The 57,671-nt window shown below is 37.6% G+C and carries 48 protein-coding genes (1 of these 48 running past the window's edge); 35 read left to right on the plus strand and 13 right to left on the minus strand.

The genetic code is table 11. The features are described 5' to 3' along the window. On the plus strand, positions 1-265 hold a 265-nt coding region (locus C502_RS18340; protein WP_018677050.1), incomplete at its 5' end, for a transposase. Between the two features lie 78 nt (positions 266-343). Here C502_RS18340 and C502_RS0113145 read toward each other — a convergent pair. Together C502_RS0113145 and C502_RS0113150 are read right to left on the minus strand one after the other, a co-directional pair. Beyond that, on the minus strand, positions 344-796 hold the full coding sequence (locus C502_RS0113145; protein ID WP_018679284.1) for a hypothetical protein: 453 nt from the start codon (positions 794-796) through the stop codon (positions 344-346). Positions 797-988: 192 nt separating this feature from the next. Continuing rightward, entirely contained in the window at positions 989-2,500 is a 1,512-nt protein-coding gene (locus tag C502_RS0113150; protein WP_018679285.1) for a phospholipase D family protein, read from the minus strand. A gap of 173 nt (positions 2,501-2,673) precedes the next feature. Here C502_RS0113150 and C502_RS0113155 point away from each other — a divergent pair, with 173 nt between their 5' ends. The 10 genes from C502_RS0113155 (at position 2,674) to C502_RS0113200 (ending at position 15,056) form a co-directional block, all read left to right on the plus strand. Further along, on the plus strand, positions 2,674-3,783 hold the full coding sequence (locus tag C502_RS0113155) for an S-(hydroxymethyl)glutathione dehydrogenase/class III alcohol dehydrogenase (protein WP_018679286.1): 1,110 nt from the start codon (positions 2,674-2,676) through the stop codon (positions 3,781-3,783). A 59-nt stretch (positions 3,784-3,842) separates the two neighbouring features. Beyond that, positions 3,843-4,199 (plus strand): winged helix-turn-helix domain-containing protein, encoded by a 357-nt coding sequence (locus tag C502_RS0113160; protein ID WP_018679287.1) that lies wholly within the window; start codon positions 3,843-3,845, stop codon positions 4,197-4,199. 238 nt (positions 4,200-4,437) lie between these two features. After that, positions 4,438-6,264 carry an allophanate hydrolase gene (atzF, locus tag C502_RS0113165; protein ID WP_018679288.1) on the plus strand — a complete coding sequence of 609 codons (1,827 nt, stop codon included), beginning with the start codon at positions 4,438-4,440 and terminating at the stop codon, positions 6,262-6,264. A gap of 15 nt (positions 6,265-6,279) precedes the next feature. After that, positions 6,280-9,885: an urea carboxylase gene (gene uca, locus C502_RS0113170; protein WP_018679289.1), complete on the plus strand. Its 3,606-nt coding sequence runs from the start codon at positions 6,280-6,282 to the stop codon at positions 9,883-9,885. A gap of 11 nt (positions 9,886-9,896) precedes the next feature. Further along, complete coding sequence (locus C502_RS0113175; protein WP_018679290.1) at positions 9,897-10,592, plus strand: GntR family transcriptional regulator; 696 nt, start codon at positions 9,897-9,899, stop codon at positions 10,590-10,592. 21 nt (positions 10,593-10,613) lie between these two features. Further along, a complete protein-coding gene (locus C502_RS0113180) occupies positions 10,614-10,844 on the plus strand; it encodes a hypothetical protein (protein WP_018679291.1) in 231 nt (76 codons plus the stop codon). Between the two features lie 162 nt (positions 10,845-11,006). Further along, positions 11,007-11,861 (plus strand): AraC family transcriptional regulator, encoded by an 855-nt coding sequence (locus C502_RS0113185; RefSeq protein WP_023274637.1) that lies wholly within the window; start codon positions 11,007-11,009, stop codon positions 11,859-11,861. Positions 11,862-11,889: 28 nt separating this feature from the next. Continuing rightward, positions 11,890-12,894: an NAD(P)H-quinone oxidoreductase gene (locus tag C502_RS0113190; protein WP_018679293.1), complete on the plus strand. Its 1,005-nt coding sequence runs from the start codon at positions 11,890-11,892 to the stop codon at positions 12,892-12,894. A 106-nt stretch (positions 12,895-13,000) separates the two neighbouring features. After that, complete coding sequence (gene hchA / locus C502_RS0113195) at positions 13,001-13,879, plus strand: glyoxalase III HchA (RefSeq protein WP_018679294.1); 879 nt, start codon at positions 13,001-13,003, stop codon at positions 13,877-13,879. A gap of 142 nt (positions 13,880-14,021) precedes the next feature. Beyond that, positions 14,022-15,056, plus strand: a complete 1,035-nt coding sequence (locus C502_RS0113200) for a 2-dehydropantoate 2-reductase (protein WP_018679295.1) — start codon at positions 14,022-14,024, stop codon at positions 15,054-15,056. A 55-nt stretch (positions 15,057-15,111) separates the two neighbouring features. Here the strand turns inward: C502_RS0113200 and C502_RS0113205 are convergent, their stop codons facing one another. Together C502_RS0113205 and exaC are read right to left on the minus strand one after the other, a co-directional pair. Beyond that, positions 15,112-15,966 (minus strand): bile acid:sodium symporter family protein, encoded by an 855-nt coding sequence (locus C502_RS0113205; RefSeq protein ID WP_018679296.1) that lies wholly within the window; start codon positions 15,964-15,966, stop codon positions 15,112-15,114. A 398-nt stretch (positions 15,967-16,364) separates the two neighbouring features. After that, the gene (gene exaC / locus C502_RS0113210) at positions 16,365-17,876 is read right to left on the minus strand and encodes an acetaldehyde dehydrogenase ExaC (protein ID WP_018679297.1); all 1,512 of its coding nucleotides are present in this window, start codon (positions 17,874-17,876) and stop codon (positions 16,365-16,367) included. Positions 17,877-18,018: 142 nt separating this feature from the next. Here exaC and C502_RS0113215 point away from each other — a divergent pair, with 142 nt between their 5' ends. Then, the gene (locus C502_RS0113215; RefSeq protein ID WP_018679298.1) at positions 18,019-19,200 is read left to right on the plus strand and encodes a transcriptional regulator; all 1,182 of its coding nucleotides are present in this window, start codon (positions 18,019-18,021) and stop codon (positions 19,198-19,200) included. Between the two features lie 270 nt (positions 19,201-19,470). On the opposite strand, the gene C502_RS0113220 is transcribed toward C502_RS0113215, so the two are convergent. Both C502_RS0113220 and mdh read right to left on the minus strand, forming a co-directional pair. Beyond that, entirely contained in the window at positions 19,471-20,847 is a 1,377-nt protein-coding gene (locus tag C502_RS0113220) for a metal-dependent hydrolase family protein (RefSeq protein ID WP_018679299.1), read from the minus strand. A 508-nt stretch (positions 20,848-21,355) separates the two neighbouring features. Then, on the minus strand, positions 21,356-22,528 hold the full coding sequence (gene mdh / locus C502_RS0113225) for an iron-dependent methanol dehydrogenase (RefSeq protein WP_018679300.1): 1,173 nt from the start codon (positions 22,526-22,528) through the stop codon (positions 21,356-21,358). Positions 22,529-23,229: 701 nt separating this feature from the next. Between mdh and C502_RS0113230 the strand changes: the two genes are divergently transcribed. From C502_RS0113230 to C502_RS0113270, 9 genes are all read left to right on the plus strand, one after another. Beyond that, a complete protein-coding gene (locus tag C502_RS0113230) occupies positions 23,230-24,291 on the plus strand; it encodes an HlyD family secretion protein (protein WP_018679301.1) in 1,062 nt (353 codons plus the stop codon). Positions 24,292-24,316: 25 nt separating this feature from the next. Next, the gene (locus C502_RS0113235; RefSeq protein WP_018679302.1) at positions 24,317-25,864 is read left to right on the plus strand and encodes a DHA2 family efflux MFS transporter permease subunit; all 1,548 of its coding nucleotides are present in this window, start codon (positions 24,317-24,319) and stop codon (positions 25,862-25,864) included. Positions 25,865-26,050: 186 nt separating this feature from the next. After that, the gene (locus C502_RS0113240) at positions 26,051-26,839 is read left to right on the plus strand and encodes a hypothetical protein (RefSeq protein ID WP_171067638.1); all 789 of its coding nucleotides are present in this window, start codon (positions 26,051-26,053) and stop codon (positions 26,837-26,839) included. After that, positions 26,836-28,422: a GH3 family domain-containing protein gene (locus tag C502_RS0113245; protein ID WP_018679304.1), complete on the plus strand. Its 1,587-nt coding sequence runs from the start codon at positions 26,836-26,838 to the stop codon at positions 28,420-28,422. Before C502_RS0113240 ends, C502_RS0113245 begins: the two co-directional genes overlap by 4 nt. 50 nt (positions 28,423-28,472) lie before the next feature. Then, positions 28,473-29,738 carry a TolC family protein gene (locus C502_RS0113250; protein ID WP_409360637.1) on the plus strand — a complete coding sequence of 422 codons (1,266 nt, stop codon included), beginning with the start codon at positions 28,473-28,475 and terminating at the stop codon, positions 29,736-29,738. 11 nt (positions 29,739-29,749) lie between these two features. Further along, complete coding sequence (locus C502_RS0113255; RefSeq protein WP_018679306.1) at positions 29,750-30,916, plus strand: hypothetical protein; 1,167 nt, start codon at positions 29,750-29,752, stop codon at positions 30,914-30,916. 219 nt (positions 30,917-31,135) lie between these two features. Beyond that, on the plus strand, positions 31,136-33,340 hold the full coding sequence (locus C502_RS0113260) for an OsmC domain/YcaO domain-containing protein (protein ID WP_018679307.1): 2,205 nt from the start codon (positions 31,136-31,138) through the stop codon (positions 33,338-33,340). A gap of 284 nt (positions 33,341-33,624) precedes the next feature. Next, the gene (locus C502_RS0113265; RefSeq protein WP_018679308.1) at positions 33,625-34,863 is read left to right on the plus strand and encodes an NADH:flavin oxidoreductase/NADH oxidase family protein; all 1,239 of its coding nucleotides are present in this window, start codon (positions 33,625-33,627) and stop codon (positions 34,861-34,863) included. Between the two features lie 12 nt (positions 34,864-34,875). Continuing rightward, positions 34,876-35,943, plus strand: a complete 1,068-nt coding sequence (locus C502_RS0113270; RefSeq protein WP_018679309.1) for a saccharopine dehydrogenase family protein — start codon at positions 34,876-34,878, stop codon at positions 35,941-35,943. 280 nt (positions 35,944-36,223) lie between these two features. On the opposite strand, the gene C502_RS0113275 is transcribed toward C502_RS0113270, so the two are convergent. Together C502_RS0113275 and C502_RS0113280 are read right to left on the minus strand one after the other, a co-directional pair. Continuing rightward, the gene (locus tag C502_RS0113275; protein ID WP_018679310.1) at positions 36,224-37,264 is read right to left on the minus strand and encodes an acetoacetate decarboxylase family protein; all 1,041 of its coding nucleotides are present in this window, start codon (positions 37,262-37,264) and stop codon (positions 36,224-36,226) included. Between the two features lie 188 nt (positions 37,265-37,452). Further along, positions 37,453-38,259, minus strand: a complete 807-nt coding sequence (locus C502_RS0113280; protein WP_018679311.1) for a type 1 glutamine amidotransferase domain-containing protein — start codon at positions 38,257-38,259, stop codon at positions 37,453-37,455. 267 nt (positions 38,260-38,526) lie between these two features. Between C502_RS0113280 and C502_RS0113285 the strand changes: the two genes are divergently transcribed. Next, a complete protein-coding gene (locus C502_RS0113285) occupies positions 38,527-39,525 on the plus strand; it encodes an AraC family transcriptional regulator (RefSeq protein ID WP_018679312.1) in 999 nt (332 codons plus the stop codon). Positions 39,526-39,532: 7 nt separating this feature from the next. On the opposite strand, the gene C502_RS0113290 is transcribed toward C502_RS0113285, so the two are convergent. The 3 genes from C502_RS0113290 to C502_RS0113300 all read right to left on the minus strand — a co-directional run bounded on the left by C502_RS0113290 (position 39,533) and on the right by C502_RS0113300 (position 41,835). Beyond that, a complete protein-coding gene (locus C502_RS0113290) occupies positions 39,533-40,366 on the minus strand; it encodes an SDR family NAD(P)-dependent oxidoreductase (RefSeq protein ID WP_018679313.1) in 834 nt (277 codons plus the stop codon). A gap of 13 nt (positions 40,367-40,379) precedes the next feature. Beyond that, entirely contained in the window at positions 40,380-41,288 is a 909-nt protein-coding gene (locus tag C502_RS0113295; RefSeq protein ID WP_018679314.1) for an alpha/beta hydrolase, read from the minus strand. Positions 41,289-41,421: 133 nt separating this feature from the next. After that, positions 41,422-41,835, minus strand: a complete 414-nt coding sequence (locus C502_RS0113300; RefSeq protein WP_018679315.1) for a MerR family transcriptional regulator — start codon at positions 41,833-41,835, stop codon at positions 41,422-41,424. A gap of 91 nt (positions 41,836-41,926) precedes the next feature. Here C502_RS0113300 and C502_RS0113305 point away from each other — a divergent pair, with 91 nt between their 5' ends. Beyond that, on the plus strand, positions 41,927-42,625 hold the full coding sequence (locus C502_RS0113305) for a type 1 glutamine amidotransferase domain-containing protein (protein WP_018679316.1): 699 nt from the start codon (positions 41,927-41,929) through the stop codon (positions 42,623-42,625). A gap of 60 nt (positions 42,626-42,685) precedes the next feature. Here the strand turns inward: C502_RS0113305 and C502_RS0113310 are convergent, their stop codons facing one another. Next, positions 42,686-43,747 carry an AraC family transcriptional regulator gene (locus tag C502_RS0113310; protein ID WP_026315803.1) on the minus strand — a complete coding sequence of 354 codons (1,062 nt, stop codon included), beginning with the start codon at positions 43,745-43,747 and terminating at the stop codon, positions 42,686-42,688. Between the two features lie 111 nt (positions 43,748-43,858). Here C502_RS0113310 and C502_RS0113315 point away from each other — a divergent pair, with 111 nt between their 5' ends. The 11 genes from C502_RS0113315 to C502_RS0113365 all read left to right on the plus strand — a co-directional run bounded on the left by C502_RS0113315 (position 43,859) and on the right by C502_RS0113365 (position 55,866). Continuing rightward, positions 43,859-44,662, plus strand: coding sequence for an SDR family NAD(P)-dependent oxidoreductase (locus C502_RS0113315; RefSeq protein WP_018679318.1), 804 nt, complete (start codon positions 43,859-43,861; stop codon positions 44,660-44,662). Beyond that, entirely contained in the window at positions 44,659-45,405 is a 747-nt protein-coding gene (locus tag C502_RS0113320; RefSeq protein WP_026315804.1) for an acetoacetate decarboxylase family protein, read from the plus strand. The genes C502_RS0113315 and C502_RS0113320 overlap by 4 nt, the downstream gene beginning before the upstream one ends. A gap of 15 nt (positions 45,406-45,420) precedes the next feature. Beyond that, positions 45,421-46,284, plus strand: coding sequence for a metal-dependent hydrolase (locus C502_RS0113325; protein ID WP_018679320.1), 864 nt, complete (start codon positions 45,421-45,423; stop codon positions 46,282-46,284). Positions 46,285-46,344: 60 nt separating this feature from the next. Further along, a complete protein-coding gene (locus tag C502_RS0113330; RefSeq protein WP_018679321.1) occupies positions 46,345-47,574 on the plus strand; it encodes an NADH:flavin oxidoreductase/NADH oxidase family protein in 1,230 nt (409 codons plus the stop codon). A gap of 299 nt (positions 47,575-47,873) precedes the next feature. Beyond that, positions 47,874-50,051 carry a TonB-dependent siderophore receptor gene (locus C502_RS0113335; protein ID WP_018679322.1) on the plus strand — a complete coding sequence of 726 codons (2,178 nt, stop codon included), beginning with the start codon at positions 47,874-47,876 and terminating at the stop codon, positions 50,049-50,051. A gap of 195 nt (positions 50,052-50,246) precedes the next feature. After that, a complete protein-coding gene (locus tag C502_RS0113340; RefSeq protein ID WP_018679323.1) occupies positions 50,247-50,699 on the plus strand; it encodes a hypothetical protein in 453 nt (150 codons plus the stop codon). A 279-nt stretch (positions 50,700-50,978) separates the two neighbouring features. Next, a complete protein-coding gene (locus C502_RS0113345; protein WP_018679324.1) occupies positions 50,979-51,971 on the plus strand; it encodes a DUF1852 domain-containing protein in 993 nt (330 codons plus the stop codon). Positions 51,972-52,007: 36 nt separating this feature from the next. Beyond that, entirely contained in the window at positions 52,008-53,036 is a 1,029-nt protein-coding gene (locus C502_RS0113350; RefSeq protein WP_018679325.1) for a methionine synthase, read from the plus strand. A gap of 200 nt (positions 53,037-53,236) precedes the next feature. Next, complete coding sequence (locus tag C502_RS0113355; RefSeq protein ID WP_018679326.1) at positions 53,237-53,728, plus strand: flavin reductase; 492 nt, start codon at positions 53,237-53,239, stop codon at positions 53,726-53,728. A gap of 45 nt (positions 53,729-53,773) precedes the next feature. Continuing rightward, the gene (locus C502_RS0113360; protein WP_018679327.1) at positions 53,774-54,574 is read left to right on the plus strand and encodes a sulfite exporter TauE/SafE family protein; all 801 of its coding nucleotides are present in this window, start codon (positions 53,774-53,776) and stop codon (positions 54,572-54,574) included. A 131-nt stretch (positions 54,575-54,705) separates the two neighbouring features. Further along, positions 54,706-55,866, plus strand: a complete 1,161-nt coding sequence (locus C502_RS0113365) for a DUF4268 domain-containing protein (protein ID WP_018679328.1) — start codon at positions 54,706-54,708, stop codon at positions 55,864-55,866. A gap of 4 nt (positions 55,867-55,870) precedes the next feature. On the opposite strand, the gene C502_RS0113370 is transcribed toward C502_RS0113365, so the two are convergent. Further along, on the minus strand, positions 55,871-56,569 hold the full coding sequence (locus C502_RS0113370) for a hypothetical protein (RefSeq protein WP_018679329.1): 699 nt from the start codon (positions 56,567-56,569) through the stop codon (positions 55,871-55,873). A 202-nt stretch (positions 56,570-56,771) separates the two neighbouring features. Here C502_RS0113370 and C502_RS0113375 point away from each other — a divergent pair, with 202 nt between their 5' ends. After that, positions 56,772-57,671, plus strand: partial view of a type II toxin-antitoxin system HipA family toxin gene (locus tag C502_RS0113375; RefSeq protein ID WP_018679330.1) — the 5' portion only. It continues 432 nt past the right edge of the window; 900 of the gene's 1,332 nt are visible here — the first part of the coding sequence; its start codon is at positions 56,772-56,774; its stop codon lies beyond the right edge, outside the window.

Consider the following 57,671-nt stretch of genomic DNA (forward strand, 5'->3'; position numbering starts at 1 on the left):
GTTAAAGAATCAAGGTATTGATTTAATTACGTATCATCGAAAGAACATGCGGACTGTTCAACTCTGTGCACAAGATGAATATCACTTAAAACAACGTAATAAGATAGAAACGTTATTTAGCTTATTGAAAGGACAATACAATTTAGTGACGAGTAAGGCACGTAGTATTCATGGATTTCTAAGTGGGATTTATGCATCGTTATGTGCATATCAATTAACCCAACGAAATAAGCCAAAAATTCAAATTATGGAATCAGTGGCTTAAACAGGATTCGGGTTATTTAATATAACTTTTGTATTACTCTAATCCAAGCTACTGAACTATAATAATTTTTATTCATGACTATAAAATATTATTATAGTCATAAAAATATTCTTCATATTCCTCAATTGTCCAAATATGACCATCTAATTTATCAATATACACCATTCCTCCAACTCTTTCTTGAATATCATTTATTATTCTATATGCCCAATATAAAGGCACTGATTGTTTTTCTGAAAAACAAACTTCAAAATTATTATCATTTGCATGCTTTTGAGCAATTTTTGTTCCTTTGGCTTTATTAATATTTTTATTATCTCTATATTCGATTGGAACATTAAAAATATGTATACCTTTTGTTCTAAAGTAGCCTACGAAATGTATAAGCTTAATTCTTTTAATATTTAAATTTAAATACCCTTCATAAATTGAATGCTCATCGTATTTGAAGCTATTGTCAAATAAGCTTAAATACTTAAGCTTTGGATCATTTGTTAATAAAGGAATGAACAAGTCACATGTTTTTTGCATTATAGGAGCCTTAACTATTATTAAAATGGTTCAATAGTGTAGTTGTTTTGAATCATAATATATTTTTAATAAATTCAAAAGACTGAATGAAAAATTTCCAATTTAATAAGTTTTGATATTTAACATGAGTATTGAAATCGTCAGTATTCATAATTATTAAATGAAAGTGAATTAAGTTGCTTAAATATGCTCCTACATCATCCATTCAATTGGAAAATAGGAAACAAACTTGGTACTAAATCTTTGAAAATTAGTGCTTTCAGGATCACGGTAATGTTTTACGATTTCGCCATTTTGTTTATGTTCATACCAAACGATATTGCCATTTGAGTCAAGTTTAAGTTGATAAGCAACTTGAAGTAAGTGTTGATCAAGTAATGCCGTAATTTGATTTTGTAGCTGATCGGATTCAACCACTAAACCGACTTCGGTGTTTAAATAAGCTGATCTTGGGTCAAAATTAAATGAACCAATAAAAACCTTACCATCTACATCAAAAAATTTAGCATGTAAACTCGAACGATTTTTACCTTTTACAGGAATCACACTACCAGTTGCGATTTCGTACCATGTTCGCTTTGTTCGTTCAATATTGGGTTTAAATTCGTAAAGTTGAACTCCATTTTGCAAGAGTGGTTTACGATATTTACTATAAAATGAATGAACAACGGCGACATCATTTGCAACTAAGCTGTTAGTTAATACACGAACTTTAATCCCATTATTCGAAAGTTGGCTTAAATATTCTGTTCCACGTTGTGTCGGAACAAAATAAGCAGAAACCAGTTCCATATGCTGTTCAGGTTTACCTAAGATTTTGAGCATTTGAAACGAAATCAGTTCTTGATCTTTTGCCTGATCTAAGATTTTATTGGGATGATCGGCAACGAAATGTGCCTTTGCCCATTGAATAGGATAATGCTGAAGACGTTCTTTTAAAAAGTCTTGTGCAGATTCAAGTTTATTTTCTGTCCAAGTATTGGTCTGATCAAGTTGTTCAAATTTTTCTCTAAGTTGCTCAAGCTGCTGAGGTTGTCCAGTACCAATCAATTGTGTGGTTGAATAACTTAAATCATTATCCCAAAACGCTTTAAAGCTTTGTTCTGCATGATCAACTGCGCTGCCATAGAATAAAATATCCATATCACTAAATTGAAAATAGTTACTGGCTTCAAAATACTCACTACTGATATTGCGACCACCTGTAATGGCAATTGCATCGTCTGCGATCACCAATTTATTGTGCATACGATGATTAATTTTATTTAATCGGAATAGATAATCAATCACTCTAAGATGTCTAAATTTATAGGGATTGAAAATCCTAATTTCAAAATTTGGATGCTGTGAGAGTGCCCTCAACGTTTTATCTAGTTTTATGCCATTTTGATCATCAATGATTAATCGAATTTTTACGCCTCTGTCGGCAGCATTCAGTAACTCATGCAACATGAGATTGCCAATCGCATCGTCTTTCCAAATATAATATTGTAAATCAATTTGATATTTTGCATTGCGAATCAAGTGAATACGAGATGCAATACTGAGGAATGCATCATCTAATGCTAAAAAAGCAGTCAAACCTTGTTTAATATTAAGATCAGCTTGGGGATCATTCATCCACTTTGTTTTTATTGGCAAAGGCTCACTCCGATCATGGTTTTGATTAGGTGGCAAAGCACAAGCGCTTAGCCCTAGTACCATAACAATCGTTATACTTTTAAGGTGGTATAAATTCTTTATCATTTTTATCGTGAAATGTTGTTTACTTGTGTAAAGATAGCACTACATGTACTTGAAGATGTTGAATATCAGCATAAAATCAGTTAACTGTTACACAAACATAAAACATTACATCGACTATAAAGGATAAAGGTATGAAATCTCGTGCAGCCGTTGCTTTTGCCGCAGGTCAGCCATTGCAAATCGTAGAACTTGATGTTGAAGCACCTAAAGCAGGTGAGGTACTGATTAAAATTACCCATACAGGTGTGTGCCATACCGATGCATTTACTTTATCTGGTGATGATCCTGAAGGTGTTTTTCCAGCAGTTTTAGGTCATGAAGGGGCTGGTATCGTTGTTCAAATAGGTGAAGGCGTTACGAGTGTTGCAGTGGGTGATCATGTCATTCCACTCTATACCGCAGAGTGTAAAGAATGTTTATTTTGTAAATCGGGTAAAACCAATTTGTGTGTTGCAGTTCGTGCGACTCAAGGTAAAGGCGTAATGCCAGATGGTACAACGCGCTTCTCTTATAATGGTCAACCTGTTTATCACTATATGGGTTGTTCAACCTTTAGTGAATATACCGTTGTTGCTGAAGTATCTTTAGCAAAAATCAACCCTGAAGCAAATCCTGAACAAGTCTGTTTGCTAGGTTGTGGTGTAACGACTGGTATTGGTGCAGTACATAACACGGCGAAAGTTCAAGCGGGTGATAGTGTCGCGGTATTTGGTTTGGGGGGGATTGGTCTTGCCGTTGTGCAAGGCGCACGCCAAGCCAAAGCTGGACGTATTATTGTCGTTGATACCAACCCTGAAAAATTTGAATTGGCAAAACAATTTGGTGCAACTGATTGCTTAAACCCAAAAGATTATGAACAGCCAATTCAGCAAGTGATTGTCGAAATGACAGGTTGGGGCGTTGATCATTCCTTTGAATGTATTGGAAATACCAATGTCATGCGCTCAGCATTGGAATGCGCACATCGTGGTTGGGGACAATCAGTAATCATTGGTGTGGCAGGTGCAGGGCAAGAAATTTCAACTCGCCCATTCCAGTTGGTGACAGGTCGTAAATGGATGGGAACAGCTTTTGGTGGAGTAAAAGGGCGTTCGCAATTACCTAAAATGGTTGAAGATGCGATGAAAGGCGAAATTCAACTTGAACCATTCGTCACGCATACCATGCCTTTAGATGATATTAATCATGCATTTGATTTAATGCACGAAGGTAAATCGATCCGTACAGTGATTCATTTTTAATTGTGAATGTTTGGATTTGATGATGTGTAGCGCATCATCAAATCTTTGAGTATAAGTTGATGTTAAAACCACGTTTAAAATTACATGTCCGAATCTTAGCCGAAGAGCAAATTGCCTTTGGTCCAGGTAAAGCTGAGTTACTTGAAGCAATTCAACGTACAGGCTCAATTTCTCAAGCCGCGAAATCAATGGAGATGAGTTATCGTCGTGCTTGGCAACTGGTGGATACTATGAATCAATGTTTTCACTCTCATCTTGTTGAGACTCAAACAGGTGGAACGCATGGTGGTGGTGCTGTAGTGACAGAGTTTGGACAAATGATATTAAAAAAATTTAGGGCGATGGAACAGCATGCGCTTCAAACGTTAGAGTCTGAATTTCAAGATATATCTAATCATTTAAAAATTAATAAATAATCCATAAATATCATTTGTTTAATATGTAAATTTCAGCACTTTTAAAGTGAAGAAAATGATATTTGCTGAATTATGGAGCAAGTGCATTAAAATAATGCCTTTTAAGCACCAAGATTAAAGTTAGAAAAAATAGTGTATCTATAAAATAAAATAAGTATCTGATTTATAAATATAAAATAAATTGGCATGTTTTCTGCATTTTAAAAATCAAACTTGTATACAAGATGGGATTCATAAAATGCATAAGACAAAAACTTTAGGCTGGACGATCTCAGAATGGCAAACTGCCTATTTGGAAGATGAGATTCAGCTCAATACTTTAAAAGAATTAGTTGCATCAATTGATCCTCAAGACAATGCATGGATTTCAATTGCGACGGTAGAACAGATTGAACAGCAAATTCAATTTCTCAATGAATTAAGCAAAGAAGCTGAAAGTTTAGAAAAACAATTTCCACTCTACGGCGTTCCGTTTGCAGTAAAAGATAATATTGATGTTGCAGGATTTGTAACTACCGCAGCTTGTAAGGCTTTAACTACAGTTGCCGTACAAGATGCTGAAACAGTGTGTTTGTTAAAGCAAGCGGGTGCAATCATAATTGGCAAAACCAATCTTGATCAGTTTGCAACGGGTTTAGTGGGAACACGTTCACCTTTTGGTGCTGTACCAAACAGTTTTAAACCTGAATATATCAGTGGTGGATCAAGTTCTGGCTCAGCAAGTGTAGTTGCTCGTGGATTTGTCCCATTTGCATTAGGTACAGACACCGCAGGTTCAGGGCGTGTACCAGCAGCATTTAACAATATTGTTGGGCTAAAACCAACCAAAGGGCGTTTTTCAAATCGTGGTTTATTGCCTGCATGTAAAAGTCTAGATTGTATTTCGATCTTTGCTTTAACCGTTGTAGACGCAGACTTGGTTGCAAATGTTTTAGAAGCATATGATCCATTGGACAGTTATTCACGTAAGCATCCTAAAAATGTCCCAGTGTATTTCTCTAGCAAATTAAAATTTGCCATTCCAGAAAAACTAAATTTCTTTGGTGATGAACAGGCTGAAAAAGCATTTCAGCAAACTGTCCAATTAATTAAATCATTAAATGCTGAAATAACTAAAATTGATTTTACAGATTTCGAGCAATTGGCAGCGCAACTTTATCAAGGTTCATGGGTGGCAGAACGAACCGCAGCTGTTGAAAATTTACTCAACAGCAATACTGACGATTTTGATCCAACGGTATTAGACATTATTAAAAACGGCGAAAAGTATTCAGCGGTGGATGCTTACAATGCAGAATATTTAAAACAAGATTTAGCGCGAAAAATCCAACAACGATTGGCTGAATTTGATGCCTTAATTGTTCCAACTGCACCTACAATTTATACCATTGAGCAGCTTGAACAAAATCCGATTGAATATAACGCTCGTTTGGGAACATATACCAATTTTACCAATTTAGCCGATCTCAGTGCGCTTGCTTTGCCAGCAGGGTTTAGAGCTGACCATTTACCATTTGGAATCACTCTAATTGCCCCAGCTTGGCATGATGCGGCATTGGTTCATTTCGGTAAAGCTTGGCAAAACTATCTTGCACTGAAATTAGGGGCATTGGATAAAGCTCTGCCTTTAAGTTCTGCTACACCTATTTCGCAACATCATATTCGTGTTGCAGTCGTTGGGGCGCATTTGACAGGTATGCCATTAAATTTCCAACTCACCACACGTGATGCTGTGCATATCGAAACCACAACAACCTCTCAAAATTATGCGCTGTATGCCTTGAATGGCACTATTCCCCCGAAACCCGGCTTAGCACGTCAGCAAGATGGTCAAAGCATTATTGTAGAACTTTGGGATGTCCCAACTGCTCGATTTGGTGAGTTTGTGGCTGAAATTCCGACACCTTTAGGAATGGGTAATGTCGAGTTAGAAGATGGGCGCTGGGTGAAGGGTTTTATCTGTGAGCCTTATGGCATAGATGATGCAGAGAATATTAGTCATTTTGGTGGGTGGAGAGCCTATATCCAGCATCGTAATAGCCAAGCAGCAAACACAGCGAATTAATTGGGGGAAATCATCATGTTTAAAACTGTACTTATTGCAAACCGTGGTGAAATTGCTGTTCGAGCGATTCGCACACTTAAAAAATTAGGCGTAACCAGTGTTGCTGTGTATTCGGATAGTGATCGTTATGCGCAACATGTTGAAGATGCTGATATTGCAATTGCATTAGACGGTTTAAAGCCTGCCGATACTTATTTGAGTATCGAAAAATTAATTCTGGCAGCTAAACAAACTGGTGCTGAGGCAATCTTTCCGGGGTATGGCTTTCTTTCTGAAAGTGCTGATTTTGCTCGTGCTTGCGAAGAAAATAATATTGCCTTTATGGGGCCAACAGCAGAGCAAATTCTGGAATTTGGTTTAAAGCATCGTGCTCGTGAATTGGCTGCCGCTGCCAATGTGCCAATGACTCCGGGAACTGGATTGCTGGATAGTCTAGAAGAAGCCCTTACGGAGGCAGATCGTATTGGTTATCCAATTATGCTGAAAAGTACTGCTGGCGGTGGTGGTATTGGTTTGACTCGTTGTGATACGCCGCAAGGCTTGACCGATGCTTACGAAAGTGTAAAACGTTTGGGCGAACAATTCTTTAAGGATGCAGGCGTATTTATTGAATGCTTTATTGATAAAGCACGTCATGTTGAAGTACAAATTTTTGGTGATGGAAAAGGGCAAGTCGTTGCCTTTGGTGAGCGTGATTGTTCTTTGCAACGTCGTAACCAAAAAGTAGTAGAGGAAACGCCTGCCGCAAATTTACCTGAAGCGACACGTAAAAAACTGCATCAGGCAGCTGTAGAACTGGGGAAATCCGTTAATTATCGTAGTGCAGGAACGGTTGAGTTTATTTACGATGCCAATCGAGATGAGTTTTATTTTCTTGAAGTGAATACGCGTTTACAGGTTGAACATCCAGTCACTGAAATGGTGACAGGTCTAGACTTGATTGAATGCATGCTCAAAGTGGCTGCTGGTGATGAACTTGATTGGGTATATCTCAGCAATATTCAGCCTAAAGGTGCAGCGATTGAGGTTCGTGTTTATGCCGAAGACCCTGTGAAAAATTTTCAACCCAGTCCTGGTGTGCTGACAGAGGTTGCATTTCCAGAGGATACACGTGTTGATACTTGGGTAAAAACGGGCACAGAGATTTCTCAATACTTCGACCCGATGATTGCCAAAATTATTGTACATGCTGATGATCGTGCCAGTGCTATTGAAAAATTAAAGCATGTATTGGCTGAAACACGCTTGAACGGTATCAGCACAAACTTAGATTACGCACGTGCCATTGTTTCAGATCAGCGCTTTGAATCTATGCAAATTTGGACAAGAATGTTGGATGATTTCAACTACACGCCAAACGTGATTGAAGTGGTTCAAGCAGGGACGTTGAGTTCAATTCAAGATTATCCGGGTCGTACGGGCTATTGGGATATTGGTGTACCGCCATCAGGTCCGATGGATGATTATGCATTTCAGCTTGCTAATCGTATTGTTGGAAATGATACTAAAGCCGCAGGTTTTGAGTTTACCTTAGTTGGGCCGACTTTAAAGTTTCATACAGATACAACCATTGCTTTGGCTGGTGCAAGCTGTACTACATTGTTAGATGATCAGGAAATTGATTTTTGGCAACCTGTTGAAGTTAAGGCAGGACAAATTCTAAAAATCGGTCAAGTTGAATCAGGTTGCCGTACATATTTAGCGGTACGAAATGGTTTGGATGTTCCAGTATATTTGGGCAGTCGCTCTACCTTTGCGCTTGGTAATTTTGGTGGTCATGCAGGTCGTACCTTACGTGTCGGCGACATGATTAAAATGGTTGATCCAGCATTTGCAAGTGCAGAACTGCCACTTGCTCATGATGAACCTCAAGCATTGTCGGCTAACTTGATTCCTGAATACACTAATGAATGGGAAATCGCGGTGTTATATGGTCCGCATGGCGCACCAGATTTCTTTAAACCTGAATATGTAGAAGAGTTTTTTGCATCAGAGTGGACAGTTCATTTTAACTCAAATCGTTTAGGCGTGCGTTTGTCAGGCCCAACACCAAGTTGGGCTAGAGAAAATGGCGGTGAAGCAGGTTTACACCCATCCAATGTCCATGACTGTGAATATGCGATCGGTGCAATTAACTTCACAGGCGATTTCCCTGTGATTCTGGCAAAAGATGGTCCAAGTTTAGGCGGTTTCGTTTGTCCTGTGACGATTGCCAAAGCAGAACTTTGGAAAGTGGGACAACTTAAAGCTGATGATAAAATTCGTTTCTATCCTATTAGTGTTGAACATGCCAATGAGCTTGAACGTCAGCAAATTGAAAATATCCAAAACTTTGCCGAAGCAAGTAAAGTTGTAGAGACGATTGAGCCAATTCAAGAGGTTGTCAGTACGATTTTGGCACAACGTGAACCAACTGAATTGTCACCAAAAACAGTATATCGCCAAGCAGGTGATAGTTATATCCTCTTAGAGTATGGCGAAAATGTTCTAGATTTAGCTTTACGTTTACGTGTGCATCAATTGATTCAAATGATTCGTGATGCAAAAATTGCAGGCGTATTGGAACTGTCACCGGGTGTTCGTTCACTACAGATTAAATACGATGGCTTAGTAATTCCACAGTCACAATTGATTGCTCAATTAATTCAACTCGAAGAAGAGATGGGCGATTTGAGCCAATTGAAAATCCCATCTCGTATCGTACATTTGCCGATGGCATTTGAAGACAGTGCGACTTTAGGAGCTGTAGAACGCTATCAAGAAAGTGTTTGCTCTAAAGCACCTTGGTTGCCAAATAACGTTGACTTTATCCAACGCATTAATGGTTTGGCAGATCGAAATGAAGTTAAAGATATTATTTTTGATGCGAACTATTTAATTCTTGGCTTGGGTGATGTGTATTTAACGGCACCTTGTGCTGTGCCGATCGATCCACGCCATCGTTTACTCAGTTCTAAATATAATCCAGCACGTACCTTTACAGCAGAGGGAACAGTTGGTATTGGTGGTATGTACATGTGTATCTACGGCATGGATTCACCGGGCGGCTATCAATTGATAGGACGTACTTTACCAATTTGGAACAAGTTTAAGAAAAACAAACAATTTGGCGATAAACAATGGTTCTTACAATTCTTTGATCAGATCAAATATTTTGAAGTGACAGAAGAAGAACTGAATCAATGGCGTGCTGACTTTGAAAATGGTCGTGCTGAGATCAAGATTGAAGAAACAGAATTCGATTATGCGGATTATATAAAATTTTTAGATGATGAAGCTGAGAGTATTGCCGAGTTTAAAGCTAAGCAACAACAAGCATTTACGACTGAAGTTGATCGTTGGAAAGAGGAGTTCGCGGCTCAACCTGAAGAACAGATTCAAGAAAATAACCATGCTGATTACAGTCATTTACCATCGTTAAATGCATCAATGACAGGTAATATCTGGAAAATCTTTGTTGAATATGGTCAAGAGGTTAAAAAAGGTGAAACCGTTGCTATTATTGAAGCAATGAAAATGGAACTTCCTGTTTATGCAGAAGAAGATGGCATTGTAAAAGCCATTATTTGTCGAGCAGGGCAAACTGTACATAGTGGTGAACCACTGGTTTATATGGAATAAGGCAAGGTTACATGAAAGAAATCAAAATAAAAACAACGAAAAGCTCAGACAATTTGTCTGAGCTGGTTTACCAACGCATTAAGAATGATATCTTTGATTTCAAACTGATGCCGGGTGAACGTTTTACAGAATCCGAAGTTGCAAAAGCCTATGATGTCAGTCGTACCCCAATCCGACAAGCGCTGTATCGTTTGCAACAAGAGGGTTATGTTGATGTGAGTTTTCGTAGCGGTTGGCAAATCCGACCGCTCAATTTTCGTTATTATGAAGAACTTTATGATGTGCGGATCGTATTAGAAAAAGATTCCATTCGTAAACTTTGCCAGATTGATCATCAAAACTCGGTTGAATTATCTGTTTTAAAAGATTTATGGCTGGTTGAACCTCATCAATACCTAAAAGACATTAAACAACTGTCACAACAAGATGAAGATTTCCATTGCGCTTTAGTTCGTGCCTCTGGAAATAATGAAATGGCAAGAATTCATCGTGATTTGAGTGAGCGAATTCGTATTATCCGTCGTTTAGATTTCTCTAAAGATTACCGTGTTGAAGCGACTTATCAGGAGCATCAAAAAATACTAGGTTATATTTTTAATCGTAAAGTAGATGAAGCCATTCAAGCGATTGAAGCACATATTATGCAAAGTCGTGATGAAGTGAAAAAAATTACTTTACAGATGTTGGATTCGAGTCAGTTTTATTGATTAATAAATTTAGGATTATGAATGGTTAAAAATCAATTAATTTACAGTATTCAAAATTTTATTGGAAAAAAGGATATTTCTGTAAAAAATGCTAATAATATAGAATTCTTACTCGAAAGTTTAAATTCGGAGCATGAGATAGTAGGTAATACTATTTTAATGTTGGCTTCTTATGCTCCTAATGGTGGAAAATATATGTATGATGAGGATCAAGTCGCTTATGAGTTAAAGAAAATATTGAAAATTCTGTAATAGATATTAGGTGTATTAGGTTTTATTTCTCATGTTTAGAAAAGAAAGTTAATATTCTATTAAAATGCTCTATTTTTCATGCCTAATCCTGCATAAAATTAGCATCTTTTTTGATTTTTCTATTTAATAATACAGATCACATTTCAAATCATCAGATGAAACATGATGAATGATCAAATACTTAGCTCACTTTTTCTAAAACTTGTCGTTAAAGAGGGCTTCTTTGCTACGGCGATAGATGGCATCACTTTGATGCGTGTAGATCACAACACACCACCATTAGCCGTATTACAAGAACCGATCTTAGTTTTTGTTTTACAAGGCAGTAAACGTGGTTACATCGGAACTGAAACCTATGCATTTCAGCAAGGTGAATGCCTAATCGTCTCCGTGTCCATGCCATTTGATTGTGATACGGTTGCCAGTCCTGAATTGCCTATGATTGCGATGAGCATGAAACTAGAGGCGGATACGGTAAATGAGTTGTTGGCAAAAACATATTTTGAAAATGAGCAATTTAAACCACTCACCACTGGCATGAGTGTAATTCAATATGATCAAACGATTTCGAATGTATTGATACGACTATTAAAAACATTAGGTTCAGAACAAGATAGCTTAATTTTAGGCGAACAAATCAAACGCGAGTTGTTGTATCGAGTGATTCAACATTCAGGTGCAGATGCTTTAAAAGGATTAGTCGCTCAAGGCAATTTGCGACCGATTTATAAAATTTGTGAATATATTCAACATCATTTTACAGAAAAATTAACAGTGGAAATACTTGCTGAACAAGCCAATATGAGTATTTCGGCATTTCATAAAGCATTCAAACAAGTCACATTACATTCACCTTTGCAGTACCTCAAAGTTACGCGGTTGCATAAGGCAAAACAAATGTTGCAAAACGAAAACCAAAGCGTTGCTCAAGCAGCTTATGCTGTTGGTTATCAAAGCTCATCTCAATTTAGTCGAGAGTTTAAAAAGCAGTTTGGTTTTTCTCCTAATCAAACTTAAGTAAATATAGAGAAGGAATGAGTAACTCATGAATCAAAATAGCAGAGAACAAATGAAATATATCGAAATTACTCAAGCTGGCGGTCCTGAAGTTCTAAAAGTTGTGCACGGTGAGAAACCTGAGATTAAAGAAGATGAAGTATTGATTGAAGTCTATGCCACTGGGATCAATCGTCCTGATATTTTGCAACGACAAGGACTGTATCCCATGCCGAAAGGCGTAACGCAGATTCCAGGATTGGAGGTTGCTGGGATCATTTCACAAATTGGTTCAAAAGTAGAAAAATTTAAAGTCGGTGATAAAGTCTGCGCACTGACCAATGGTGGAGGATATGCAGAATACTGTGCTGTCCCAGCAAATCAAACTCTAGCTATTCCAAAAAATCTGAGCTTTGTTGAAGCAGCAGCTATTCCAGAAACTTATTTCACCGTATGGGCAAATCTATTTCAGATCGGACAATTGAAAAAGAACGAAACTGTTCTGATTCACGGAGGAGCGAGTGGAATTGGCTCTACAGCGTTGAGTTTATGTCATGCTATGGGGATTCATACTTTTTCCACGGTGGGAAGTGATGAGAAAGCTGAAAAATTAAGCTCTATTTCGACAGTTATTAATTATAAGAAGCAAGATTTTGAACAAGAAATTTTGTCACTTACAGATCAGCAAGGGGTTGATGTGATCTTGGATATTATTGGCGCTGCTTACTTTAATCAAAATCTAAGATTGCTAAAAAGAGATGGGCGACTGGTAATTATCGGGTTTATGGGCGGTCGAAAAGTAGATGGTTTTGATATTCAAGAACTCATGCTAAAACGCGCTGTGGTGACTGGTTCAACGATGCGTGCCCGAACCAATGATGAAAAAGCAAAAATTACCCAAGAACTGGAACAGTTTGTTTGGCCATTAATCGAAACAGATCAATGTAAACCAATTATTTATAAAACTTTTGCATTTGAAGAGGTTGCAGCAGCACACCAATGTCTTGAAAGCAGCGAACATATTGGAAAAGTGGTACTCGAAATTAAATCGTAATTTTGCCTGATTGTATTCATTCCATGCCTATTTATACATCAAGCTTGAGAATGATCACTTAGAAAAGCAATATGTAAATCAAACATATCCTACGAGGAATTTGAAGATGACAACAAATATAGATGATCGCAACCCAACCCCAGATTTAGCTGAAGATAACGCTTTTTTTCCATCACCTTATTCTTTAAGTCAGTATACAGCTCCTAAAACGGACTATGATGGAACCACATACCCAAATCCCTATCAAGGCGATAAAAAGATCCTCATGATTGCAACGGATGAACGCTATATCTTGATGCAAAATGAGAAATTCTTTTCTACAGGAAATCATCCCGTAGAAATGTTGTTACCGATGTTCCATTTGGACAATGCTGGTTTTGCCTTTGATGTTGCAACACTTTCAGGTAATCCAGTTAAACTTGAAATGTGGGCAATGCCAAAAGAAGAGCAAGTGGTTTTGGATACTTATCATAAGTACGAAAAACAACTGAAATCTCCACTTAAATTGGCTGAGATTTTAGATCAAGCTTTAAGCGCTGACTCACCTTATGCTGGTATTTTCATTCCTGGTGGTCATGGTGTTTTGGCTAAAATCCCTGAAAGTAAAGAAGTTAAGGCTTTATTAAAATGGGCAGTAGATCATGACAAATATGTGATTACCTTATGTCATGGCCCAGCTTCTTTATTGGCAGCTGCTGTAGGTGAAAGTCCAAATGATTATATTTTTAAAGGCTATCAAGTTTGTGTTTTCCCAGATTCATTAGATAAAGGTGCGAATATTGATATTGGATATATGCCAGGACAATTGCCGTGGCTCGTCGGTGAAAATTTAGAAAAACTTGGTGTAGAAATATTAAATAAAGGAATTACTGGGCAAGTACACCAAGATCGAAAACTGTTAACGGGCGATAGTCCATTGGCTTCTAATAATTTAGGTAAACTTGCCGCTGAAACTTTATTGGCTGATCCATACCTTAACGCATAATCTGTTTTATAAGTTTAAAGCCCAATTCAATATTGGGCTTTTTCTTTAGCAAAATTTAAAATTTGTAAGCTAGCTGACAAGTTTTAAATTTTGATTATGTTAAGAAAGTAGGAATGGAAAATGAGATGTTTAAGGATCATCGATGAAAATATGTGTTTATGGTGCAGGCAGTATTGGATGCTATCTTGGCGGTAGACTGGTTGCTACTGGTTACGACATAGATTTTATTGTTCGTCCTAAAATTCAGCAAGAACTTCAAACATACGGTTTAACCGTTTCTGATTATAAAGGATTCAAACAAACGATTCCTGCAAACCAACTTCAAATGATGATTGATCCAAATGCAGCTGCTCATGCAGATATTATTTTGGTCTGTGTAAAATCAGCATCTACTGAACAGGTTGCCTATGAGTTAAAAGCTATTCTCAAGAAAAAAACCATTATTATCAGTTTTCAAAATGGCTTAAGCAATGTGGGGATTTTAAAACAAATTCTCACTGAGCACACTATTCTTGAAGGTATGGTACCTTTTAATGTGGCGGCTTTAAGAAATGGTATATTTCATCAAGGAACGGATGGGGCTTTGTATGTCAAAAAATATGAGGGGCTTACAGAATTAGTTAATGCATTTCAAAAGACACATCTTGAGATCAAATTAGAATCAGACATGCAGGCTATACAATGGGCAAAACTTTTACTAAATTTGAATAATTCAATCAATGCTCTCTCACAGCTTCCATTAAAGCAACAATTATCTATTCGAGAATATCGTCAGTGTTTAGCACTTGCTCAACTAGAAGCATTGAGTTTATTAAAAATCGCTAAAATTAAACCAGCAAAACTGACCCCAATTCCTGCACAATTTATTCCTAAAATTTTAAAGTTACCGAATGCTGTTTTTAAGATTATCAGTAAAAAAATGCTCGCTATTGATCCGCTTGCACGTTCTTCGATGGCAGATGATTTAATGGCTGGTAGAAAAACTGAGATCGATTGGATCAACGGCGAGATTCTAAATTTAGCGAAACATTTGAATCTTCATGCACCCATTAATCAAAAACTGATTCAATTGGTTAAACGAGCAGAACTAAGATCTGAGCCAAAAGCATGGTCGGGATTTGAATTGAAAGCTCGATTAGAACAAGTCAGTAAAATGAGACCGCAAAAAAGCGTATAGGTGGTATACGCTTTTATTCTATAAAAACTAATATTTATTATTGATTTATAATTTTTTATTTTTCAAATCGAGTAATCAACGTACCAAAAATTGTCGCGAAGATATACATAAAAATTGAATACACAGCAGCAGGCATCGCGATAGTGGTACTTGCCATAATGGTAAGTGCAATCGTCATGGCTAAAGTACTGTTGTGAATCCCGATCTCAAATGCACATGCACGTGCTTGATATGAATTAATACCAAGTATACGCGGAACGAAATAACCAACCATTAAACTGATTGCACAGAATAATGCAGTTGCCAGACCAATTTGACCAATATAATCAACCAAATTGCTTCGCTCTTTAATAATCGCACCTAGGATAATAATCAGCAGAAAAACCACCGCAAAAATACGCACAGGACGATTTAGTTTTTCAGCAACGTGTGGTGCATAGTGACGAATAAGCATCCCAATACATACAGGCACTAAAATAATTAAGAAAACCTGTAAAACTTTGGTGAATTGTAGACCGACTTGTTGGCCTTCATTCATGAAATGTAAAATTGAAAAGTTCACAATAAAGGGAAGAAAGACCGCTGCAACAATTGCGTTGATAGCAGTTAAAGTAATATTGAGCGCAATATCTCCTTTATACAAATAACTAAATAAATTGGCAGTGGTACCGCCAGGTGATGCAGCTAATAACATCAAACCTACGGCTAAAAGTGGTGGTAATGCGAGTATTTTACAAATTAAAAATGCGATACCCACCAATAAAATGAGCTGACAGAATAAAGCAATTAAAACAGCTTTTGGGTGTTTGCTGACTCTCGCAAAGTCTTTAAGTGTTAATTCTAAACCCATACCAGCCATAACGATGGCTAAGGCAATAGGCAAAAATATTGTGATTAGTCCAGAATCCATAAACCGTTATATCCTATATCCGTATTATTTTTAGATCATTCATGCCCATTACTCATTCCATTCCAATGAAATTTATGTTGAGGAAAATAGAATGATAAAAATGACATCACTTTAAACATTTCCACATAATTTATAGAAAATAAAGAATGATCTAGCATAGCTTAACTTTGAAATTTAAAGTTATTCCTATTACTAAATACTTTAAGCATACATTTGTTAAAAAATCTGTCATCTACACGACAATTTATATCTTTTGAGTCAAATTTATAGAAATAAGATTAACTAAACTATTGTTATTATGAAAATACCAAGTTTATAAATAAAAAGGGTAAGTATGATGGAGATACTTACCCTTTATGAAGTTAGAGTGTATTAACTTTAAGTAAATACACCTTTATTTAGAAGAATCCAGCAGGTTTAGTTGAATAACTCACCAATAAATTCTTGGTTTGTTGATAATGGTCTAACATCATTTTGTGATTTTCACGTCCAATCCCTGATTTTTTATAACCACCAAATGCAGCATGGGCAGGGTAGATGTGATAACAGTTTGTCCAAATACGACCAGCTTCAACTGCTCGACCAGCACGATATGACGTATGTGCAGAACGAGACCATACCCCAGCACCTAAACCGTAGATTGTATCGTTCGCGATTTTAACTGCTTCATCAAAGTCTTTGAACGTGGTGACAGATAGAACTGGGCCAAAAATTTCTTCTTGGAAGATCTGCATCGCGTTGTGTCCTTTGAAGACGGTTGGCTCGATGTAGAAACCTTCACCGACTTCTTGTCTTGCACCACCACCCGTAAGAAGTTCAGCACCTTCTTCTCGACCCGTGTTAATACAACGTAGGATTTTTTCTTGTTGTTCTTGTGAAGCTTGCGCACCAACCATTGTTTCAGTATCAAGAGGATGTCCAACTTTGATACGTTTCACACGCTCAATGGCTTTTTCTAAGAACTTATCCGCAATACTTTCTTGAACCAATGCACGAGATGGACAGGTACAAACTTCGCCTTGGTTGAGTGCGAACATTGCAAAGCCTTCGAGTGCTTTGTCGAGGAAATCATCCTCTTTATCCATTACATCTTCAAAGAAGATATTTGGCGATTTTCCACCGAGTTCTAAAGTCACTGGAATAATATTTTCAGTGGCATATTGCATGATTAACTGTCCAACTTGAGTTGAACCTGTGAATGCAATTTTTGCGATACGTGGATTGGTTGCAAGTGGGCGACCAACTTCAGCACCATAACCATTGACAATGTTTAATACGCCAGCAGGTAGAATATCTTGGATTAACTCAAGAACCAGTAAAATACCGACAGGTGTTTGCTCTGCTGGTTTTAAGACAACGCAGTTACCTGCGGCAAGTGCTGGAGCAAGCTTCCATGCTGCCATAAGGATTGGAAAGTTCCACGGAATAATTTGACCAACAACGCCTAAAGGCTCGTGGAAATGGTAAGCAATCGTATCTTCATCGATTTCTGAAATGCCACCTTCTTGTGCGCGAATACAGCCTGCAAAATAGCGAAAATGGTCAATTGCCAATGGAATATCGGCAGCGAGTGTTTCTCGAACAGGTTTACCATTATCCCAAGTTTCTGCAACTGCAAGATATTCTAGATTCTGTTCTAGTCTATCTGCGATTTTAAGTAAAATATTTGAACGTACGGTTGGTGAACTTTTGTTCCACTCAGCTTTTGCTTTGTGTGCTGCATCTAAAGCGAGTTCGATATCTTCAGCTGACGAGCGCGGTATTTTTGTAAATACTTTGCCATCGACAGGAGAGACATTATCGAAGTATTCTCCTTTTATAGGTGCTACCCATTGACCGCCAATAAAGTTCTCATATTGAGCTTTGAATTGAACCTTTGAACCAGGTTGATTAGGATCGACATAACGCATATATATATTCCTTTGCTTATAATTGATCTGTTAAGCATCTACAGCTTTGGTATAAGGTACTTTTGTACGCTATTTAATTAGGATATAACTGGGAAGGTTGGAGAAAGGTTGGAAACCGTGGTCATTAGTAAGGGATACACAAATGTTTACAAAACGAGACCTGTTACAACAACGGACATCAATTGATCAATTAAAACGGCATAATAGTTTGTCACCGCAAAGTGCTGATATGTTAGGACAAAGTATTGCCAGTTCATGGCAACGTTCAGTATCTTCAGAAATTCCAAAGGAGCGCTTGGCAGCTCCTTTATTGGCACGTCATCAGAAAGTTAAAACAAATCTAGATTTGGCATTAGAGGCCTGTTCAAATGATCTCAGTCATATTGCGGCACAATCATCTATGGTGATTGCGGTTGGCGATGTGGGGAGTACAATTATTTGGACTGCTTCCAGTACGCAGATGCAAAGTGCCGCTGAAAAAGTGCATTTTATTGCGGGTGGTCAGTGGGCAGAAGAAGAAGTGGGTACGAATGCTTTAGCATTGTCTTTAAAAACGCAACAATCTAGTTGTGTATTTTCAAATGAACATTATATGGAGTCTGTACATGACTGGGTTTGTTATGCAGCACCAGTGATTGACCCATATTCCAAACAAGTATTAGGTGTGGTTGATTTATCTACGACTTGGAAAAATCACAATACTTTGGGAGTCTTAGCTGCTGAGCGTTGTGCATCAATTATTCAAACTGCACTCACAGAGCAGCAGCGTCAACGTTTATATATCCGTGCTTTTGCTTCACCGCAGGTCATGTTTAATAATAAATCTTTAGTTCTAACACCACGCCAGATCGAAATATTGGCAATCTTGGCACTTTGTCCAAATGGTTTGAATCTGGAAAACTTGCATCAAGCTGTATATGGCGAACGTAAGGTCAGTGTTGGAACTTTGAAAGCTGAAATGTCGCAATTACGTGATATTTTAGGCGGAATGTTGGGTTCACGACCTTATCGTTTACTGGCAAATGTAGAGGCTGATTTCTTATATGTCGAGCAGGCACTTGATTCAGGTTATATTGCATCAGCACTACAATTGTATAAGGGTATTTTCCTATCAAAAACAGAAAGTCCTTTCCTGTGTGCATGGCGAGATTGTCTTGAATCACGTCTCAGCGATATGATTTTTAAAACCAAAGAAATTGATCTATTACTGAAACATGTTGCTCATTTTCCTGAAGCAATTGATGCTGTTGAACGCTTAATTGAGTTGTTACCCTTAGACCATCCTGCACATCAGTCTTTAAATAAATTTAGAGATATATCATAGAGATAGATTTTTTAATTCCCTATGTTTTTATGATTGATGTCATTGGAAAAGCTTGTAGCCTGTTATGCAGTATTAAAATATCATGGGCTCATTTTTATGTTGATCACGTAATAACTGGCAAAATGTCAGTGCTTTTTATGCTTAATTTTTTATTTGAAATAACAATATAAAGCAGATGCTATCTGTTCATTTCGATGCTGAATATTAAGGAAAAAATAGCAAGAATGATTGGTACAGTCTCGCTATTTTTGCAGTGAATATGAACTACACTTAGTTTTCTAATGTGTTTTTATAGATTTTTCCATCTTTCATAATGATCTTGAAATTGGTTTCTGGATCAGCCACTAAATTGATATTATCCAATGGATTACCTTCTACCAAGATGAGATCTGCATACGCACCTTCAGATATCTCACCAAGTTTTCCATCCTGATAAGGACTTCTTTTGCCACTTAAATAGAGCAGTTGAGCATTATCGTAGGTTGCCATTTTTAATACTTGATAGGGTGAGAACCATCTGGTCATTTTAGCCAGTTGTTTCCCTTGCTTTGCTGCTAAAGATGGGTCAAACAAGCAATCTGTACCCCAAGCCAATTTCACATGATATTTTTTTGCTAAATTATACGCATTATCTGTCCCTTGGGTCATTTCTAGCTGTTTTTTTCGATTGGCAGAGCCCTCAGGAAAAGAGATTGCTTCTTCATCATCTAGAAAAGGTTGTAGACTCCACCACACGCCTTTTTCTGCCATTAATTTTGCTGTTTTATCATCAAGTAATTGACCATGTTCGATGGATTTTACCCCTGCATCGATTGCTGTTTTCACTGCATGGGGAGTGTAAGCATGCACTGTTACATAGGTTCCCCAATTAGCTGCTGCATCGACAGCGGCTTTAAATTCTGCTTCAGTATATTGAGATACATCGAGTGGGTCATAGTTGGAAGAAACGCCTCCACCTGCCATGAGTTTGAGCTGAGTTGCACCTTGTCGTAGTTGCTCTCTAGAACGAATTAAGACTTGATCTGCACCATCTGCAATTGCTGCCATACCATTCCGTTCTTGATAAGACAGTTCTCCAAGTTTACGAGGAACATCGGTTGGGAAGCCAAAATCACCATGACCGCCCGTTTGGGAAATAAAAGCACCGCTTGCAAAGACTCTTGGCCCATTGACTAAATTGTTATCTATCGCTTTTGCCAAAGAAAGCGCACCGCCGCCCAAATCACGAACGGTGGTGAAACCTCTTAATAATTGTTTCTCGGCTGATTTTGCTGCAAATAAATTGATAAATGCAAAATCAGAGAGTAATGCTTGTTGTTGAGGAATACTGTCGAACATCAGGTGTGCATGGTTATCAATTAAACCAGGGATTAAGTATTTGCCTTTGGCATCGATGATTTTGCTCATTCCACTGCGATTTGTCATGATGGCATCAGTGCTAATTTTTTTGATTAGATTACCCTCGATGAGTACATTGCCCTTTATAATTTTATTATCTTTACCATTAAAGATATTAACGTTATTTAATAACACCACCGTTTTTGCATCTTGTGCAAAAGTAGTACTGCTATTCATAAGGGCAAGAAACATGAGTGCAGCGATTTTTTTTAGGTCATTGAATTTATCAAAAATTACTATTTTATTCATTTGATTCTACTATTTTTAATAATTAGTGATATCACCTTAGCTTATTGTGAGTAAATAGTGTACAGATAATTGATATAGTAGGAGTCAAAGCATTTAGTTATGAGGCTCTGAAAGTATGGCTAAGTGTTATTAATGACGATCAGTCTGTACAGTTTAGCGTCTGCGTTTAAAGCACAAGTATTTTTCTGAATGTGTATTTTTCAATAGCATTATGACCTATTTCAAAACTAGGCATTCTCATATTCAGTCTAGCGATTGAAACTGAAAGCAGTGAATTTTTGCTTATGTATGCAGCATTGTTGCGTATTGGATTAAACGTTTGATAGCGATGAGATTGAGTTTCCAAGTCAAATAAACTTTATGGATAAAAGCGATGTAAATATCTAATGGTTCAGATATTGGCAGGAGCAGGTTAAAAAAAGGGAATACCTTTTCAGGGATATTCCCAAAATCAAGTAAGCCGACGGTCGGAGAGATCCGGCTTACTTTTCGGGGAAAGCTTTAATAATTACAATGCCGCTTTAAAAATTTCAACAACTTGAGCGTGTGTTGCTTTACGAGGGTTGGTCAGCATACATGCATCTTTTTGAGCATTCTCTGCCATAATTGCAAGGTCTTCAGTTTTCACACCAAGTTCAGTTAAACCAGATGGAATGCTGATAGATGATGAAAGCTCACGAATCGCATTAATTGCTGCATATGCTGCTTCAGTCTCGGTGAGTCCATCTGTGTTGACACCCATAAGCACCGCAATTTTTGCATAACGGTCTTGGCAAGCAATTAAATTGAATTCACAAACATGAGGCAGGAGTACAGCATTACATACGCCATGCGGTAGATTGTAGAATCCGCCTAATTGGTGAGCCATTGCATGTACATAGCCTAGAGATGCGTTATTGAATGCCATGCCTGCAAGGTATTGTGCATAGCTCATCGCATCGCGTGCTTCAATATTTTCACCATTTGCGACAGCAGGGCGTAACCATTGACTAATCATGGTAATCGCTTTTTCTGCACAGGCATCAGTAATCGGGTTTGCCGCAGTAGAAACATACGCTTCAACAGCATGCGTAAGTGCATCCATTCCAGTTGCTGCGGTTAAACCAGCAGGTTTAGCCACCATCAGTTTAGGGTCATCAATTGCGATGAGTGGAGTACAACGCCAGTCTACAATTGCCATTTTCACATGCGTATCTGTATTGGTAATGATACAGAAACGAGTCATTTCTGATGCAGTACCCGCAGTGGTATTAATCGCAATTAGCGGTGTCATCGGTACTGTACTTTTATCAATACCTTCGTAGTCACGGATATGTCCACCACCCGCAGTCACAAGCCCAATTCCTTTTGCACAATCGTGTGATGAACCACCACCTAAAGAGACAATAAAATCACAGCTATTGTCGGTATAGGCTTGTACACCATTATGTACATTGATGTCAGTGGGGTTGGGTTCTGCGCCTGGGAAAATGTGGCTATCAACGCCTGCATCTTTTAAAAATTGTGCGATTGTGTCTGCGACACCAAATTTAAATAAGCCTTGATCAGTTACGATCAGTGCTTTTTTTGCACCAAGATTCTGTGCTTTCGCACCGATTTCTTTTGCACAGCCTGGTCCAAAGAGAGATACACAAGGGATGTAAAAACCGTTAGTTTGATCTGCAATATTTTTAAAAGCCATGGAGCGATTCCTTCTTCCATATTCCATTGTTTGTTATATAGGTGATCCTTGATCACCATGTGCCTAGTATGGAAGTGTTAGAAATTTTTCCTACCTACCAAAAACCTACCAAAGCTTTATTCTTTTTCGTAGAAAAATTGAAGATACGCTATTTGAACCAAGGATGAGCCAAATTTTTATTTGGCTTGCTAATCTCAACCAATCCTTAATAATTTAGTAGTCGATCTAAATGCGAATGAAATATAGCCAGCACTATGATTGTATTTCATGAGTTTAATTGATCGAAAATTACATTTTTATAACCATTTAATGTTAGAAAATTATCACTTTTCGATAAGCTAAAGTTTAAAAATAACAACCAATTCTTTGAATTCTAAATTACAGCTATTAAAAATTATATCTTTTAAATATCAGTAATATAAGTGAGATTAAAAGTCTTTTTAAAGTCTTTAACTCCTCCATAGACCTCTATTATTATGTCAATAGTATTGTGATTAGTATAAATACTATTGACATAAAAACACCTGTTCACTGAAATAAGGGTCAATGACATTTTATTACACAAGGAATGATAATTTACATCAATTTGATATTCATTGTTGTTTGTTTAGTTTGTCTAAACAACTGCTGTGTAGAACAATTACCCATTTTCAATCTGGGTCAAAATAAAAATTTTATATTACAAACATATGGATTTAAACATGGATACCTTGGTTCAGGTAGAAACGGATATTAATTTCCAAAAACGGAAAAAAGTAACTTGGATTGTTTTTAGCTTGCTTAGTTTATGTCTGATAGCAGGGTTAATATATTATTTTTTAGTGTTCCGATTTTATCAATCGACGGATAATGCCTATGTTCAAGCTGATGTAACTTGGGTCATGCCTAAAGTTTCAGGAGAAGTGCTTGAGCTGATTATTAGTGATAATCAAGTTGTAAAAAAGGGTGAGCCTTTGGCTATTTTAGATCATCGTGATTATCAAGCTCGTTATGATCAAGCTCGCTCAGTTGTAAGTTTAAAAGAAGCTGCACTTGGTGTGCAACAACAGAATGAAAAGTCCGCGCATTCAACGATTGCCGAAGCAAATAGTGGTGTCCTTGCTGCTGAAGCAGATTTATCTCGTTTAAAAAAGGACTTTTCCCGTTATCAAGATTTATTAAAAGATGGGGTGATTACTCGACAAAATTTTGAGGGCATTCAATCTCAATATTTAGCAGCACAAGCACAATTAAGTAAGGCACAGGCAACAGTTCATTCGGCTGAAGCACAATTAGGAAGTTTGCAGGCAAGCCGAGCACAACTTTTAGCAGATATTCAGAGCGCACATGCAACCTCTGATCTTTATCAAATTGATTTAAGCTCAGCAAAAATCATCAGCCCAGTGTCAGGTAAAGTGGGCAGCCTTGCGATACAAAAAGGCTCACGTGTTTCACCCCAAACACGTTTAATGGCAATTATCCCTGAAAAGAGCTTATATGTGCAGGCAAATTTCAAGGAAACACAAATTGAAAAGATGCATATCGGTCAAAAGGTTAATCTCAAAATTGATGCTTATCCAAGCCTAAGTTACACAGGAAAAATTGAAAGTTTTTCTCCCGCATCAGGTGCAACGTTCTCGCTTATGCCACCAGATAATGCAACAGGTAATTTTAATAAAGTTGTGCAACGCATCCCTGTACGTATTTCAATTGATTCAACCCCTCATATCGAGCTGATAAAACCTGGAATGTCGGTCAAGGCCACAGTTGACTTAAGAACTTAATAAGAAAGTCATTTAGGTATCAAAAATGGATAAGCATTTAAACGGTGAATGGGAATTTGCACCCAAAATTGCATGGATTATCTTTATTGCGATGATCTTTGGCAATTTCATGGCAATTCTTGACATACAAATTGTTGCAAGCTCGTTGAATGAAGTTCAAGCAGGTATGAGTGCCAGTCGATATGAGGTGACATGGGTACAAACGGTCTATTTGATTGCTGAAATTATTGCGATTCCAATGTCGAGCATTGTTTCTCGAATTTTATCTACACGGATTTATTACACACTTTGCGCGATTGGTTTTACGATCAGTTCATTACTTTGTGCATTGGCTTGGAACTTAGAAAGCCTATTGGTCTTTCGAGCGATACAAGGGTTTATGGGCGGCGGTATGATTCCAACTTCGATGACTGCCTTATTTTTACTTTTTCCAGAAGTTAAGCGCTCATTACCATTGGTTGTTTTTGGCATGGTCAGTACGTTGGGTCCAGCGATTGGCCCAACCATCGGCGGATGGCTGACCAATAATTTTTCATGGCACTGGATGTTCCTGATTAATATTATTCCAGGAATTATTATTGCGACGATTATTTTTTCAGGGCCAGATATTGATAAAGCAAATCATGCTTTGATCAAGACGATGGATTGGCTCGCCCTAATTGGTATGGCAATGTTTTTAGGTGGGCTTGAATATTTCCTTGATGAAGGTGCTCGCCATGACTGGTTTGTGGATACGGGAGTTCGGTTTGCATTTATCATTTGCGTGATTGGTGCTTTTATTTTCTTCTCACGCAGTTTTACTCAACCAAAACCATTATTAGATTTAAGTGTCTTTAAGAATAAAAATTTTACTTTAAGTGCAATCATTACCTTTGTGATTGGTATGGCATTGTATGGATTAGGCTACATGATCCCTGTATTTCTTGGACAAGTCCGAGAAATGAATAGTAGCCAGATTGGTCATATTATGATGGTCACAGGAATTGTGATGTTCTTCTTTGCACCATTATTAGCATGGTTAATTCCAAATTTTGATACTCGAAAAACAGTATTTATTGGCATGCTTTTAGCAAGTTTTGGCGTTTGGTTAAACTCACATTTAAGTATCCATAGCGATTACGATTTTATGTTTTGGCCACAAGTTTATCGTGGTATCGGGCTCATGATTTGTCTGATAGTGGTATCACATTTAGCCATGAGTACATTACCACTGTCTAAAGTTGCAGATGCCAGTGGTATTTATAACCTCATGCGCAATATCGGCGGTGCAGTTGGCTTAGCACTTATTAACTCATCATTAGATTGGCTGACTGCTATACATGTCACTCAGCTTAATCAATATATGACACCACAGAACTGGGTGTTTATAGAACGGCTCAATCAACTCACAGCGCAATATCAAGATATTGGATCAGATGCACAGCAAATCGCACTCAGTATTATTTATCGAGACATTCATTATCAAGCGCTTACATCGAGCTTTAATGATTTATTACGCATACTTGCAATAATTATGATCATTACAGCATTTCTGACAGTTTTTATGGATAGGGCGAAAAAAATGAATATATAGATACTTAAGGCTAGAGGGAAAATCATTTATTAATGATTTAAAAATAAAAAGGAACATATTAAAAATATGATTCCTTAAAACAAAAACCTATATGAATTATATATCTCTTAATGAGATAGGGATTTTCATATTTAAAATTTAATGGACTGCATGATGATTAATACAACGGCTAAAATTATTTCGATATTGAATAATAAGGAAACAACTTATGGTCAATATATTGAAATGGAAAAAATTGATCTTGATAGACTAAAAGCGATGTACTCAATTTATGAGCAATATTATGAAAACACCCAGTTTGAAATATTTGTAAATGATTTCAAAAAGAAAAGTGGGGCGATGCTGATTTTTAACTCAAAAACAGATGAGGTTGTTGGTTTTTCTACAGTTGCTGTTCAACATTTTTACTTAAATGGCAAAGATTATACCGTTTTGTTTAGTGGAGATACGGTTATTCTGAAGGAGTTTTGGGGAACTCGAACATTGCAAAGTACTATGCTAAAACTGATTATAAAACTGAGAGTGAGATATCCTTTTAATGAATTTTATTGGCTGCTGATTTCAAAAGGTTATAAAACATATTTATTATTAGCCAATAATTATTATGCCTATTACCCAAATATGCAGGGTAATAATGAACACCTATCGACAGTTGTCGAACATTACTGTGAAAACTTTTTTGGTGAATATTATGACAAAGAAGTTGGATTATTGAATTTTGGTGATGACTATCAGCCTTTAAAAAATGAAGTTGCGCCCATTACCGAAGAAATGAGAATAACGAATCCTAAAATACATTTTTTTGAACAAAAAAACCCGACTTGGACAACAGGCACAGAATTACCATGCATCGGTCGATTAAGTTGGAAAGATTTAGCACGTTTTCCAGCAAGATTCATCACCAAACCAACCAGTAAGGGAAAACACGAGGCAATTCGTACAACATCTAAACTGAGCAAGAGTATCTCAAAATGAAATATACAGAATGGCTCACCTCTGGATCACATATGCTCTTGAAACAATGGTGTGATTCGGCAAATAAAGACTTTAAAAAGAATGCCAACAATTTAGAAGCATCTCAACGTCAAATATTGCATTCAATTTTGCAAACCTCCAACCTTGCACGGAAAAAAGACGCCACGACTTATGAACAATTTATAAAATCTTTTAAATCCTCTCGCTATAGCGCATGGCGAGAGGAGATTAATCAATATCGTGAGCAGAAATTATCACTTTCAACCAGTAAGCTGATTCGTTTTCAACCGACAAGTGGTTCGAGTGAACAAATTAAATTTATTCCTTATACCCAATTATTTTTAGATGAGCTTGATCATGCGATCGCACCGTGGTTGGCAAGCATGTATCGTAAATGTCCTCAGTTACAATGGGGCACACATTATTGGTCAGTTTCATGGTTACCTGAAAGCCAACGTGAGGTATTAAAAGATAAAAACCTCAATGATGACAGTGCCTTATTAAGTGTAGGAAAGCGTCTTTTATCTAAATTTACTCAGGCTGTTCCCAGTAATGTGGCATTTGCAGCAAATGCGGATGATGCTTTGTTTGCGACCTTATGTTATTTGGTTGCAAACCATAATTTAGCCATGATTTCTGTTTGGAGCCCAACGTTTGCATTGCAATTACTCGATCGTTTAGAAGCCATGCAAGATGAAATTATTGAAGTACTTGATAGTGGTTCATGGGGAGAACGTCAAGCATGTTTAGAGCAAGTTAAAGCACCATTTAGCCCGAAAAGTGCAAAGCGTTTAATGACCGCGATACACGATCATCAAATTGATTTTAAAAAATTATGGCCAAAACTGAGTTTGTTATCGAGTTGGGACACCGCAGGATCAAAAGCTTGGGCTGAGAAATTGCAACAGCGATTACCCTTTGTACAATTTGAAGGTAAGGGGCTATGGGCAACCGAAGGGGTTGTGACGATTCCTTATAACGATCAGTATCCACTGGCATATCAAAGCCATTTTTATGAATTTGAATATTTAGAGGGCGAACAGCAAGGAAAAATAATTCCTTCTTGGGAACTCAAGCTGGGTGATATGGTTAGTCCAATTATTACCTCAGGCAATGGCTTACTGCGCTACTGTTTAGATGATTGCTTATTGGTTACAGGTTTCTTGGAACAAATACCTTGTTTTGAATTTCAGGGTCGTCGTTTTGGTGTGGATTTAGTGGGTGAGAAACTCGCTCCTGAGACAGCCCAACAATTATTGTCTCATTTAAATGAAACCGATTCCAAAGCGATTTCATTGCTTGCCATAGATACGCAGCAACAGGCGAAACCATTTTATTGTGTACTGTTTGAAGGAGATATCCATCACTCAGTTGATCGTGAATATATTGACAGTATTTTGCGGCAAAACTTCCATTACGAATTAGCGCGTAATCTAGGTCAACTCGACCAACCGCAAATTCGTAAGGCAGATAATGGTTGGGCTGCTTATAAAAAATTGGTGATGTCTGATGGGCTAATTGAGGGAAATATTAAGCCTGAACCTTTAAAGAAAATTACTTTAAATAGTTTGGAACGACTATGAATAGAGGGATCAATCAATTTAAAAGGCAAGCATGCAAGTACCCATATTTAATGTATTTAAGTGTCTTATTTGCTACGAGTTCAGTCGAAGCAATGACTTTAGATGATGCATTTTCTGCAAGTTTGAAGTATGAAAGCCAATTAGAACTGAGTCGCCTCAGTGTTAGTCAATCTACGGCGGTACTTGGTCAAGCAACTCAACGAGATGGACTTAAAGTCAATCTCGTTGGGCAATTAGACTATGAAAAAATAGAAACGCCAACCAATGTGATGTTTCCAACAGAAGGAAACCGCAGGGGGCGTAGTTTGCAGCTACAGTTAGATTATCCAATTTATACCTCTGGTCGGCATAGTTTGGGAATCGAAGTTGCGAAGAATCAGCTTTCAGCCCGTCATGAAGCCTTATCGGATCAGCGGTCTGAAACCATATTGAATACGGTGATGGTCTATACCGATGTGCTTAAAAAGACAGCTATTTTAGAACTTAGAAAGAAAACCATGTCTAATCTTCAGCGTTCTTTATATGAATCACAACGGCGGTTTGATGTCGGCATGATTACACGCGCAGATTTGGCTCAAGTTTTAGCTCAAGTTGCTCAGGGGCAAGCGGATATTACGCAAGCTCAATCCAATCTGACCATTAGTGAAGCACAATTCTATCAAATCACTGGGGTAACAGCTGATAATTTGGCCGCAATCAATCAATTGCCAAGCATAACCAATAACGTGGATGACATTCTATCGAAAACCAAGAACCATCCTGCTTTGATACAAGCGAAATATGAAAAGCAAGCGGCAGAAAAGCAATATGCTTTAACCAAAAGAGAACTGTGGCCGACGGTGATGCTCACCAGTAAGCTTGGTACTCAACATGCAGCAACCAATATTGGCTCAGAAAGTAATAGTTATATGGTCGGTGTTCAGTTAAATGTACCGCTATATGATGATGGACTTAATCGTGCAAATATCAATAAAGCCCAAGTTGATATTGAACTTGCAAATCAAAAAATTAAAAGTTTGGAATTAGATCTAAATCAGCGTATCCGTACCACTTACGCACAACTTCAAACCATTCGTCAAAATAAAGATGCACTGCAAAATGCAATTGATGCTGCTTCAATCGCATTTGTATATACCCGTAAAGAATTTGAGTTGGGTACCAAAACAACCTTCGATTTACTCAATACCGAACAAAAATTATTGGATGTGCAGACTCAAAAAACCGTCAATCAACAAGATGAAGTTGTATTTGTATATCAGCTACTCGATCAGATGGGAAATTTAAACGATTTGGTGTCTGTTCCACATCATCAATAGGTGAATAATCAATGAAAATAGATTCAGTGCAACAATCCCAAAATAACCTCATTACACGTGAGGCAGTGCTTGAAGACGATCAGGGATTGAGAGAACTCATCGCTGTTCCGATGACAACCCGAGGTGTCCAAATCAGTTTTCAACGTGAGCCGAGTTATTTTAAAGCCTCCGACATCCTGTATAGACATAAATTACATGTTGTGATCGAGGATACCGAACAGCGGAAAAAAGTAGCCTGTTATAGCAATGGTTATCGACCGTGTTATATCAATAGACAAATACAGAGTCTAAGATATGCCAGCGATCTACGTGTTGATCAAAACTATAGAGGAAAATCTTTGGTTAAGATTTTAGGTGCTCATGTGAAAATCAGCATGTATGAGCCTAATTTTAGCCAAATGATTATTTTCAATGATAATCATGCAGCTCGAGCAGCAATGCAAACAGCGAAAACAGGTATGCCTGATTATTATGATGAAGGCTTTATCGAAACTTTAACGCTGACACATTTAGGAAACAAAAGAAAAATAAAAGCTTTCTTAAAGCGCATCACTCAAAATCCAGATAAATATCAAAATATTCAGTCTTGTGTCGCGCATGTAGAACACATTTCGGCAATGAATAACTTTATTGCCGAAATGTCCAATCATTATAATTTTATTCCTGCTTATAACTTCGAAGAATTAGCACAAGGCCATTCATACTTTTCAGGAATTAAACTTTCAGATTTTATCTTGTATTTTCAAGATAAAAAGCTCGTTGGTATGTTTGGTTTATGGGATCAGCATGGAATTAAGCAAACCAAAATTTTGCATTACAGTCCAATAATTCGTGCACTGCGACCTATTTATAATTTTTGTACATCTGTTACGAAAAGTATGCCTTTACCGAAGTTGGGTGACTCAGTGAAATATCATGTATTACACACGGTACTATGTCACCCACAATCGCTTGTCTTACACCATCGTATGCTCGAAGATGCCTACAAACTATCAAGAAAAATAGGTATAGGTGTTATAAGTTTTACCTTATCTCATAAAGACCCACGCTATCAACTGAACTCATTTTATAAAGGTGAACGCCTAACAGGAATGCATGGTTTTATTAGTTTTGCTGGAGACCCTCGTGTAAATTTTGACAATAATTTGATTCCATACTTGGAAGTAGGGCGGATTTAATTGTTCATAAATAGGCTAGAAAAACAGACAAAAGTTATCAATTACATAAAATACTTCTATAATAGCGCCCATTATGACTAGAGTCAGTTTTTTGTTCAGATGAATGAATGACTCTAGCTACTCTTTTTAAATCAATTTCTTATCCGCGATTCGGGTTATTGATCAATATTTGAAATTTTATGTGTCTATGCTGACACATAAGAATATTTAGGTGCCAGCATGGAAATCAAGGTTAATTATCTCGACAATCTTCGACAAGAAGCCAAGTTCGATGATTTTACAGTTATCGCTGACCAACCCATTCGTTATAAAGGTGATGGTTCTGCACCGGGTCCATTTGACTACTTTTTAGCATCATCAGCATTATGTGCAGCTTACTTCGTTAAAGTATATTGTGCAGCTCGTGATATTCCGACAGATAATATTCGTTTGTCACAAAACAATATTGTTGATCCTGAAAACCGTTATAAACAAATTTTCAAAATTCAAGTTGAACTACCCGCTGATATTTCTGAAAAAGACCGTCAAGGCATCTTACGCTCTATTGATCGTTGTACCGTTAAAAAAGTAATTCAAACGGGTCCTGAATTTATCATTGAAGAAGTTGAAAGTATTGATGCGGATGCACAAGCGCTGTTGATGCCAAGTCTGACTTCAGCAAGCAGCACTTATATCGCAGGGAAAGATTTACCACTAGAAGAAACCATTGCCAACATGTCTGGTATTTTGGCGAATCTAGGAATGAAGATCGAAATTGCATCTTGGCGTAATATTGTTCCAAATGTTTGGTCTTTACATATCCGTGATGCACAATCACCAATGTGCTTTACCAATGGTAAAGGCTCTACCAAAGAAAGTGCTTTGGCATCAGCTTTAGGTGAGTTCATTGAACGCTTGAACTGTAACTTTTTCTATAATGATCAGTTCTGGGGTGAAGAAATTGCCAATGCAGAATTTGTACATTATCCAGACGAAAAGTGGTTCAAACCGGGCCCGAAAGGTAAATTACCAAAAGAAATTTTGGATGAATATTGCCTTGAAATTTACAACCCAGATAATGAATTACTAGGTACGCATTTATATGATACCAACTCAGGAAATACAGAGCGGGGTATTTGTTCGTTGCCATTTGTGCGTCAGTCAGATCAGGAAGTTGTGTATTTCCCATCGAATCTGATTGAGAATTTGTACCTGAGTAATGGAATGAGTGCAGGTAATACTTTAGCCGAAGCACAAGTTCAATGTTTATCTGAGATTTTTGAGCGTGCTGTCAAACGTGAAATTTTAGAAGGTGAAATTGCTTTACCTGATGTACCTCAAGAAGTATTAGCAAAATACCCAAGTATTGTGGCGGGCATCCAAGGTTTAGAAGAACAAGGTTTTCCTGTTTTAGTGAAAGATGCTTCATTGGGCGGTGATTTCCCAGTGATGTGTGTGACACTGATGAACCCACGCACGGGAGGTGTTTTTGCCTCATTTGGCGCACATCCAAGCTTTGAAATTGCGTTGGAACGTAGCCTAACCGAACTCTTACAAGGGCGTAGTTTTGAAGGTTTAAATGATCTTCCTCAACCAACCTTCCAAAGTGAAGCAGTCACTGAACCAAATAATTTTGTTGAACACTTTATTGACTCAAGTGGCTTAGTTTCATGGCGTTTCTTTAGTGCAAAATCAGACTATGACTTTGTCGAGTGGGATTTCACCAATGATGGTGAAAACTCAAATGAAGAAGAAGCGTCTGAATTGTTTGGCATTTTGGAAGAAATGGGCAAAGAAGTATATATGGCTGTCTATGAGCATTTAGGTGCAACAGCATGTCGTATCTTAGTTCCAGATTATTCTGAAATTTATTTGGTCGAAGATTTAATTTGGGATAACACCAATAAAGCGTTGGCATTCCGTGAAGACATTTTAAATTTGCATCGCTTGGATCAAACTCAACTTGAAGCTTTGGTCGAACGTTTAGAAGAATGTGAATTAGATGACTATACTGAAATCGCGACCTTGATTGGCATTGAGTTTGATGACAATACCGTGTGGGGACAGTTGACTATTCTTGAGCTCAAACTATTGATCTATATTGCATTAGAACAGTTTGAAGAAGCCAAGGAGCTAGTTGAAACCTTCTTACAATACAACACCAATACCGTTGAACGTGGATTATTCTATCAATGCATGAACGTAGTACTTGAAGTATTGCTCGATGATGAGATGGAATTAGAAGATTATGAAACGAATTTCCGTCGTATGTTTGGTAATGAACGTATGGATGCAGTCATCGGATCTGTAGAAGGAAATGTTCGTTTTTATGGTCTCACACCAACAAGTATGAAACTTGAAGGGCTTGATCGCCATTTACGTTTGATTGATAGCTATAAGAAATTGCATCAAGCGCGTGCAAAGGCTGTCGGAGTAGCGGTGTAAATACAAGCTAAACGTTGAACCTTTAAAAAGTGCATGTTGATCATGCACTTTTTTATTGTAAAAGTATTAAGAATTTGTAATTTAATAAGAAATATTTTAAGAGAAAATAAAAGTTATATTCAGATATATGTTAGTTTTTTTAAAAAAAGCATCGCTTCATAAGTTAGATCGTCTTTTAAATTTTCCTAATTCATAAAAATATGTGAATAAAGTACCTAAAATGGGTTGACATTAAAGTTCACTTTAATCTTAAAGTAAAACCATACAAAATGAGGGCACAAGAAATGAATATGTTTGAAAGACTGGTTTTCCCAAATGGTTCTCGTATTCCAAACCGCATTGCAAAAGCGGCAATGGAAGAAAATATGGCTGATCTAAACCATGCGCCATCAGAAGCATTAATGCGTTTATATCAAGCATGGGCAGATGGCGGTGTTGGTTTAATCATTACTGGAAATATAATGGTAGATCGTCGTGCAATGACTGGACCGGGTGGTGTGGTATTGGAAGATGAAAAATATTTAGACACCTTTAAACGTTGGGCACAAATTGGGCGCTCTAAAGGTGCTCAAGTTTGGCTGCAAATCAATCATCCCGGTCGACAAATGCAATCAAATTTGGGACAACAAACTTGGGCACCATCAGCTGTTGCATTAGATCTAGGCAAAATGTCTAATCGCTTCAATCTTCCGATTGAAATGACGCAAGAGATGATTGAGGAGGTGATTCAACGTTTTGCCAATACTGCGCGTTTAGGTGAAAAAGCAGGATTTAATGGTGTGGAAATCCATGCTGCACATGGTTATTTACTTAGTCAGTTTTTATCACCACTAAGTAACAAACGCCAAGATCAATGGGGTGGCTCTCTAGAAAATCGTGCTCGCATTTTGATTGAAATCGTAAAAGCAGTTAGGGCAGTCGTGTCAGAAAAATTTACGGTAGCCGTTAAATTGAATTCTGCCGATTTTCAGCGTGGTGGCTTCAGTGCAGAAGATGCCCAACAAGTAGTGAAAATGTTAAACGAACTATCTGTAGATTTGGTTGAGCTTTCAGGTGGAAGTTATGAAGCACCTGCAATGCAAGGTCAAGCTAGAGATGGACGAACCTTAGCGCGAGAAGCCTATTTTTTAGAGTTTGCCCAAGAGATTCGTAAAGTCGCGAAAATGCCAGTCATGGTAACAGGTGGAATTCGTCGTAAACAGGTTGCTGAACAAGTGATTGCAAGTGGTGTAGATATGGTTGGAATTGCCACAGCTTTGGCAATCGATCCCAATTTACCAAACCAATGGAAACAAGGTCAAAATATTGCACCAGAGCTAAGACCTATTACTTGGGAAAATAAAACGCTCGCTTCACTTGCCAATATGGCGACAGTAAAATTCCAGTTGCGTAAACTGAGTTTAGGTAAAAAAACCAATTCCAAAGTTTCACCTTTATGGGCATTGATTTTACAGCAAGCTGCGATGGCATGTCGTACTCGCCAATATAAAAACAATATGCGTAATTATATTGCGTATCAATAACAGAGATTTCATATGACAAATACGAACAATTTAAATTGGATGGTATACGGCGCAAATGGTTATACGGGTGAGCTAATTGCCCGAGAGGCTGTGCGACAAGGGCTAAAACCTATCTTGGCGGGACGCAATCAAGCGAAAGTGGCTGAATTAGCTCAGGAACTTGGTCTTGAATTCCGTGCCTTTGGGCTAGATGAGGTTACTCAGATCAGCAAACAATTAGAAGGTCTGCATCTAGTTATGCATTGTGCGGGGCCTTTTTCATCAACGTCAAAGCCCATGATGCAAGCATGTATTAATGCTGGTGCGCACTATTTAGATATTACAGGTGAGATTTCTGTTTTTGAACTATCACAGTCTTTAGATGCTCAAGCACAGAAAGCAAATATTGTGCTCTGTCCAGGTGTTGGGTTTGACGTTATTCCAACAGATTGTGTCGCAGCTGCACTGAAAGAGGCCTTACCAGATGCAACTCATTTGGCATTGGGTTTTGATTCTAAAACAGGGCTTTCTCCCGGAACTGCAAAAACCAGTACCGAGGGTATGGCTGATGGTGGCAAAGTTCGTAAAGATGGAAAAATCATTACAGTACCTTTAGCACACCATGTTCGCCAGATTGATTTTGGTGATGGTCAAAAGAGTGCAATGAGTGTACCTTGGGGCGATGTGGCTACGGCATTTTATACGACAGGAATTGCTAATATTGAGGTGTTTGTACCTGCATCCCCAAAAGTAATTTTTGGTGCAAAAATGTTAAATAGCTTGCGCCCGCTATTAAAACTTCAAGTCATGCAAAAAATGATGAAATCTATAATTGGAAAATCAGTTGTTGGGCCTAATGCGGAGCTACGTGCCAAGCTCCCAACCTATGTATGGGGTGAGGCTAGAAATGCTCAAGGACATGTCAAAACAGCACGAATTCAAACTGAAAATGCTTATAGCTTAACGGTGAATGGTGCGTTGACCGTAGTTCGTTATTTACTTGATCAAAAAGTGAAAGGTGGAACATATACGCCAGCCAAATTGATGGGTTATCAACTCGTAACCCAAATCAAAGGTTCAGGTGCATTGATTGTTACTTAAATAAAGTTATTTAGTTTTCTAGCCAAAAATATATTCTAAATGTGTTTTTGGCTTTTTTATGAAATTTTTATAAGATTAATTTAAAATATGAAATCATAGGGATGTTTATATAAATTTTGTTTTTAGATAATTTTTTTATTTAGTAATTGGATTTAATTCAGTATAATCATAATGAAAATAATAAAGGAATAATTCTTAAAGTTTAAGATAAATATTTATGATTAATATAAAAGACATTCTCATCGGAGAATGTCTTTCGTGAAGGATTTATTTTTTAGTCTTATCTTTTTATTTTATCTAAAGATGGCATCGGAATAGGCATATTCAGCGCCAATTGAGCATCTTTGACGACATCTAAACGTAGTACTTTGTTTGCACCTAGCTCATCTATCAATTTGCTCAGAGGACCACCACTACGAACTAGCTCGACATTTTTAGGAAATAACTTTTGACCAAAAGCCAATGTATTTGATTGCACAGAAGTTTGATGCCATTGACCATCGACTTGATTAAACATCGTCTTGGTTTCAATGCGAGATTGAGGTTTGACGTTCTTAATGGTTGGTATTGGTGCAGTTAAACTGAGATCAGGTTTTCCGTCCGTATTATAGATATGTGCTTGAACCTGTTGATGATCAATTTTCATATCGATTGGCGTCAACCATTTTGGCAACTGATACCCATACACACCACGCACACGTGCAATCTCGGTATCGACAGGTAAGGCAAGTACATAACCATAATAATTATGCGTTCTCATAGAGCTTAATAATTCAGTTGAATGGAAGTAATGAGCATCTGGTTGGCGAACAACCACTGCAACAGAGACTTCATCATAGGGATCAACATCGCCAACCGCATATGAGAAGAAAGTCAGCGAAACTAAACCATAGCCTGGAAAAGGTTGTAAAGGCTCAAGTGGAGACGGTAGTTTTGCTTTCAATTTAGAAACAGGTGCTAACATCAAAAGCTGCACATTACTGGTACGGTAATAAAAATTTGGAGACCAAACTTTTCCCACTCGTGTTTCAACTAGTTTTTTAGGAATAGTTCTAAAGTAATCAATATTTCCCGCAGCTGGGTCTTTTGCAACTTCATCTAAATTAGGATTCATCCGAAAACGATCATAATAACCACCTTTAGGCACATTGACTTTATATGGGCCAAATTCGACGACTGTAGTGGATTGCGTATTATTGCTCATTGTCTGTGCTACCGTACTAGGGGTTAAATTATTTTCTGCTGCTTGAGTAGAAATACCTAAAAATAGGCTGATTGATATTGCAGTAATAGAACGATTTAAATGAGTAAGATTAAACATGAACATATGACTCCTATAGATCTCACTAAAATGCTAAGATTAAAGTAAGGTTTAATGTCAAGCTTATTTTTAATAAAAATGAGAAAAATTAAAATTAAAATTAAAATTTTTAAAAATAAAATATTGGACACAACTAATCACAAAAACCAGATTTCGTGAATCTGGTTTTTAAATATCAATATTAAAATTTAATTTAAACTTTTTAATTGTTTCACGACTGCTTCAGCAATAGCTTTACTCGATTGAGGATTTTGTCCAGTAATAATTCGATCATCTGAAATGACATAAGAATTAAAAGGGAGTAAAGCACGTTTATATTTTGCACCATGATCAATTAATCCATTTTGTAAAGAAAAAGGGACTTGGGATTTGATTCCTGAAAGTGTTTCTTCAATATTGGCGAAACCTGTTACGGTTTTCCCAGCAATCAGAGGTCTGCCTTTTTCATCTTGTAACGGCAATAATCCACCAACCCCATGACAAACAGCAGAAACAATGCCACCTTGTTGATAAATCTTTTCACTAATATTTTTCAGCTCTTTATTGTTTGGAAAGTCCCACATCGTGCCATGACCACCCGTATAATAAATTGCTTTATAATTTTTCGGCTCAATTGTATTCGGTGTCAATGTTGTTTTCAGACGTTGCATAAATTGAGGATCGGCTAAGTGGGCTTTAGCACTACGATCTAAATAAATAGATTTCAAACTACGTTCATCCAAAGGAACAACACCGCCTTGTGGACTGACAAAATCCATGTCATAGCCAGCAGCCTCGGCAACATCATAAAAATGGGTGAGTTCTGTGAGCCATAATCCTGTTTTATCTGTTCGAGTTGGATAAGTCGCATGATTGGTCATGACCACTAGAATTTTTCCATTTTGTTTTGTCGCGTGAAGTTGAGATGCTGTTTCAGATGAATATGCATAATTACTTGCAAAAACAACTGTAAAAATAGGAATTAACCCTTTGCGAATATTCCAAACTTTGAACATGACAGGTTCCTCATGAATTACCTGAGTCCAATGCTATGCTTAAAGTGAGGTTTAAGGTCAAGCTGTTTGTGTATCAAATCATCATTAGACTTAGATTTAAAATTCTAAAAAATGAAATGATCATAACTTTTCAAAGTTTAGAATAAAGTCAAAAATATCAAGTGCTATGCTAATGATCTTGACAGCCTTGAATAATCTATTTGATACTTTACGCCACGATAAAATAACAATGAGATCTAAGGATTGGCTAAACCATTACATCGAAGAATGATTCCAGAAACCTATGTTCAATTATTATTTGAATATATGGAGGCACTGGGGCATGACCCAGAAAAAGTATTGGGTGAACCTTGGCCAGTTCCAGAGACAAATGGTCTCGGTGGTGTGGCGATTGAACATTGGGAAAATTTATTAAAAACTGCAAAAGATTATTTGAATGATCCATTGATTGGCTTACATGTGGGACAAACCATTACTGCGAGACATCTCGGAATCATCGGTGCGGTACTTTCTGCCTGTGATAATTTCTTTACGGCTATACAACGTTTTGAGCGTTATCAACGGCTTATTTTTGATGTTATCCCTGCAAATATTCAGCTACTTGCTGACAGCGTAGAATTGAGTTGGGATATTGGTGAATATGAGACAGGTGGTTTAGTCGATGAAACTGGTCGGACTGTGATGGTTCAATTTGGCCGAAGTTTGATCCGCGGTAAGGATCGTTTACAAGCGGTACATTTTATTCATGAACAACCAGAAGATATCAAACCCTATGAAGAATATTTTGGTTGTCCTGTTCTTTTCGAACAACCGATTCCATTGATTCGATTTGGGTTAGAAATGTTAAGTTTACCTTTAAAAAGCCCTGATACAGCTTTGATGACATTACTAGACAAACATGCTGATCAACAGCTTGCGCGCTTACCCCAAGTCGAAGAAATTATAGAGCAAGTTCGTAAGCAAATTGCCTATTTACTGCATCAAGGTGAGCCAGAGATTGATCAGCTTGCTGAAAGATTGCATTTGTCACGTCGAACCTTACAAAGACGATTAATTGAAGTGGGGACAAGTTTTCGCAAAGAATTAAATCTAGTGCGTTATGAATTAGCAAAATCTTATTTAATCGATCCAAGATTGCAAATTATAGATATTGCTCTGTTACTTGGGTATTCCGAACATAGTGCGTTTACCCGAGCCTATAAAGAATGGTCGGGTAAAACACCGCAGCAAGAAAGAGAATATTTAAATATAAATTCAATCAATTGATTTGCTTTTAATCATGCTTTTCTGCCAGTTGCATCGTTTGTTTCAGTTGTTTTTGATTGAATCCGATCAGCTCAATAATGTTACGAAATAATCCCGGAGCATTGGCAACGAATTTATTACTTTTAGGTACAATCACAATATCTTTGCGTTTTTCAATGCCTTCAACCAGTTCTGAAACTACAGTTTCAATAGCTACATATTTCCAAATCCCTGTATTACCATTCCATACTGCTTTACCTGCTGGGTTTGATTGTACTGCATCCATCATCGGTGTTTGGAAGAAGGTGGGGTGAAAACTACCCACGCCAATATTCAAATGTTTAAGTTCCAAACGTAGGCTATCGCACAATGCCCAAACACCTGCTTTGCTTGAAGTGTAATGCGTGTTTAAAGGGGAATGTACAAATGCTGCTAAGGACGAAATCGCCAATAGATAGCCTTGGGTTTCTTTTACATAAGGTAGCGCAGAACGGAAAGTACGAAATACACCTGTTAAATTAATATCAATCGTTCGCTCAAAAGTTTCAGGTGCCATATGTTCCAGTGATGCTGGATTACCAACACCCGCATTGGCAATCACGACATCAATTTTGCCAAAATGCTTTGCAGCACTTGCCATTGCAGTTTCTAAACTTGCTAAAGAGCAAACATCTGCTTGCCATCCTACTACGACACTGTTTCCGCCTAAATCATTTGCTTGTTGTGTGACTTTATTTAAGTCTAAATCTAGTAATGCTAACTTAGCACCTTTATCGCGTAATGCCTGTGCTGTTGCTTGACCTAAGCCACCCGTTGAACCTGTAATGACGACAACTTTATCTTTTAATTGATATTTACTCATGATTTTTACTCGATTAGATAGCGACTGTACGTTTTAGAAAATTAATTTGATCATTCACTACATGCTCAAATGCATCACCGATATAAATTTCAAAATGACCATAGTGATAGCGTTTAATTTCTTTTTCAGGAGTTTGATTGGCATAACGCAAAGTTGCTTTGGAGGGTGCAACACTGTCAGTTTCACAAACACAATATAATACAGGGGCTTTTATTTTCTTGGCTTGACGCCCGGGATAGTAACGAATGATGTCTAGTGCAAAACGTGCTGCGACATAATTCTTATAATCTGGATCATATTGGGTGAGTTCGAGTGAACCTGAATGTGCATCTGCTGCATTCATGAGTGCTGTATTACCAGGCGTTGCGGACAAAGGCACCATAACAGGTTCATTTCCCAGTACAGCACCTATGCGATCACGTAATGCCAAAGCCGTGAGTTTTAACGAAGTCACTGGATTCATGACTAGACTTGACGAAAGTCCATCTGTGAATGGACATTGAGAAATTACCGCACGGATATTTGAATCTTGGGCAGCCGTAGCTAAAACATGTCCTCCAGAAAAGGATGAACCCCACAGAATAATTTTTGAATGATCTATTCCTGATAATTGACGTGCATAAGCTATCGCAGCTTTCCAGTCTTCAAGTTGGCGGTTAATGTCTAAAAGTTGTCTTGGTTGACCTTCACTGTCCCCAAAATGCCGATAATCAAAAACAAGGCAAGCATATCCTGCTGCAACAAAACGTTCTGCAAAAGCAGTTAAACGCATTTTTCGAGTGCCACCAAGCCCATGAGCCATGATGATAATTGGGGAGGGTAATTGCTGATCTGGACGATATAGATATGCACTACATTTCAGATCACCAGAATTGAAGTAAATATCGCTTGGTTGTGATCTTTCACTATTTTTGCTGCTCATCGCTATTTCCTCATGATGGGGCGTAGCGCTATTTTTGAGCAAAATTAATGTATGAGCTTGATGGAAACCGCCATATCACTTGATATTTTACGCCAATTTATTTATCCGTTCCATAATCGAACTTAATAGCGTATTAATTCTTATCATTTTCATAATATAGATTAAGCAATCGCTGTGCATTTTCCGCACAAGTGATTTCATCAGGTTTATTATTAATCGCAAAGATCATCATCCGTAGGTTTTGCTTACTGACTGCTAATTTCTGTTCTAATTCTTCAATGTCTTTGATTTTGCTTTCTAAAATTCCAATAAGCGTGTCATGATCCCAATTCGTTACATTTGATGGCAAAAAGGCTTTAATTTCTGCGAGTGAAAAGCCGACTTGTTGTGCTTGTTGAATTAGAAAAAGCTGTTTAAGGTCGTTTTCGCTATATTCTCTATAGCCATTCGATTTACGTTTTGCCTTAGGTAACAATTTGATTTGTTCATAATAACGAATTGTCGGTGTAGTTAAACCGCTCTGCTTTGATAATTCGCTAATATTCATTTTACTGATTTCCTCTTGACATTAAAGTTAACTTTAGACTTATAGTGATGCAAAAGCAAGATCAAAAATAACGCTAAAGCAGAGGTAAAGCATGTCTAAACGTATATTACATATTGTCACCAATGTATCTGAATATGAAGGAATTGATCAGCCTACAGGTTTGTGGTTAGGTGAGCTTACCCATGCATATGATGAATTTGAGAAGCAAAACTATATTCAAGATATCGTTAGTCCACTGGGAGGAAAGTCTCCTCTTGAACCAAAATCATTAGGGCGTTTCGTTGCTGATCAATCCGTTTTGAAGAGAAAAAATGATGCAGCATTTATGCAACTACTTGAAAACACCAAAAAGCCATCTGAAATCAATTGGAAAGATTATGATGTGATTTATTACACGGGTGGGCACGGCGTGATGTGGGATTTTTTGAATAATGTCGAACTCCAAGAAATTACTAAAAAAATTTATGAGAAAGGTGGCATAGTTTCTAGTGTTTGTCATGGTTACTGTGGGCTATTGAATGTTCGTCTTTCAGATGGACAATATCTGATAAAAGATAAGAAGTTGACTGGCTTTGCATGGAGTGAAGAGATCTTAGCAGGTGTGGCAAAAAAAGTGCCTTATAATGCTGAACAGTTAGCGAAACAACATGGGGCAATTTACTCTAAAAAAATCATTCCTTTTGCACCCTATGTGGTTCGAGATGGTCATTTGATTACAGGTCAAAATCCTTTTTCTGCTCGCCCAACGGCTCAAGCAATTATTGAGCGTTTATCGAATGATTCATTCTGATAATTCATATTTAAATTTTGGAGCTAATTTATATTTCAGAATTTAATTGGAATATTCAATTTATGAACCACGTTTTTTCATGTCTTGACGAAATTGAATAGGAGTCATTCCACTCCATTTTCTAAATGCACGAGTAAAATTGGCAGGTTGAAGATAGCCAAGATAATTGGCGATATTTTGTATTTCCATATCGCTGCTAAGTAAAAGTCTCTCAGCTTCTTTGTATTTAACTTCATCTAGTAAGGTAAGGTAAGATGAGCCTATTTCGTTAAGATGCCTTCTTAGGGTTCGGTTTGAAATGTGTAAGCGCTCCGCAACCGTATCTAAACTTGGATAGCCCTTTTCAGGGGTAAGTACTAACTCTGTTTTTACGCGTAAGCAAATATCTTGAATTTGTTCGGAAAACCGAATTTGTTCTGCTTCACATTGTGCTAAGGCTTGTTGAAAAGCAGATGGGTCTGCCATTTTGGGTGATTGGTTCAAGAGTGATGAACTATATCGAATTTGATTTCTATTTTGATTAAACTGAATTGTGGGAAGTTGCTGTTCAAACTTTTGATGATAGGATGGCTCTAGCCAATCTACCTTTAATTCAACCTCAGAAAAGTTTCTCTCTATTAAAGAACGACCTGTCTGAATAGTTCCGATCATTAAACATTCATAGAAAAAGCGTCTTAAAACGTCTGCTTGCTCTGGATGGTTACTGATTACGGGATGGGTTTCTTGAATATCAATTATAGATAAGTTTTCTGCTTCATAAAAATCCATTCGATAGTCTTTCAATCGCATGTTAAAAAACTGTGTTGCAAGTTCAATGGCATGTCGTAAAGAAGGGCTGCTCATTAACGCATATCCCATTGGACCATGTGCGGTTAGGCGAAGTTTTAAGCCATATTCATAACCTAATCCAGAATCCTTCGCTAAAGTTAAGCTTACCCAAGCCAATTTAGACCATTGAAAAGGTGTAATACGCGCATCTAATTGATGAAGTAATGTCAACGGTATTTTACTTTTATGCAAAATCTCCGATGCAGAAAATCCCTTTTCGACCATGATTTCTAATAATAAATGAGCATAAGAGATCGGAATACTTGCTTTTGATAGTCCATATGGATCTTTCATTTTTATTTTATCTGTTGGCCGAAAATGATTAGCATTATGTCTTAACTCCATCTCACGCTCAAGTTTTACATCTTAGATACTAAGATCATTCTGTTGACTTGAGTATTTAAGATGAGCTTACCTCGTCCCCTGAAAGAATCTCCCGTTGTAATCACAGGTGCATCATCTGGTATTGGTGAAGAACTTGCTAAGCAATTCGCTGCACGTGGCTATTCGCTTATTTTAGTTGCTCGACGAGTCGATAAGCTTGCGCTGCTTGCTGCCAATTTACGCCAAGAATATCAAGTAGAGGTGAATCTACGCCCATGTGATCTTGCTGATCGTCAAGAAAGAACTAAATTTCGCAAAGAGTTGGAAAAGATCAATGTTTCTATTCTATGCAATAACGCAGGTTTTGCCACTTTTGGTCGATTACAGGAATTAGATGCTGACCGAGAGCGTGAAGAAACAGAAGTGAATGCAGTTGCTGTACAGGATCTCACTTTAGCGGTATTACCTAAAATGATTCAGCGTAAAACAGGAGCAATTTTAATTGTAGGTTCTACATCGGGTCATCAACCGACGCCAGCAAACGCGACTTATGCTGCGAGTAAAGCCTTTGCGAACTCATTTGCTGAATCACTGCATAGTGAACTAAGTGGTACGGGCGTGACATGTACCTTGTTAGCTCCTGGTCCAACGATAACAGGCTTTAATGAAGTTGCTGGGATTTCAAAAATTGATGGTGTTGGTGGCAATTTTGTTTGGGTTACAGCGGAACGAGTTGCTAAAGAAGCGATTCAAGGTATGGCTTGTAATCGTCGTATTGTAATTCCAGGTTTTATTGCACAAGCGCAAACTTTGGGTGGACGTTATACCCCACGAATCATCTTACTCCCAATATTAAAGCAAGTATTTTCGAGATTAAAAGCATGAGACAACTGATGAATGATCTACGCACGCCGATAGGTCTTGCGAATCTTGGTCATAAGCTTTATCACAATGCCCAGTATTTAACAGCTGTGGTTGAGGTGAATGAGAAAGCGATGGCACGTTGGCTGCCTGCGGGGATGAAGTTAGTGAAACCTGCCAAAGCAGATTTATTTTGTGCCTATTTCCCAGAAAATGTGTATACCGAGGCTTACCATGAAGCAGGGTTATTTGTGCATATTCAGGTAGGTAACAAAACGGGTATTTTTTGTCCGTGGATGATTTTAGATGATGACCGCGCCATGATTATTGGACGTGAACTACTTGGTTATCCTAAGAAAATAGGGCAAATCCTTTGGGAAAATGATGGTACACGTATTGTCAGCCAAGCATCTCGCAGAGGTACGTTATTGATTGAAATGGAAGCTAAACTTGGAGAGGTTTTGCATGATGCACCGCCAATTTTAGGTTTGCCACATCGTAATATCACAGGTGGTTTAGGGCTAGGTTTACCTCGAGAAGTCCGATTTACCCCGAAAGAACATCCTGTTGAAGTCCGTCGTGTAGAGATGAATTTACGCTTTACAGGTACAGTAAATGATCCTCTACATGAGATGGGCTTAGGTAAAGTTGTGGATGCACGCTTACATCGTGTGGATTTATCAGGTGGCTTAATTCCGCCAATTCAGATTCCTCGATTACGTACACCTTTGTTTTTACTGCGCCAATTTAATCCACGTGTTTTATAAACAGGGGATTTAGTGATGAATATGCTTGTTGCTCCTCAGTCAGAAAAAGCAATCAAATGTAGACAAATTTCTGCATCAATTGATATTCCAGTAAGAGCCATGGACTTTACTTTTCCTGATGAGATTCCTGAATTTTGGTTTAATCATAATCCGCTACTTACCATGTTGTTGACTGCATTATCTAGTGCATTTCCAGATGGGGAGCGGCAATTCATTCACAGCGTACGAAACTATCAGCCAAAAATTAATGATCCTGTTTTGCTTAAGCAAGTTCGAGCTTTTATTGGTCAAGAAGCACATCATGGTAAAGAACATGATGTGCTCAATGCGGTCATGTTGAACAAAGGTTATCCCGTAGACCGAATTTATAAGCGCTTTAAAAAAATGAACCGCTTGATGCAGGAACAGTTTTCTCCAGCTCATCAACTGGCATGTACAGTTTGTATGGAACATCTCACGGCGATTTTAGCGGATTATTTTATTACGACTGCACCTAACGATTTGGCTTTATTTCATATCCATCTGAGAAAAATTTGGGCATGGCATGCCATTGAAGAAACTGAACATAAGGCAGTGGCATTTGATGTCTATCAATCTTTAGTAAAGCGACCTTACTTTTTAAGGCTAGTAATGTTGGAGACCACGTTTTCTTTTGTACTGATCACTGGGCGTGGAACGATAGAACTTTTGCAATATTCAGGTAAACACCATGATTTAAAAGGGCTTTATCAAGGAATGGTTTATTTGTTTGGACGAAAAGGTTTGGTCAGAAAAATTGGCAGGGCATATTTCGATTTTTTCTCACTCGATTTTCACCCTTGGCAGCATGATAACCGCAGCAAGATGAACTTATTAAAATACCAGTATTTCAATGAATAAGGCTCTGAATTTAGAACAGATCATCCAGTTTTTAATTATATTTATTTAGGAATTTATATCATGGCAAAGCCTACATTCGCACACTCTCCATTACATCAACCTCTTCGTTTGGCATGTGGAATTAGTATTCCAAACCGAATCGCAAAATCGGCTATGAGTGAACAATTGGCAGATCGACATGGCTCACCAACAACAGACTTACAACAGCTCTATGCTGCGTGGGCAAAAGGTGGTACGGGATTGTTAATCACGGGTAATGTCATGATTGATCATCGTGCTTTTGTTGAGCCTAGAAATGTAGTGCTAGAAGATGCGCAGTTCTTACAGGCAAATAAGTTATGGGCTCAAGCTGCTCAAGCCAATGGCAGCAAGATTATTATGCAAATTAACCATCCTGGTCGTGTTGCCGTACTTCCCTTATTTAAAAAACCGATTGCACCTTCAGCAATAGGGTTAAATCTACCTGCGATGAATCTGATTCGTGTTCCGCGTGCGATGTCAGAAATTGAGATATTGGAACAAATTAAACGTTTTGCAACTACAGCAGCACTAGCGATACAGGCAGGCTTTGATGGCGTGCAGGTTCATGCTGCGCATGGTTATTTGTTATCACAGTTTTTATCGCCATTGGCAAATATCCGTACAGATCAATGGGGGGGAACGCCAGAGAATCGTCGTCGTATTCTAATTGAAACGGTTCGTGCTGTGCGTCAGGCGATTGGTCCAGATAAAATCTTAAGTGTAAAACTAAACGCTGCTGATTTCCAAAAAGGCGGATTGAGTCAGGAAGAGTCTTTGCAGGTTGCTTTGGTGTTAGAAGCTGAAGGAATTGATTTATTAGAAGTGTCTGGTGGTAATTACGAATCTCCAGCACAATTGGGATATGCGCCTGATCGTTCCGCTCAACGTGATGCTTATTTTATTCATTATGCTACAGCATTACGTCAACACAGCAAATTACCACTGATGCTAACAGGTGGGCTACGTCATGTCGATTTTATGAACCAAATTGTGGCGAATGGTACAGTGGATTTAGTTGGATTGGCTCGCCCTTTTGCAATGCAACCTGATTTGGCAAAACAATTATTAGCCGGTCAATCTGTCGTAGAACCCGCAAAAATTCCTGCTATTGGATATAAGCCTGTGGATGCTTATTTACAATTAGCTTGGCATGCTGCTCAATTCCGTCGCATCAGCAGTGGTCAACAACCTAAAGTGATTAAAGGGCTAATTCGAACATTAGCTGCTTTTGGCCCAAGAATGAGTTTCAATATTTTGACACAGGACTAGGGGGCAGTTTTTACTATACAAGGATTTTTATCATGAAGCGTTTAATCAAACAAAGTCATCGCATTGTTCCTCGATGTCCAATATGTGATTTATGATGACTCAATGGCTATGTAAATGCTTACTTTAATTAACTCGATTACGCCAGTACTAGAGCGTTGGTTCTGTCAGACATTATTCAGATAACGTTTAAAAAAATCGCAGATATATTATGGAAAAGCTTGTTCAATCATAGATAATTGTGAATACTCATGCCCGAAAATTCGGACTATAAGATTATCTTTTGGGGTTAGGCAATTACTGTGAAAACATATCCATTTACATTTTCTCGTTTACATAAAGCGTTACTAGCGGTTGGTTCATTTTCATGCCTAGGGCTAAGCTCAGTATTGGTACATGCTGAAGATGAAAATAAGGTATCCCGATTAGAAACAATCACAGTAAACGCCCAAGCAGCAGAAAGCGTATATTTTCAACCAAAGGTGAATTTATCTGGTTTTACTCAACAAAATATTGCTGAGATTCCTGCATCTATTCATGCAGTTACGGCTGAGCGAATTGCTGATCAACATGCGAAAACCTTAACGGATGTTGTAAAAAATGATGCTGCGGTAGGTGATGGTTACGCCCCAATTGGCTATTACTCAAACTTTATGATGCGTGGTTTCGCGCTGAACCTTGGCTCAAGCTACTTGCTCAATGGTAACTTACTTCGCGGTGAGCAAAATGTCGCGCTTGAAAACAAAGAACAAGTCGAGATTTTAAAGGGTATGAGTGCCATTCAAAGTGGCATGTCGACACCTGCGGGTGTGGTTAATTATGTAAGCAAACGTCCTAAAGACATCCGTTCAATGACCGTTGATGCAGATAGTCATGGCGGTAATCGTATCGCAGCGGACTTGGGTGGATTTTTAGGAACTGAGCAACAATTTGGTTATCGAATGAATTTGGCGCATGAGGAAATCCATCCGCATGTAGAACATGCCAATGGTAAACGCTTATTTGGCTCTTTGGCTTTAGATTGGAACATTTCCGATCGTTCAAAACTAGAATTTGATATTGAATCACAGCGTCAACGTCAGCGTTCAGTACCAGGTTATCAATTACTTGATGGTAAAACAGTACCCACTGACGTGGAGTGGGATCGTTTACTTGGCTATCAAAGTTGGAGCCAACCTGTCATCAATCAAAGTCTAAATACGGGCTTAAAATATAATTACCAAATCAATAAAGATTGGTCAGCAAATCTAAGTGCTTCACAAAGCCGTGTTGTGGTAGATGATTATTCAGCATTCCCGTGGGGCTGTTATAGCAACGTGTGTCAGATTACTGGTTTAGGCAATACTTTTGACCAAAATGGTAACTATGATATTTATGATTTCCGTAGTCCTGATGACAGTTATTTGACCAATCAATTTAAAGCAGGATTAAATGGTCAATTCAGTACTGGCACATGGCAACATAAACTGAGTTTAGAGTTATCACAGACTTATAAACGACATGCACAATATGATGCGATTAATAAACCAGTGGGCACAGGAAATATTTATACTGACACTGTGAACTATGATCCGTCTGGCGCGACTTTGGGCAATCACTATAAATCTTTAAATGGTCAACAGACTGCATTGAATTTACTTGATCAGATTGACTTCAATAATACTTGGTCTGCTGTAGTAGGCGGTAAATTATTGCATTTGAATGAAAGTGCCTATGATGCAAATGCGAATAACATCCGAGATACCAACTTTAATCGCTTCTTGCCTCAATTTGCTGTGATGTATCAGCCTTGGGAACAGACCCATGTTTATGCATCTTATGCCAAAGGCTTAAGTGACGGCGCACAAGCACCGTGGTTTGCAAACAATCCTTTTGTGACATTAGTACCTAAGCATTCAGCTCAGTCTGAGTTAGGGATTAAACAGCAATGGCGATCTTTACTTTTTACTGCGGCATTGTTTGATTTAAAACAAGACAATCAATATACCAATACTTCAAATGATTTTGTGGTGGATGGTCAACAACATAACCTCGGCTTAGAACTTGGTCTACAAGGGCGTATTGGTCAAGACCTAGATCTGACATCGAGTTTGGCACTGACCCGTTCACGCTTACAAGATATACAATCATCTGAATATCAGGGTCATCAAACTCAAAATGTACCAACTGTACGTTTGGCAAGTTATATCTCATACCAAGTACCGCAAGTAGATGGATTACGGTTATTGGCAGGTATGCAATACAGTAGCAGTAAATATGCAAATAAATTAGCTACAGTGAAAGTACCTAGCTATACCTTGTTTAACGTGGGTTCAGCCTATAATTTCCGTGCTTATGGCTATGAAAATACACTGAGATTTAATGTTGATAATGTGTTTAATAAAAAATATTGGCGAGATGTAGGTAGCTTCTTCGGTGATGATTATTTATTTCTTGGTACACCACGTACAGCACAATTGTCTTGGACTGTGAATTTTTAAATAAAAGACTTGGAGTGTAAAAATTAACGGTTTAAGTTGACTTAGGCTGTTAGTTTTTACACTAAAATAAAGTTCATAAAGCTACACATCATTTAAAAAATAGCAATGCTAAAATTATTTTGCTCAAAGCTAAAAATTTCAATCTGATTAAAGAAATTCTAATCCATCTATAATTTAAAAAGAGTGTATTTAAAAATGAATAAAATTCTATTAGGTGTATGCATCGGTTTAAGCACTTTTTATACAATCGATTCAGCTTATGCAATAGATGCAAAATATAGAGTAAAACTAGAACATTCTGGTTGTACTCAAGTCTCAGAGCTGCAAGGTTGCGATGTAAATAAAACGAAGGCTGATAATGCAAAAGCAGGATTTGGAGCATCTACATCCACTCATTTTAATACTTATGCTGGTGAATGGATCGCAAAGAACTCAAATACAGGACAAACCATAGCAACTATTCGAGTAGATCGTAACGAAAATGTTTGGATTAATGGGCAAAAAGCCAAAGCAAAAAGAAGTGATGGTGGATTAATTTTTAAAAAAGGCTTGATCACCTATAAATTAGAAGGTGATCCAACTCAACAAAACCAAAGTTCTTGGAATGATTCAGATGCCAAAACAACAGGGCCAATTCTTAAAAAATAATTATATTTATCTAACGGAAAAGCCTTTTGCAGCATAACTAAATTTTCTTTTAAATATTGATTTTAAACAATTTATTCTATATTTTTCTGATTTAATTTATAAAAAATGATTTAAGTTGTTTTCTATCTTTTATTCCTGATGAAATTAACATAATTTCAGAACATGAATTTTACTCATCTTGAGGTTAGATTAAATCATTTTTATTCATCTAATGATTGCGGTATAAATCACTTATAGAGAAATTTAGATTTTATTGCAAAAATTAGGATACCAATCATCATGAGTACAGAGTTTGCATGTTCAATTAAACGCATTCGTTTTGATGAAAACTATCAACCAGCAGATAGCACACGTTTAACGACCAATTTTGCCAACTTGGCGCGTGGTGAAAGCCGTGAGCAGAACCTACGCAATACGCTTCGAATGATTAATAATCGTTTCAATGCTTTAGCACAAACAGATAACCCAAATGGTGATCGCTATTCACTTGAAATTGATATTATTTCTGCGGATTTAGATATTGAAGGTAATGGTAAAGCATTCCCAATCATTGAAATGCTAAAAAGCACGATTACCGATCACCATACCAATCAACGTATTGAAGGCATGATTGGCAATAGCTTCTCATCTTATGTGCGTGACTACGATTTTAGCGTGGTGCTAAAAGAACATAATAAAGAGAACTCAACTTCGTATGCGCCTGAAGGTTTCGGTGATTTGCACGGGAAGCTTTATCAATATTTAGTGAATTCAGATACGTTTAAGGCTGAATTTAATCAACAACCTGTCATTTGTTTGAGTGTTTCAACGGCGAGGACCTATCACCGTACTGTCAATGAACATCCTGTTTTAGGTGTTGAGTATAAACAAGATGCATACTCACGCACCGATGAATATTTCCACAAAATGGGCTTACAGGTTCGCTTCTTCATGCCGAAAGGTAGCGTTGCACCTTTAGCATTCTATTTTGCGGGTGATTTATTACGCGATTACACTGACTTCGAGCTGATCAGTGCGATTAGTACCATGGAAACTTTCCAAAAGATCTACCGTCCTGAAATTTACAATGCAAACTCATCAGCGGCGCAAGTCTATCAAGCAAGCCTAGAATACCCAGATTATTCATTGACACGAATCATCTATGACCGTGTTGAACGTGGTCAGCTTGCGGTAAAACAAGGTAAATGGACGGAAGAAAACTTTATCAAGCCTTATCAAAACATCCTTGAGCAATGGGCTGCGAATTACACCGTAGACAGTAACGCTGCTTAATTTATCTGAAACAGAATATAGAAATAGAGATTTAAAATGGCAATTTTATTACCGACATCAACGGCTGGCAGCTTACCGAAACCGTCTTGGCTTGCTGAGCCTGAAAAACTTTGGTCACCTTGGAAACTTGAAGGTGAGGCATTGCTCGAAGCGAAGCAAGATGCTTTACGCTTGTCACTGCAGGAACAACTGCATGCAGGCATTGATATTGTCAGCGATGGCGAGCAAACCCGCCAGCATTTTGTGACCACGTTCATTGAGCATCTGGATGGCGTTGATTTTGAGAAACGCGAAACGGTGCGTATCCGTAATCGTTATGATGCAAGTGTTCCATCTGTAGTGGGCGCAGTATCTCGTCAAAAGCCTGTTTTTGTTGAAGATGCCAAGTTTTTACGCAGCCAAACCACTCAGCCGATTAAATGGGCGTTGCCTGGCCCAATGACCATGATTGATACATTGTATGATGGTCACTATAAAAGCCGTGAGAAACTGGCTTGGGAATTTGCCAAAATTTTGAACCAAGAAGCACTTGAATTAGAAGCTGCGGGTGTCGACATCATTCAGTTTGATGAGCCTGCATTTAATGTGTTCTTTGATGAGGTAAATGATTGGGGTGTTGCCACTTTAGAAAGAGCGCTTGAAGGTCTTAAATGTGAGACTGCGGTTCATATTTGCTATGGCTATGGCATCAAAGCCAATACCGATTGGAAAAAGACTTTGGGTTCAGAGTGGCGTCAATACGAAGAAGCTTTTCCTAAGCTACAAAAATCTAAGCTCGATATCATCTCACTCGAATGCCAAAACTCTCGTGTGCCAATGGATCTAATTGAACTGATTCGCGGTAAAAAAGTCATGGTTGGTGCGATTGATGTGGCAACCAATACGATTGAAACACCCGAAGAAGTCGCGGATACGCTACGCAAAGCACTTCAGTTTGTTGATGCAGATAAACTTTATCCTTCGACTAACTGTGGTATGGCACCTTTGGCTAGAGAAGTGGCAAGAGGCAAATTGAATGCTTTAAGTGCAGGTGCAGAAATTGTTCGAAAAGAACTTTCTGCCTAGTACTGACTCAGCGATATAATGATATGTAAAGGGTATTCGTTTGGTTTAACTAAAATGCCTGATCAAACGAGTCACCCTTAGTCAGATTTAGAGCAAGTATCAGTTCTACTCAGAACTCATTTAGATGATGTGCCAATGTCGCGATCGAGTGGTAGAGCGAAATCTAAAGAAAATCTAAGGTTCAATTTAGGAATAAAATGATGATTGAAGCAACAGACTTTAGAAATGCAATGTCTTTATTGACTAGTGCAGTGAATGTAGTGACGACTTCAGGGGCTTCTGGTCGTCATGGATTTACTGCATCTGCGGTGTGTAGCGTCACTGATACACCGCCGACATTATTGGTCTGTATGAACAAAACCTCTCGGTCACATGCACATTTTATAGAAAATGAAATTTTAACCGTAAATGTTTTAGGCGCACATCATCAGCATATTTCCAACGTATTTTCATCCAAGATGAGTTCAGAAGAACGCTTTAAATATGGAACTTGGACAGAATTAGAAACAGGTGCGCCTGTTTTAGATGATGCTCTGGTGAGTTTTGATTGTCAGATTGAACAAATTCAAGAAGTTGGAACACATACAATTTTTATTTGTCGTACTGTAGCGATTCAACAAGGTCAAAATGAACATAGTTTGGTTTATTTCAATCGTGCTTATCATCATGTCGGCGAAGCAGAAATCGCGTAAAGTAACTTTGTATTTAATATTAACTCTCAAGTAAGTAAGTATGTCGTGGAATTAATTATTTTTTTAGCAATAGGTGCGTCAGCAGGATTCGCTGCTGGGCTCTTTGGTGTTGGCGGTGGACTCATCATCGTACCACTTTTATATGTGGTCTTTACGCAAATGGGGTACGGATCTGAAGTGATCATGCATATGGCTCTAGGGACATCTTTGGCGACCATTATCGTGACATCTATCAGTTCATTAATGGCTCATCATAAAAATGGTGCTGTGATTTGGCCTGTATTCAAAAATCTAAGTCCTGGGCTGGTTGTTGGGTCTTTTTTTGGTGCAGGTATTGCAGGATTACTTTCAGGGGCACATTTACAACTGATTATTGGTGTTTTTGTACTTTGGGTTGCGTATCAGATGTTTACTGGTGCAAAAAAGGTCGTTGATCAGAATAAAGCACTTCCTTCAGCAGCTAAACAAGTATTTGCTGGTACTGGAATCGGTGTTGCATCAGCAATTTTTGGGATTGGAGGAGGGAGCCTAACTGTACCTTATCTCAATCATTATGGCGTAGTCATGCAAAGAGCGGTGGGAACATCAGCAGCATGTGGTTTACCGATTGCGATTGCAGGTGCGTTGGGCTTTATGCTTTTTGGTATGAAAGAACAGGTACATGTTCCTAATAGCATTGGCTATGTGCATATTTATGCCTTTATTGGCATCAGCTCAATGAGTTTTTTTACAGCGAAGTTAGGTGCTAAAGTGGCACATGCATTATCGCCACAAATGCTGAAAAAATGCTTTGCTGTATTGTTACTTATTGTCGGATGTTTTTTCCTTTTTAAAGGAATACGTTGAAATATAATAGGTTGATTCCTGTGATAAAAGCTCATTAAATATGGGCTTTTTTTTCATTGTGATTAAATGTATTACAGATATGGTAATCTAAGATTATCCCTAGCAGTATAAATTTCGAGCTTATCCCATAAATGTACAAGATTGACTCTCAACAAAATAGAATTTCTCCGCTAATTACTAAAACTTTTTCTGAGCTTGGGTTTTCTGAGCGCCATCATCTTCAAGAGTGGTTGGTTAATACCCCAGCTGTTTTTGGAGAAGAATTATTGATGATTCAAAAGGAATTTGCTGGTTTTGATGATACAAAAGAGCGTTTAGATCTCTTGGCGATCGACAAAGAAGGTAATTTAGTTATTATTGAAAATAAGCTTGATGATTCTGGGCGTGATGTTGTATGGCAGGCTTTAAAATATGCAGGTTATTGTTCTAATCTTACTAAAAATGACATTATCGAAATTTATCAGAAATATCTTGACCAATATTTTCCGAATGACCACGTCAAAGCTTCAGACCGATTATCTGAGTTCTTAGAAATCGAGGATTTACAGACCAAACTTATCAATACTAGTACAAGTCAAAGAATTATTTTAGTGGCAGCTAACTATAGAAAAGAAGTTACGAATACTATGCTTTGGCTAAGCCAATTTAACCTATCATGCCAATGCTTTAAAGTAACACCCTATAGTAGTAATTCAGATTTGTTTCTTAATATTGAACAAATCATTCCACCTCCAGAAATTAAAGAATTTATGATCGGCATAGCTGCAAGAGAAGCTGAAGAAAAAACTGTTGATATTCAACTAAAACATAGACATAAACTTAGGAGAGAATTCTGGGAACAGGCATTAGAAGCTTTTCGTAAAAGTCCATGTAAACTCTATAATAATATTAGCCCATCTGATGATCATTGGTTAAGTGCAGGCTCAGGTGTTAGTTCTTTACCTTATAGCCTTATTTTTAGTAAGAAAGAGGCTCGAGTCGAACTTAGTATTTCTCGTGCAGAACCTGATGCAAATAATGCTACTTTTGAATACCTAAAATCTTATCGAGATCAAATTGAGAAAATATTTGGACATTCACTTGAGTGGTTACCTTTACCTGGAAAAAAATCATGTCGCATTCAATACGCAAAACCTTTTGATGGTTATGACAAAGCTGAATGGCCAAGCATGATCGAATGGATGGTTACAAATATGATAAAATTTGAACAAGCATTTGCTCCGCACATGAATGGTATTTATCAATTGCTCAAACAAGGGCAGTGGCAACCCAAGATACATGAAGACGAATAAACATCTAACAAATTAATAAAAGTCTATACTCACCATCATTTTCAGTAGGTGCTCTATGCACACAGGGCAAAACTTGTTGCGTTGGATGATCTACTGCCAGTCGCCAAAGATGTCCTAAGCCTAAATTTATAGGTTCTATATCGGGTTTAGGCTGATAATGTAGATCAAAGAAATATTCTTCTAAAAACGTTTCAAATTCAGTATATTGACCATCATGTAATTTTTTGAGTTTTTCCCTAATTTCTGGGATTAAAATCTTTTGCTCAACCTGATCATTGGGTGCGATATCACTTGCAGCACCATGATATGTACATAAAAAAGTATCAGTTGGAATGGGGGATCGATCAACATGAAATGAATATACATCCGTTGAAATGAAATCTAGTTCATCATCACGCTCGTAACTTTTAAGTAAGTTAAGCGAAGGTGAAGCTCCGAAATTAGTTAATAGTTGTATATCCTTTAAGATAATTTCCCGTGCAAAATGACCGTTCTCTGAAAGTTGCAATGCTAATAAGTCATCAATCGAAACTTCTGTAATATTTTCTTTTAAATGAAGTTTATTGACAATCTCTTTAAAATCGCCAACCAAATTTCTATAAAAACAAATTGCATTCGTAACGCCGTGGAAGCTAGAACTTACTAACTCAGAAAAGCTAGAGACTACACAAATTTGATTGTTATCAGAAAATGTATTCTTCATAAAAAAGTAAATAAATTAGAAAATATGTTTAATGATACACAGTTTGGTTGGGTTATGAACTATCACGTTGAGCAAATTAGCTTAAAGATGAAATGAGCAAAATTATACTCAAAAAACTAAATAAAAATTCAAATTGCGCAAATATATTCACAAATATTGAAATATGTAGTATTCTTGAGAAAATAATTGCTCATTTATACGAATGAAAAAATTAACAATACAGGCATTACTTGATCAAAGTTGGTTAGATGTTGCTGAACTTACACTATTAAAACCTAAATTAGGCTCAGCTAGCGCTAGTGAATTGGCTTACGAGTTAGAATACGCAATCCACAATTTGGACAAACGAGATGAACACGCTTGCAGTCTATCACTACCTGTACAAATACTTATAAAACATGAATCTAAGTCATGGTTTGGTTTTTTAGATGATATTGTTCCATCAGGAGCAGCACGCCGTTATTGGATTAATTTTTTAGGCTTACAAAAACTAACCCATGCCGAGCAAGATAGTCTTTTATTAGAAAAAGGTGGCATCGCACCCGTAGGAAATTTGAGAATTAAAGAAGCTCTTCCACCAATCAATCCTGACTCAACTCTACATCTACGTTATTTTAGTCAAAATGATGTTGCTGATCGAACTGTTGATTTTCTCGAATATGCACAACAAATGGGGGCAATTAGTGGTGGTGCAACAGGAGCGGGTGGTGAAGCTCCGAAATTGCTGATACGTGCAACAGAAGATCAAAATATTTGGATTGATACTTATCAACAAAATTTTGATCAACCCGATCAACACTATTTAGTTAAATTTCCTCGGAATAATCGTAGTGAGATCGACTGTAATATTCTCAGAGCAGAATACTATTACTACCAAGAGCTCAAAGAGTTAGGCTTCAAGACGATAGAAACAAAAGAAATGAAGCTAATTGAAGGTGAAAAATATCCATCATTATGGCTACCAAGATTTGATGTTGAATGGTGCAATCAACAATGGCACCGTTACGGTCTAGAGTCTGTTTATTCTGTATTGAATAAGGCTTCAGGTAGTCATCTCAATCATTTTGAAGTGATCGAAAATCTTTGTCATCTAATGACCACG

Origin of the sequence: Acinetobacter tjernbergiae DSM 14971 = CIP 107465 (genome assembly GCF_000374425.1) — a bacterium.
In the GTDB taxonomy this organism is placed as follows: Bacteria; Pseudomonadota; Gammaproteobacteria; order Pseudomonadales; family Moraxellaceae; genus Acinetobacter; species Acinetobacter tjernbergiae.

Excerpts from the sequence above, each read along its gene's own strand:
- C502_RS0113145 (WP_018679284.1), bottom strand. The coding sequence starts at position 796 with ATGCAAAAAACATGTGACTTGTTCATTCCTTTATTAACAAATGATCCA.
- C502_RS0113150 (WP_018679285.1), bottom strand. The coding sequence starts at position 2,500 with ATGGTACTAGGGCTAAGCGCTTGTGCTTTGCCACCTAATCAAAACCAT.
- C502_RS0113155 (WP_018679286.1), top strand. The coding sequence starts at position 2,674 with ATGAAATCTCGTGCAGCCGTTGCTTTTGCCGCAGGTCAGCCATTGCAA.
- C502_RS0113160 (WP_018679287.1), top strand. The coding sequence starts at position 3,843 with ATGTTAAAACCACGTTTAAAATTACATGTCCGAATCTTAGCCGAAGAG.
- atzF (WP_018679288.1), top strand. The coding sequence starts at position 4,438 with ATGCATAAGACAAAAACTTTAGGCTGGACGATCTCAGAATGGCAAACT.
- uca (WP_018679289.1), top strand. The coding sequence starts at position 6,280 with ATGTTTAAAACTGTACTTATTGCAAACCGTGGTGAAATTGCTGTTCGA.
- C502_RS0113175 (WP_018679290.1), top strand. The coding sequence starts at position 9,897 with ATGAAAGAAATCAAAATAAAAACAACGAAAAGCTCAGACAATTTGTCT.
- C502_RS0113180 (WP_018679291.1), top strand. The coding sequence starts at position 10,614 with ATGGTTAAAAATCAATTAATTTACAGTATTCAAAATTTTATTGGAAAA.
- C502_RS0113185 (WP_023274637.1), top strand. The coding sequence starts at position 11,007 with ATGATGAATGATCAAATACTTAGCTCACTTTTTCTAAAACTTGTCGTT.
- C502_RS0113190 (WP_018679293.1), top strand. The coding sequence starts at position 11,890 with ATGAATCAAAATAGCAGAGAACAAATGAAATATATCGAAATTACTCAA.
- hchA (WP_018679294.1), top strand. The coding sequence starts at position 13,001 with ATGACAACAAATATAGATGATCGCAACCCAACCCCAGATTTAGCTGAA.
- C502_RS0113200 (WP_018679295.1), top strand. The coding sequence starts at position 14,022 with ATGAAAATATGTGTTTATGGTGCAGGCAGTATTGGATGCTATCTTGGC.
- C502_RS0113205 (WP_018679296.1), bottom strand. The coding sequence starts at position 15,966 with ATGGATTCTGGACTAATCACAATATTTTTGCCTATTGCCTTAGCCATC.
- exaC (WP_018679297.1), bottom strand. The coding sequence starts at position 17,876 with ATGCGTTATGTCGATCCTAATCAACCTGGTTCAAAGGTTCAATTCAAA.
- C502_RS0113215 (WP_018679298.1), top strand. The coding sequence starts at position 18,019 with ATGTTTACAAAACGAGACCTGTTACAACAACGGACATCAATTGATCAA.
- C502_RS0113220 (WP_018679299.1), bottom strand. The coding sequence starts at position 20,847 with ATGAATAAAATAGTAATTTTTGATAAATTCAATGACCTAAAAAAAATC.
- mdh (WP_018679300.1), bottom strand. The coding sequence starts at position 22,528 with ATGGCTTTTAAAAATATTGCAGATCAAACTAACGGTTTTTACATCCCT.
- C502_RS0113230 (WP_018679301.1), top strand. The coding sequence starts at position 23,230 with ATGGATACCTTGGTTCAGGTAGAAACGGATATTAATTTCCAAAAACGG.
- C502_RS0113235 (WP_018679302.1), top strand. The coding sequence starts at position 24,317 with ATGGATAAGCATTTAAACGGTGAATGGGAATTTGCACCCAAAATTGCA.
- C502_RS0113245 (WP_018679304.1), top strand. The coding sequence starts at position 26,836 with ATGAAATATACAGAATGGCTCACCTCTGGATCACATATGCTCTTGAAA.
- C502_RS0113250 (WP_409360637.1), top strand. The coding sequence starts at position 28,473 with ATGTATTTAAGTGTCTTATTTGCTACGAGTTCAGTCGAAGCAATGACT.
- C502_RS0113255 (WP_018679306.1), top strand. The coding sequence starts at position 29,750 with ATGAAAATAGATTCAGTGCAACAATCCCAAAATAACCTCATTACACGT.
- C502_RS0113260 (WP_018679307.1), top strand. The coding sequence starts at position 31,136 with ATGGAAATCAAGGTTAATTATCTCGACAATCTTCGACAAGAAGCCAAG.
- C502_RS0113265 (WP_018679308.1), top strand. The coding sequence starts at position 33,625 with ATGAATATGTTTGAAAGACTGGTTTTCCCAAATGGTTCTCGTATTCCA.
- C502_RS0113270 (WP_018679309.1), top strand. The coding sequence starts at position 34,876 with ATGACAAATACGAACAATTTAAATTGGATGGTATACGGCGCAAATGGT.
- C502_RS0113275 (WP_018679310.1), bottom strand. The coding sequence starts at position 37,264 with ATGTTTAATCTTACTCATTTAAATCGTTCTATTACTGCAATATCAATC.
- C502_RS0113280 (WP_018679311.1), bottom strand. The coding sequence starts at position 38,259 with ATGTTCAAAGTTTGGAATATTCGCAAAGGGTTAATTCCTATTTTTACA.
- C502_RS0113285 (WP_018679312.1), top strand. The coding sequence starts at position 38,527 with ATGATTCCAGAAACCTATGTTCAATTATTATTTGAATATATGGAGGCA.
- C502_RS0113290 (WP_018679313.1), bottom strand. The coding sequence starts at position 40,366 with ATGAGTAAATATCAATTAAAAGATAAAGTTGTCGTCATTACAGGTTCA.
- C502_RS0113295 (WP_018679314.1), bottom strand. The coding sequence starts at position 41,288 with ATGAGCAGCAAAAATAGTGAAAGATCACAACCAAGCGATATTTACTTC.
- C502_RS0113300 (WP_018679315.1), bottom strand. The coding sequence starts at position 41,835 with ATGAATATTAGCGAATTATCAAAGCAGAGCGGTTTAACTACACCGACA.
- C502_RS0113305 (WP_018679316.1), top strand. The coding sequence starts at position 41,927 with ATGTCTAAACGTATATTACATATTGTCACCAATGTATCTGAATATGAA.
- C502_RS0113310 (WP_026315803.1), bottom strand. The coding sequence starts at position 43,747 with ATGAAAGATCCATATGGACTATCAAAAGCAAGTATTCCGATCTCTTAT.
- C502_RS0113315 (WP_018679318.1), top strand. The coding sequence starts at position 43,859 with ATGAGCTTACCTCGTCCCCTGAAAGAATCTCCCGTTGTAATCACAGGT.
- C502_RS0113320 (WP_026315804.1), top strand. The coding sequence starts at position 44,659 with ATGAGACAACTGATGAATGATCTACGCACGCCGATAGGTCTTGCGAAT.
- C502_RS0113325 (WP_018679320.1), top strand. The coding sequence starts at position 45,421 with ATGAATATGCTTGTTGCTCCTCAGTCAGAAAAAGCAATCAAATGTAGA.
- C502_RS0113330 (WP_018679321.1), top strand. The coding sequence starts at position 46,345 with ATGGCAAAGCCTACATTCGCACACTCTCCATTACATCAACCTCTTCGT.
- C502_RS0113340 (WP_018679323.1), top strand. The coding sequence starts at position 50,247 with ATGAATAAAATTCTATTAGGTGTATGCATCGGTTTAAGCACTTTTTAT.
- C502_RS0113345 (WP_018679324.1), top strand. The coding sequence starts at position 50,979 with ATGAGTACAGAGTTTGCATGTTCAATTAAACGCATTCGTTTTGATGAA.
- C502_RS0113350 (WP_018679325.1), top strand. The coding sequence starts at position 52,008 with ATGGCAATTTTATTACCGACATCAACGGCTGGCAGCTTACCGAAACCG.
- C502_RS0113355 (WP_018679326.1), top strand. The coding sequence starts at position 53,237 with ATGATTGAAGCAACAGACTTTAGAAATGCAATGTCTTTATTGACTAGT.
- C502_RS0113365 (WP_018679328.1), top strand. The coding sequence starts at position 54,706 with ATGTACAAGATTGACTCTCAACAAAATAGAATTTCTCCGCTAATTACT.
- C502_RS0113370 (WP_018679329.1), bottom strand. The coding sequence starts at position 56,569 with ATGAAGAATACATTTTCTGATAACAATCAAATTTGTGTAGTCTCTAGC.